Source organism: Ignatzschineria cameli (assembly GCF_003121895.1).
Classification (GTDB): domain Bacteria; phylum Pseudomonadota; class Gammaproteobacteria; order Cardiobacteriales; family Wohlfahrtiimonadaceae; genus Ignatzschineria; species Ignatzschineria cameli.
In genome coordinates, this window is the sequence record NZ_QEWW01000001.1 from 576,715 (window position 1) to 634,385 (window position 57,671).

Genomic DNA, 57,671 nt, shown 5'->3' on the forward strand with positions numbered 1-57,671 from the left:
TAACGCATCTTCGATTGATGCTATTATCGGTTATCTCATCGTTACTACTCCATAATGCTACCACACAAACCTGCATATCAGGAGAATCCTGTTGAGAACCGGCATTGTGATATCAGCATTAAGATATAATGGATATAGTCGAGCTCTATCAAAGCAGATACCTCAAAATGATTCATCAATATCCATTGATATATATCATATTTACTAAAAAATATTTATACTTATTTGTGCTTATTTATACTTATTAATGTTCATCAAAATTAATTAAAAATAGATAAAGAGATGAGAAAAGAAAATCAGAAAAATATGCCCCCAAAAAAGAATCATCCACAGTCAGAGAGCGATCGCGCCTATATTCAAAAAGAGATCCCCAATGGCGTTCCCATCAAGATGTGGGCAAAAGGGGTTCCATTTGATGAACAGACAAAAAAGCAGCTATCTGATACAGCGCAGGTACCTATTATTTTTCGCCATATCGCGGCAATGCCAGATGCTCATATGGGAATGGGCTCCACTGTCGGGTCTGTTATTCCTACTAAAAAAGCGATTATCCCAGCAGCCGTCGGCGTTGATATAGGCTGTGGAATGATTGCAGTTCTAACCTCTTTAACTGCGGCAGATATGCCCGATAATCTCTACCCTATTCGTCTTGCGATTGAAGAGGCGGTTCCGCATGGCAGAACTGTAGGTAGAGGCCGAAGAGATATTGGTAGCTGGCAGGAGCCTCCAAAGATAGTGGATCACTATTGGCAACAACTACTCCCTAACTTCCAGAAAATTACAGCGAAATATCCTAAATTAGAGAAGAGCAATCATTATCATCATCTTGGCACGCTTGGAACAGGAAATCACTTTATAGAACTCTGTACTGATGAGTTAGATCGAATCTGGATTATGCTTCATAGTGGATCTCGAGGTGTTGGTAATGCCATCGGCACTTTCTTTATCGCTCAAGCAAAAAAGGATATGGAGAGCCATATTGCCAATCTTCCCCACAAAGATCTTGCCTATCTCAAAGAGGGGACAAAACACTTCGAAGATTATGTTGAAGCTGTTGAGTGGGCGCAAAACTATGCGCATCTTAATCGAGAGGTGATGATGAAAAATAGTATCAAAGCGCTACGGAAGGTGATTAAAAAACCTTTTACAACAACCTCCGTCGCTGTCAATTGCCACCACAACTATGTTCAAAAAGAGCAACACTTTGGTGAGGAGATCTATATTACACGAAAAGGGGCTGTTTCTGCCCGCAAAGGTGAATTAGGGATTATTCCAGGATCGATGGGCGCTAAAAGTTATATTGTCCGAGGCTTAGGTAATCCTGATAGCTTTCACTCCTGCTCCCATGGTGCCGGCAGAGTAATGAGCCGAACAGAAGCTAAAAAATGCTTTACAGTTGAAGATCAAAAAAACGCAACAAAAGGGGTTGAATGCAGAAAAGATAGTGCTGTTATCGATGAGATCCCAATGGCTTATAAAGATATTGATGCCGTTATGGCTGCTCAAAAAGATCTCGTTGAGGTTGTTCATACCTTAAAACAGATTGTTTGTGTTAAGGGATAAAAAAACCGACACCTGAGTGTCGGCTCTTTCTGGGCTAATAAAAGAAACTTTCGATTAAAATATCTCAAGATAAGATATCAACCTAACCAACCGGCTCCAACTCCAATTCTAAAAGCAATGCTTGCAAAAATTAGGCAGAGTACCGTACGGATAAACCAGATCACCAATATTTGCCAAAATTTTACAGGTATCTTTGTTGCTAAAATACAAGGAACGCTTCCTGAAAGGAAGAGGACGCTGCCGATTGATGTAACCGCCGCAATATAACGGATAGAGAGATCTGCTTCGTTGAGTAAAATTGCCGGTAAGAACATCTCTGCTAATCCCGATGCAATAGCGCCGCTATGTTCAGAAGCACCCTCTAATCCCGTCATCAATAGTGCCGGCTTTAACACAACTCCAATCCAATCAAAAAGAGGAGTGTATTTAGAGAGAATTAATCCGGTAAATCCTATCGCTAAAATCGAAGGGGCGACAACTGATGACATCTTCAAACCATCTTTAAAGTTTCGCCAAAGAGAGATCAATAACCCAGGATTTGCTCGATATTGCGTAATCGCAAGATCTTTTGCATGTGCTAAACGACTTCGATCTTTACCACTCTCTGGAAGAGGATTCTCTGCTCGATTATCTAAACGGGAAATAGGGGGAATATAGGCAGTGATCGTTGTGGTTAAAAAGGTAATCAGGAAGGTACTCCAGAAAAAGAAGTTCCAAGCCCCCATTAAATTCATCGTTTTCGCCACAATAATCATGAAGGTCGCCGAAACTGTTGAAAAACCTGTTGCAACAATCATCGCCTCTCTTAAGGAGTATTTTCCTTGACGATAGACACGATCTGTAATGAGTAGACCGATAGAGTAACTTCCAACAAATGAAGCAACCGCATCAATCGCCGATCCCCCAGGGGTTCTAAATAGTGGGCGCATTAAGCGTTCCATAAAGACGGCAACAAACTCTAAAAAACCAAATCCTAACAGAAAGGTAAGAGCTACAGCACCAACAGGAATTAAGAGCCCAACTGACAGCGCTAACTTCTCAAAAAGAAATGGCAACATATCTGGGGTCATCGCCCAAGCAGGCGCCCATCCCGTTAAATAGAGGATTGCTAAAATAAAACCTAAAACTTTAAAGGCTGAGAAGATCTTCTCGCTAATAGAGTTTTTATAATTCCCTGAAATATAGGGATAAAATGCTCCAAAGGCCATAATTAACATAATTGCCGTGAGAGCAAAAGGTCTTAGCTGATGAATCACAAATCCTGCAATATGATCCAACATAATGGTCTCTTTTCCCCCAATATCGATTGAGATAAAAAAGAGGGCTATTCCTACTAAACTATAGAGAAAAAGGTGCGTAAGCATCATGCCTTCCGAACGCTTTTTCCTTTTATCATCTCTTATAACATCGTCCATATCATCCTCCGATATATTTTTATACTCTCTTTTTATTCTTGTTCTATTTTTGTTCTATTCTTGTTCTATTTTGCTCTACTCTCTCTATAAGTACTTTGACACACTTTTTTTGTACTCTTTTTTGTGATCTCCTTTTCTATATCACCTTAAGTCTTTCGGTTGTTATCGTTGTTATCGTTGTTATCGTTTCGTTATTATCAGTTCCTACTATCACTTATTCATAGGATTTGAGATTTCAATCCCTTGATAAATCACTCGATTATTTAAGGTTCCTCCTAACCAATAACTCAGCTCTGCTGGATGAGTCACCTCCCACGCGACAAAATTCGCCAATTTCCCAACCTCTAAAGAGCCTTCACTTTTTTCTACCCCTAAAGCAAAAGCAGCGTTATAGGTCACCCCAGCGAGGGTCTCTTCTGGCGTCAACTTAAATAGCGTGCAACCCATATTGAGCGCTAAACGGAGTGAAAGTAGTGGAGAAGTTCCGGGATTGAGGTCTGTTGAGAGTGCAATCTTCACCCCTTCCCGTTTAAAAGCTTCAATAGGTGGATATTGTGTCTCTCTTAACATATAGAAAGCACCTGGAAGCAGAACTGCGACAGTCCCCGCTTCTGCCATTGCTTTAGCATCTGAATCATCTGCATACTCCATATGATCTGCGGATAATGCGCCATATTTGGCAGCTAGCGTAGAACCATGTAAAGAGGAGAGCTGCTCAGCATGTAATTTAATGGGAATCTGATATTCTTTAGCGGCAATAAAGAGGCGTTCTACTTGTGCCGGAGAGAATGCAATATGCTCACAAAAAGCATCAAGCGCATCAATATCACAATGCTCAACGACTTTCGGTAGTACCTCTTCAATTATATAATCGATATAACGATCGGAATCATCGCCAAACTCTTTTGGTAGCGCATGCGCGGCTAAAAAGGTGGTATGAATCGAGATTGGCATCTCCTTCTTCAATTGAGCGATTACAGAGAGCATCTTCAATTCAGACTCTAGATCTAATCCATACCCTGATTTAATCTCAACTGTGGTCACACCATCTGCCATCAGATGCTCGATCCGTCTTTTAGCGGTGTGAAAGAGCCCCTCTTCTGAGGCCTGACGCGTTGCATTAACTGTACTCTGAATGCCTCCACCACGTTTAGCAATCTCTGTATAACTAACCCCTTCTAAACGCGCTTCAAACTCCTCACTACGATTTCCCCCAAATACAAGATGAGTATGACAATCTATAAAACCCGGGGTCACTAATCTTTCCTCAAGATCACACTTGTGATAATGAATGTAATCAGTATAAGAAAAGTCCGCTTCTGACCCGATCCAACGAATCTTCCCCTTTTCGGTCACTATTACGCCCTTTTCAATCAAATTATAACGCCCATCTGCCATCGTTGCGATTTGACAGTTGTGCCAAATTGTCTGATTCCTCTCTTGATTTTGCATAATCTACTCTCCTCTTACTTATTTATCACAAAACTTAAATGACCCGACTCTTAAAATGAAAAATGAGTTGGGTCGATAAAGTCGATAGCTACAATCCTCGTGTAAATTCCCAGATAAAGCGAGCTGCGACTCTAGCACAAAGATCATCCTGATCTCGCGCAGGGAGATACTCCACAAAATCGAGCGCTTGTAGCTTTCCGCTCTCTTTAATCTTTTTCCCTAAATGAAGATAGAGCTGAGGATCTACTCCTAAAGAAGCGGGAGCGGAGACCGCAAACATCTCACTAGGGGGTAAGGCATCGAGATCGAAGCTAAGATAGATCAGATCAACCTTCTCTAAAAATGCCATTAATTGAGTCTCAAGCGATGAGCTATTTCCCCAATGACACTCATAATCCCAGATAATCTCAGTCCCACTACTCTCTGCCGTCTCTAAAAGAGAACCGGTATTACCCACTTCACTCGCCCCAATACAGAGATAGTGAAATGGACGATTCTCTCTTTGACAAAACTCTTGTAATTCTCTAAAAGGCGTTCCTGAGGTAGACTCCTCTGCCAAACGCATATCGAGATGAGCATCAAAATTGATAATCCCAATTTTAGCATTCGGATGACTCTTATAGAGCCCTAACCCATGAGCGTAGGCTGTCTCATGCCCACCCCCTAAAACAACCGTTTTATTGCTATTTTGTTGCAAGATGACAACTAAATCTGTTAATGCCTTTTGGCTAGCCTCTAAAGACTCCTGATAATGAATAGTGCCAAAATCAATTAGATTCTCATGTCCTTGATGGGCTGCAAAGTTTGCAAAAACTCGTCGAAGTTGATCTGGTGCTGCAGCTGCGCCTGCTCTTCCTCGATTTCGCTTTACCCCTTCATCGCAGGCAAATCCGATTAAAGCAGTGCGATTCTCAAAATCAACTTGAGGATTCTCTGCAATAGGTACAACTTGAAACATACGCTTTGAAGCTGGGCTTTCGTGACTATCATCACGTCCTATCCAGATATTATTAGCTGTTTTTTGCCAAAAACTTTTCATCTCTCCCCCTACTGATCTCTCAATGATCTCTCTTTTTTTAATTTTCTTTAACTCGCTTAAGCTCACTTAAATCCAATCGAGCCTGACCGAACTCAATCGGCTGACTTAATACCATTGAACTCAATCAAATTTAACTGAACTTAACTGAACTTAATTCGACTTAATCAAAAAATGATATTCTCTAATAGCGCTTATCACTCACCTCTTACCGTGAAAAGAGTTATTAAATGATCCATTAAAAGATCGAATCCAATACCTTTATCGGCAAGAAATTGATTTGAAAGAGCCATCAGAGAATATCTATCTACTATCTACTCAACGTTATCTGACCCCATGATCGATCCACAGGATCAAGCTAAACTACTTCACCATCGGTAGATTTAAGCCTTGCTCTTTTGCACATTCAATTGCGATCTCATAACCTGCATCAGCATGACGCATAACCCCTGTTCCGGGATCATTCGTTAAGACACGTGCGATTCTTTCAGCAGCTTCATCAGTTCCATCACAAACAATGACAACTCCTGAATGTTGAGAGAAGCCCATACCAACGCCACCACCATGATGGAGAGAAACCCAGGTTGCGCCCCCTGCAGTATTGAGTAACGCATTGAGAAGTGGCCAATCTGAAACAGTATCTGAACCATCCTTCATCGCTTCCGTTTCACGGTGCGGACTAGATACAGATCCTGAGTCGAGGTGATCACGACCAATTACAATCGGTGCTGAAAGCTCACCATTACGAACCATCTCATTAAAAGCGAGTCCCAATTTTGCGCGATCACCTAAACCAACCCAACAGATACGTGCCGGCAAACCTTGGAAATGGATACGCTCTTTTGCCATATCTAACCAGCGATGGAGGGATTCATTATCTGGAAGCAACTCTTTTACTTTCGCATCGGTCTTGTAGATATCTTCTGGATCACCTGACAATGCAACCCATCTGAATGGACCGATACCACGACAGAAGAGTGGGCGAATATAAGCAGGGACAAATCCTGGGAAATCGAAGGCATTCTCTACGCCGACATCTTTTGCCATTTGACGGATATTATTACCATAGTCGAAAGTTGGGATGCCCATTTCTTGGAATGCTAGCATCGCCTCAACATGTTTACCCATCGACTCTTTTGCTTTTTGTACTGTTCCCGCAGGATCTTCTTTAGCGGCAACTTTGTACTCTTCCCAAGTCATACCAATAGGGAGATAACCATGTAGCGGATCATGCGCACTCGTCTGGTCTGTCACCATATCAGGACGAACGCCACGACGAACGAGCTCCGGCAAGATCTCTGCCGCATTACCATGAAGTGCGATTGAGATCGCTTTCCCCTCTTTAGTGTACTTTTCAAGACGCGCTAAGGCATCATCAAGATCATCTGCTTGCTCATCAACATATCCTGTACGAAGGCGGAAATCGATGCTCGATTGTTGACACTCAATATTGAGAGAAGATGCGCCTGCAAGTGTTGCCGCAAGAGGTTGAGCACCGCCCATTCCCCCTAAACCAGCTGTTAAAATCCACTTTCCTTCTAAAGAACCACCATAATGTTGGCGCCCTGCTTCCACAAAGGTCTCATAGGTTCCCTGAACAATTCCTTGGCTGCCGATATAGATCCAGCTGCCGGCAGTCATCTGCCCATACATCATTAAGCCCTTCTTATCGAGCTCATTGAAATGCTCCCAATTTGCCCAATGGGGAACGATATTGGAGTTTGCAATTAAGACTCTTGGAGCATCTTTATGAGTTTTAAAGACGCCTACAGGTTTTCCTGATTGGACAAGCAATGTCTCATCCGCTTCTAGTGCTTTTAATGTCTCAACGATCTTATCAAAACATTCCCAATCACGAGCTGCTCGACCAATTCCACCATAAACTACGAGCTCTTTAGGATTCTCAGCAACATCGGGATCGAGGTTATTCATCAACATTCTAAGCGCGGCTTCTGTCAGCCAATTCTTAGCATTTAATTCTGTTCCTCTCGGTGCTCGAATCTCTACATCTCTATAACGATCATTATTAGACATAAGTCTTATCCTCCCAAACTAAGATTGTATTGTGATCTCTCTTCTATGAAGATCTTCTCTATTCGATCGAAGCTTTTATCTTAAAAGTCTGGGGGTTTAGAGAATTAAAGAGCGATGATAGGTATCGATCCACCTACGTCGGTCTCCTCTCTAAACCCGACACTTAAAGCTTCAAATTTTTAATCTATTTTTTAATCTATGATTAATCAATTTCTTTCTTTTCTTTCTTTAGCTCTGAAGCTAATTTCATTATATACATAGCTATTTCCAAATGTCTATACATTTAATTATTGTATAGACATTAATACTAAAGACCTCTGCAAAAGCTTTGATAACAGTGCAATTTCATCTGTAAGATAACAAACAAAAAGCCGATAACATGCCGATTTTGGCATGAGATAATAATGAATTAGCTAGGGTTGTGGGCTATAATTTGCCCTACTCATTTATCTAATGCCGGAAAAATATGCATGTCGATCCCAATATATAAAAAAGTTCAGAACTATATTCTTGAAAAGATTGAGAATAATGAATATGGAGAAGGTGAGCAGATTCCCACCGAACAGGAGTTATCACAGCTCTTTAATGCGAGTCGAATGACAATTAATCGAGCGATTACAGAACTCAGTAGACAAAATATTCTTAAAAGGATTCAAGGAAGTGGCACTTTTGTAATGCCAAAGAAAGCGAGCTCACAGCCATTGACAGTTGTCGATATTGTCGGAGAAATTGAGAATCGTGGTAATCGCCATCGTGCTGAGATCATTGCACAAAAATTATTGCCGGCAAGTGGTTTGGTGGCGAAAAAATTGGAAGTACCGATCGAATCGACCCTCTATTTCTGCCATATTATCCACTTTGAGAATGATCTTCCCTTAGCGGTTGAGAAGCGTTATATTCCCCATCATCTTGTCCCTAACTTTTTTGAGCAAGATTTCTTAAAAATATCCCCTAGTGGATTTCTTTTAAAGAATTATGACCTGACAGAGATGGAGCATTCAATTGAGGCAACGCTTGCAGATGAGACTCTAAGTCGCTATCTACAAGTAGAGCTTGGTTCTGCTTGTCTCGATATTAAACGAAGAACATGGAGCTCGATCGGCCTAATCAGTTATGCGGAATTTATCTATCCTGCCGCTCGCTATCGACTCCACTCTCGCATGCGGGTCGATGAATATATGCGCTTAGGCATTCCAATGGATTCAATCTAATCTCTCCCCCTATTTCTTAACCCACACATCTTAACCCATACAAAAAAGCCATACACTCTAACCGCTGAGTGTATGGCTTTGTACTTATTCCTTTACTTATTCCTTATAATTTATCTCTTATAATCTCTCAATCATAGAGATCCAAATCTCGCATTACATCATTCCTAAGAAAGTCGGTAATCCAAGTGAGATGAAAGGAATATATGTAATCAAGAGCAAGAAGAAGATAAGAATCATCAACCATGGTAATGCTGCTCTAATCGTACTTGTGATAGGCATTCCCGTTACAGCTGAAGAGACGAAGAGGTTAAGACCAATAGGCGGTGTAATTAACCCGATCTCCATATTTACAACCATAATGATCCCTAGATGAATAGGGTCGATACCAAGCTCCATCGCGATGGGGAAGAAGATAGGTGCCAAAATCAGAATAACGGCTGATGGCTCCATAAAACTTCCTGCAATAAGCAAGACGATATTGACAATCACTAAGAACATCCATGGAGAGAAGCCCATCTCAATCACCCAACTTGCGATCGATTGTGGAATCTGCTCTGTTGTTAAAACATGGGCAAAGAGCATGGCGTTAGCAATGATAAACATCAACATCACCGTCATCTTACCCGACTCTAACATCACCTTCGAAAAGTCACTAATCCGCATATCTTTGTAGACAAATAACGCTACAAACATTGAATAGACTGCCGCTACAGCTGCCGCTTCCGTTGGTGTATACATACCACTATAGATACCTCCTAAAATGATCACCATTAGGAGTAGGCCCCAAAGCGCACGTCTAAATGCGACAAACCACTCTTTAACACTGACGCGAGGTTGTGCTGGTAGCTTTTTAACACGCGCAACAATATAGATTGCCGCCATTAATGCTACCCCTAAAAGTAAGCCTGGGACAACACCGGCCATAAACATTTTACCCACCGATTGCTCTGTAGTAGCGGCATAAACAACCATTACGATTGAAGGAGGAATTAAGATTCCCAATGTTCCGGCATTACAGATAATTCCAGCACCAAACTCTTTGCTATAACCTGATTTAACCATGCCGGCAATAGCAATTGAACCTACGGCGGCAACTGTTGCAGGACTTGAGCCCGATAGTGCCGCAAAGAGCATACAAGCAAGGACTGAACCGATTGCAAGCCCCCCTCTAATATGGCCGACACAAGCATTGGCAAAATCAATTAAGCGTTGAGCTACCCCGCCCGTTGTCATAAAAGCACCCGCAATCAAGAAGAATGGGATCGCTAAAAGAGTTGAATGTTCAGATGTCTCAAACATCTTAATCGCTAAACTGCGGGGCGAATCAGGACTGAAGAAGATAATAGTTAATGCACTCGATAACCCAAGAGAAATGGCAACCGGAACACCGATCAACATCAGGGCAAAGAGCAACACAAATAAGAATAATATGGTCATTTTTTCGCTCCTAATTGATCATCTGCCAACTCAATATGCTCAGCATGTGCAATCTCTTCGAGGGCATCTTTTGCCTCATCTGCAAGACCTAAACCATCTTGTTGATGAGTAATAATTTTATATCCGATCTCAAGATAACGCAGAATTAGAAGGAGAAAACCGATGGGAACAATCATCGTAATATGCCAGCGTCTAATCCCAAAACGATCGAGATCTTCAGCTAAAGTTCCAAGTTTGTAGAAATTAAGCACCCAATCTAAGCTAGCAAAGAGCATAATTCCACCATATAGGAGACATGCTCCAAGACCAATATAGGCTAGAAAACGCTTTATCGGCTTATGAAATAATTTAACTAAAGCATCGACACCAATATGCCCGCCGATACGCACGCCATACGACATACAAAAGAAGATTAACCATGCAAAACAGGCTGCGGTAAAGCGATTAGACCAGTTCATTGAGGTTGCAAGATCCATCATTGCATCCCCTACATCGAGGAAAAAATCTTCCAATTTTGATGGCTCATCCCCGGCAACCCAATCCGCTAAGCTATAAAAGGGAGTGTAGAGATTATTGAGCATCGTATAGATAAAAGTCACGAAAGTCATCGCGCTTAAAATGAGAACTGTGACAAATTTTTCAATCTGCTGCCAGCCCCTATCAAGTTTTTGATATGTACTGATAAACATTCGAAATCCTCTCTTTTTTTACATACAGGGATCAACTCCCCCTAGCCAATAGTAATGCGGTAGTAATGCAATGCATAATCAATAGTAGTTAATCTATTGTTCGGCTAAGGGGAGTGATTAAATTTTGATGATATTAAGAAGGGGTTTCTACTGCGGATTATTCGATTGAAGTGCTGCTTCAATTAACTCAGCACCCACCTGATCTTGGAATTTCTCCCACACTGGACGAACCGCATCACGCCATGCTTCACGTTGCTCAGGTGTTAAATAGATAATCTCTGTTGTTCCAGCATCAATGATACTCTGCTTATCACGCTCATTGAGTGCCGCGGCTTGATTATTCACCTCAACGGTAACTTCAGCAATAATATCTGTTAACTCATTGCGGACATTCTCCGGCAAACCATTCCAGAAATCAGTATTTGTGATCAACATATAATCGAGAACACCATGGTTTGATTCTGTAATATGCGATTGTACTTCATGAATTTTTTGTGAATAGATATTGGTATAAGGGTTTTCAGCACCATTTACAACACCTGTTTGTAAACCTTGATACATCTCAGCAAACGCCATTTTACGAGGATTTGCACGAAGTGCTTTAAATTGCTCATCTAATACCGCTGAGTTTTGTACACGGAATTTAAGACCACGAGCATCTCTTGGAACTTGAAGCGCTTTATTAGCAGAGAGCTGTTTTAAACCATTATGCCAATAACCTAAACCTGTAATACCCTTATCTTCCATACTTGTTAGAAGAGATTGACCCGCTTCTGATTGTTGGAAGCGATCTAATGCTTCCATATTATCGAAGAGGAAAGGGAGGTCGAAGAGTTGAATCTTCTTCTGGAAGTGCTCAAATTTTGCTAAAGAAGGTGCAAGAATATGGACATCGCCCACCAGTAATGCATCCATCTCTTGCCCATCACCATAGAGTGATGAGTTAGGATAGACCTCTACCTGTACCTGTCCTGGAAGACGCTCTTCCGCTAGCTTCTTAAAGAGTAATGCGCCCTGCCCTTTAGGGGTGGTATCAGCAACAACATGTGAAAATTTAATCACAATCGGCTCATCCGCATGTGAAAAACCCATGATTAAACCACCTACTAACACAGAAGTGGCGATTAACCGTTGAATTAAACGATTCATAAATCCTCCTAAGATATTATGATTATTTTGTTGATATAAATACTTAATATATTAAAAATGTATTAAAAAATATTAATAATATTGAACAGTGGGAGATATCAGACGATAAAGTCGAAGCAGAAAAGCTTAAGAGAGGTAATTGTTTGAAAATATCATGATACAGGAGATGTAACATGCAACTTAAAGGGGATGCTAGAGTAGCCCCCAATATTATCCATAGTGCTGTCATCAGCCCTATTTCTCCTCCATCCAATATTTTCGACATCTTACCGTGTCTTTTACTTTTAACGCACTAATGGCGCTGATCGATCTTAGATCTTTGTGATACATCTCTTAAAGAGATTTACTCTAACACTTAAATTGAACATAGCATAAAACATCTAAGAGATAGAAAATATTTTATGGGTAAAATTAACCTAGATCACCTCTTAAAAGTCTTATACCACATAATTCAAGGATATAGACTTTTCCCAGTTGCATCGATTGCGACAATAACAGGCAACTTTTTAACCTCTAAGCGCCGAATCGCCTCAGGGCCAAGATCCTCAAAAGCGATCACCTCTGCTGCAAGAACACATTTGCCCATTAAGGCCGCTACGCCTCCTATTGCAGCAAAGTAGACTCCTTGATTTTCTTTTATCGCTTCAATCACCTCTTGACTGCGACTTCCCTTACCTATCATCGCGACTAATCCCGCCTCAATCAATTGAGGAGAGTAAGCATCCATACGGCTTGCTGTTGTTGGGCCCACAGAACCGATCGCCTCTCCCGGCTTAGGAGGGCAAGGTCCGGCGTAATAGATCACTTCCCCTTCAACCTCTATCGGAAGCGACTCTCCCCGGGAGAGCATCTCACTCATCCGTTTATGTGCAGCATCGCGACCGGTATAGAGAGAACCGGTCAAATAGATAAGATCCCCTGCCTTAAGCGTTGTTAAAACCTCTTGTGTCAGTGGAAGTGTCAACTCCCTGCTCGCTCCTTGCCCACCTGATTGTCCATCTAATTGCTCATTTGATTGCTTCATTAATTCCTCCGATCTTATTGATTCTATCAACTTCCTTTTCTCCCTTAGCTGAATTGATTATCGATACATTGATTATTGATGCATTGAATTGATGTACTAGTTATCTATAAGTTGGTTTAAGCTACTTTAAGCGACTTTCCCCACCGATACTCTTAAGATAACCGGCAACCTCTTTAATACTGCTATAAGACCCCTTCTGCGTGGCGATTAGCATGGCAACCAATATTCACAGCAACAGGAAGACCGGCAATATGGGTCGGATAGAGATTGATATTGACAGCTAATGCTGTCGTTCTTCCGCCAAAACCAGCAGGACCAATCTCAAGAGCATTAATCTTCTCCAATAATTCTGCCTCAAGCGTAGCTAAAAAGGGATCTTCATGATCAATATCGATCGGTTTTAAGAGCGCCTTTTTACTCAAGAGTGCTGCCTTTTCCATTGTTCCGCCTACGCCGACACCAACAATAATTGGGGGACAAGGATTCGATCCTGCCTCTTTGACCACCTGTAAAATAAATGCCTTGACGCCCTCTAAGCCATCACTTGGCTTTAACATCTTCAGCTGGCTCATATTTTCACTCCCAAATCCTTTAGGGGAGACGGTTATCTTCAACTGATCGCCGGCAACGATATCATAGTGGATAACGCCGGGGGTATTATCACCGGTATTGATCCGATCAAAAGGGCTCTTTACAACAGAATTACGCAGATATCCTCGACGATACCCTTCCCGAATTCCAGCATTAATCGCATCTTCTAACAATCCACCCTCGATATGAAGATCCTGTCCTAATTCCACAAAAACAACTGTCTGTCCGGTATCTTGGCACATTGGGCGCCGCTCCCGCTTAGCAAGATCCGCATTCTCAATAATCGTCTGTAAAATATTACGCCCTAAAGGAGAGCTCTCATTTTGCATACAATCACCAAGACATTGGTAGATATCATCACTCAATGAGGTATTAGCCTCAATAGAGAGCTCTGCCACTAAATCGGTAATGGCTGCCACATTCACTTTACGCATCATCCCTCTCCTCAATTATTGCGCTAATTGAAATTGAAAATTGACTAATGGCCGATGTTGCTGCGCGCCATAGACATCCTTCTCCCCTAACGCTCCGGAAGAGATCGGTCGAACAATAGTGATCTTCAGGGCTTTCGCCGGATCAAAATAGACAACATTGAGCACTTTATCAGCAGTGATCCCATAAAGCTCGGCAAATGATGCTTTAGTGATAATCTCTGCTTCTTTACAGCGCTGATAAAACGCCTCTTCAATAAAGATAATATCGAAGCAGAGTTCAAAAGGACCGGCATTTTTACTACGAATTACCGATGCAACCTCCCGTAATGTGTAGGTCATCATCTTAGATGACGCTTGATTATGATTATCTTGTTTTTGAATAAACATCGCTCTTCCCCCAGATAACGCTTTGAATAACTCTCTGAATAACTCTCTGAATAATTCTCTGAATAACCGCTCGAATAATGCTCTGAATGCCAGTTTGAGTGAGATTTTGAATCGCTCCTATAGCACAATTAAAAATCTGCCCTTTTGCTAAATGATTACATCGGTTCATCACATTGACTCCCATCGATCTCCAGATATTCAATGGGAAAAAGTGCCGACTCCGACGCTACTTCTAAAAGATGGTAAAGCGAAAATTGATAGACCTCTCCCATCTCCGCATCTGAAGGAGAGAATGGAAAAGCAAGATTTCCCGCTGTTGAGATCCGTCCCTCATACCCAAAATGAAGCGCTGTACTTCGCGCAAAACCACAGATCGCATTCGCTTCCTCTTGTGTCTGAGCACATGCTTCAATAATGATCCCTAACTCTTGAGGAGCCCTATTTTCATCTGCTCGCTCCGGCAGAAGAGCGATTCCATCTCGTCCATAAATATTGAAGTTGAGATGGAACTCTCCAAAATTACTTGCGGAAAAGTTATCAATCACTCGCTCTTTTACCGCTGCTAAAATCTCCTCAATCTTCTCAATCATTATTGGATCAGAGACACCGGCGATAGAGATTGTGCGATAACCGATCTTTCTTGCCCCTTCCAGTTTAATGCCATACGTTTCACTAGGATCGAAAGTTGTACCACTTACGGCAACCCGACGCTCATCAATTTGAGTAAATTTTGAACCTGTTAAATTGAGCGCTCCCCCAGGGCCAGGAAGATGGTAAGGATCTGACTTTTCATAGAGCGTGTGGGCGGCAACTGAGAGTGTTGTACAACGACGATTATCAGCTAATGGTTCAACAATAAAATGATCATGCCTCAATGTGCCTAACATGCTATCACTGCCACTTCCCGGTAATGCTGCAATTGCTGCACATTCTAAAATTTTACCAAGATGAAGTGCTAAGGCGCGATCAAAGCCCTCTCGGATTGCAAAAGCGGCAAAAACAGAAGGATCATAGGCTCTACCTGCCAAAATGAGGTCTACGCCCTGATCGAGAGCCTCAATAAATGGGGTTTCTCCCATCTGCCCAACAATCGCACTGCTTGCTAATAGCATCTCTTCGGTTAATGCTTCTGCCGGTGCTAAAGGAGTAATCTTTCCGGCTCTTAGTGCGCTTAAGAGTGATTCTTTTGGTAATTCACTGTTGATCACCGCTATTTTTAATTTAAGATGCACTTCCGCTAAGATCTCTTTAATAATCTCCAAGGTGAACTGTAGATGAGATGCCGCACCAGCACCACCAGCCGAACCGATAATAATAGGTATCCCCGCCTCTTTTGCGGCCGGAATCATAATTTTCAGATCTCGTTTAACCGCCGCTCGATCGGTAAATGATTCTCCACTTCCGAGATAGTAAGGCCCAGGATCGGTTGAACCGGCATCAACGGCAATCACGTGGGGATGACGCGCCATCCCTTGTTCAAATGAACTCAATGGAAAACCATATCCCAAAATCGCCGTGGGAGATAATATCCGTAACTCCTCTAAAGCGCCCTCTTTCTGCAGTTTCTCTGCCATCTCTCCTCCTAGTATTATTTCCTAGTATCTATTAATAGATATCTCGATATGCCTATATTATTTGTGTGTTTGTATATTTATATGTTTATACGACGTCTATACGTCTATAGATCTCTATCTCTCTCTATATATATCTATATGTGGTATCTATATGTGATTCTATATGTGTTTTATGTATGTTCTATCTATGTCTAATATTGTTGATCATCCCACTATTCACTGACGGCAAAATACTCTAAACAGAGTGAAGCGATAATCTTACTCAAGGTCTCCTCTGTATTGGTCATGACCCGTTTATTGGAAGTAGCAATATAGAGATTGGTGATCAGAGAAGTACTATGAATTCGATGCATCTGAATATTTTTCTGCTCCTCTTTGGGAAGCAGATCAATACCTTTACTTGAAAAAATAGTGCAACCCATCGCCTTTGCTACCAATTCGAAAGTTGTTCGAACACTATTGACCTCCAAAATCAGATTTGGCTTACACGCTAATTTAATCATCTCTGTCTCAATGAGACGTCGATGCCCATTGGGATATGCCGGCAATATCAGTGGTAATACGGCAGCTTTCGCCAATGAAATTCCCTGCTCCGTTGCCTCGATCTTCATGGAGCGTGGCGCTATTAGATAGAGACTCTCCTTTAAGAGAAAAACAGCATCAAGATCTTGCATATGGACAGGATTGTAGATTAATCCCATATCGATTCTACCGGTAATGATCCCCTCTTCAATAGAGACTGTTGATTCCTCAATAACACGTAATTTTGCCTTCGGCATCAACTCATGAAAGGTACGAATAATGGGGACTGAAAAGTAACGCGCTAAAGTGGGAGGAAAACCAAGAGAGACATTCCCCGCAAGCTCAGCTCCAGAAACCGACTCTACCGCCTTTTCTAACTGCGTTAAAATTTTGCGGCAATGCTCTAAAAAGAGATATCCCGATTCAGTTAATGTGACACCACGCCCATCTCGAATCAGTAGATTCTTACCTAAATCGACCTCTAACTGACGAATCTGCCGACTCAATACAGAGGCAGAGATATCGAGATGATTCGATGCTCGAGTAAAGCTGCCAAATTCTGCTACATGGGTAAAGTAACGTAACTGTTTTAACTCTACCCGATCACTCTTTCTCATCCATCTCTCCTAATATGAGCGCTCTTCTGGGGGGATATAGGCCACTTCATCAGTTAAAGTGAAGTTTCTAACCGGACGATAATCGATCGACACATCACCTTCGGCATCAACCCACGCTAATGTATGCTTCATCCAACCTTGATCATCCCGCTTTGGAAAATCTTCGCGCGCATGAGCTCCGCGCGATTCCTGACGATTATATGCAGAGGCAACTGTTGTTAATGAACAGGCTAAGAGGTTTGCAAGCTCTAAAGTCTCTACAAGATCTGAATTCCAGATAAGGCTACGATCATAAACTTTAATCTCTTTAAATTGTTGATACGCCTCTAAAATAGCATCATAGCCCTCTTTAAGAGTCTCCTCTGTTCTAAAGACCGCAACATCTTTCTGCATTGCTCGTTGCATCTTATCCCGAAGTTGTGCAGTTGCAATAGTCCCATCAGCAAAACGAATCTCATCAAATCGTTTTAGGTGATCAATGACAATCTCTGCCGGAATCTCAGGCGTAGCGCTTTGAGGATCGATAATCTCTGCACAACGTTTCGCAGCAGCACGTCCAAAAACAATTAAATCTAATAAGGAGTTGGAACCTAAGCGATTCGCTCCATGCACAGAGACACAGCCCGCCTCACCTAATGCCATCAATCCTTTAACAACAAAATCGGGATTACCCTCATGAAGAGTTACTACCTCACCATGAAAATTGGTGGGAATTCCCCCCATATTGTAATGGACTGTGGGGATTACCGGTATCGGCTCCCGTGTTACATCAACGCCGGCAAAAGTCATCGCACTTTCGGCAATGGTTGGGAGACGATCAAAGATTATCTCAGGACCGAGATGCTCTAGATGAAGATAGACATGATCCTTTAAAGGCCCCACTCCTCTTCCTTCCCGAATCTCTAATAACATCGAGCGAGAAACAACATCTCGAGAAGCAAGGTCTTTAGCGTTAGGCGCATATCGCTCCATAAAGCGCTCTCCCTTGGCATTCGTTAAAAAACCGCCCTCACCGCGTACCCCTTCTGTAATAAGACACCCTGCACCATAAATACCTGTCGGATGAAATTGAACAAACTCCATATCTTGTAATGGCAATCCTGCACGCGCCACCATCCCATTACCATCGCCGGTACAGGTATGAGCAGAAGTTGCTGAGAAATAGGCGCGTCCATATCCACCGGTTGCCAAAACAGTCATCTTTGCTCGAAAAAGGTGGATCTTACCATCGGTGAGATCCCAAGCTAATACGCCTCGACACTCCCCATCAACCATCAATAAGTCGAGAGCAAAATATTCAATAAAAAATTCCGCTTCATGTTTCAAACATTGTTGATAGAGAGTATGAAGCATTGCATGACCTGTCCGATCTGCAGCTGCGCAAGCCCTTTGTGCCGGCGCTTTTCCATAACGAGCTGTCATTCCGCCTAAAGAGCGTTGATAGATCTTGCCATCTTCAGTTCGGGAGAAAGGCATTCCATAATGTTCTAACTCTAAAATAGCAGGAATAGCCTCCCGGCAGAGATACTCAATCGCATCTTGATCCCCCAACCAATCAGAACCCTTGACCGTATCATACATGTGGTAGCGCCAATCATCTTCCCCCATATTCCCTAAGGCAGCAGAAACACCCCCTTGTGCGGCAACGGTATGAGATCGTGTTGGAAAGACTTTCGTCACACAAGCGGTCTTTAACCCCTTCTCCGCCATACCTAATGTTGCGCGTAAACCCGCGCCTCCTGCGCCGACAACGACCACATCATATTGATGCTCTACTATTTGGTAATCCTTATAGCTATACCGCCCCATCTTCCTTTTTCCTCTGCTCTTTCCAAATTCAATTTACGGTTATAAAACTACTCTTAAACAGCGTTCTAATAGCGCTTAATTTATTTCTCCATTTCTCTACTTCTCTATTTCTCTACATCTCTCTCAGTTATTTCTCAGTTTTATCAACTATTTCCATCTATTTTAAAAAGGCTACAAGAGAAACTAACAATATCAGCAGATTACCCCCTTAACATTCCCCTATCCTCGTTGTTATAAACGTGAGATCTGAAGATGTATCACAGCCTGCTGATGATCAATACTTAGGTTCAATCGTTATCCAATCTCTTGTAACCTTTATCTATTATTCGCACGAACCTCACTTTCTCTTAAGGTGCATCCGAACTACTACTTGAATGGCGATTGGCATCGAGGGCAGCTTGAATAAGATGAGGACCAATCACCTTCTCATACTTCTTCCAAACAGGTTGCATCGCTTCTCGCCACTTCTCCCTCTCTTCCGGTGTTAGCGTGATAATCTCCGTACTTCCTTCCGCTAAGATATTAGCTTTATCTTGCATATTAAGATCATAGGCTCGACGGTTAACTTCAACAGATACTTCATCTAAGATTGTCATTAATGTCTGCTGAATCTCCGTGGGTAGACTCTCCCAAAACTTTGTATTGGTAACCACCATATAGACAATCGGACCATGATCACTCTCTGTAATATAGTTTTGTACTTCATGAACTTTTTGGGAGTAGTAATTGGAGTAGGTATTCTCTGTACCATTTACAACACCTGTCTGTAGACCTTGATAAACTTCAGCGAAAGACATCTTTCGAGGATTTGCTCGTATCGCTTTATATTGATCTTCCAATACAGTAGAAGCTTGTACTCTAAACTTTAATCCCCTTGCATCCTTAGGTTCTCTTAATGGCTTATTAGCAGACATCTGCTTCATACCATTGTTCCAATAAGCAAGTCCTGTAATTCCGGACTTTTCCATACTTGTTAAGATCGATTTTCCGGCGTCACTCTTAGCAAACTGTGCTACCGCATCGAAATCATCAAAGAGAAATGGAAGATCAAAAAGTTGAGTCTGCTTTGAGTAGTACTCCAGCTTTGAAGGAGAGGGTGCCAACATATGGACATCACCAATTAAGAGAGCATCCATCTCTTGACCATCACCAAAGAGTGAGGAGTTAGGATAAACCTCCACCGATACCTTCCCCGGCAGAGCCTTCTCAACAGCCTCTTTAAAGAGAAGCGCTCCTTGACCTTTAGGGGTCTGTTCAGCAACCACATGAGAAAACTTAATAATGATCGGCTCATCTGCAGCAGAACTACTTATACCGGCAATTAAGAGTGCGCTACTTAGTAATGTCGTCGAAATCGATTTCATCATCTGTGTTGTTATTACTTTTATCATTCCATTCTCCTTTAATAAACTACAGATGATATCCGCCAGATAATAGGGATGATTGAGCCCCTACGCTGCTCATATCCCCTGTAGTATGTGATTATTTTCACTTCATTATTGTTATTTTCTTGTTATTTTCTTGTTATTTTTATTTATCGTTATTGTCGTTGTTATCGTTATTTTTTATGTTGTGCAGGTTGCTTAAGTAACTACTTCTAGTAACTATCTAGTAACTCTTTCGAGTAACTATTTCGAGCTTTTTTATCACGACTATTCCACCTCCTTCTCTTCTTAGACGCTACTCTTAAGAATGCTGAATCAGCGCCGTTAATTCTCTAAGACTTTTCATCTTCTCTAATTGCCAAACCATCGCTATCAACTCTTCAGAATTCGCTAATAGATCTTGATCCCCTGAAAACTGTAGAAGCTGCTCGAACTTCTGCTCTAACTCTATCTTTGACAAAGGATTTTCTGGATCACCTTTAGGATAACGAAGCGTTGCGATATATTGCTCTCCATCGAGCGTCTCCACTCTAACTTTACCGCGCCACTCCCGCGGATAAGCTGCATCAATCTCTGGATCGAAGGTCATCGATACCTTCTTCCGAAAAGCGATCACTTCTAAATCAGTTAAGCTATATTGTTCAAACTCAAAGAGTCCCGCTCTCCCATGGACAGCAAGTAATCCTAAGACGGTTCCCATCGAAAACTTCGCCTGATGGATACTTTGCGGTTCAGTGACGGCTCCTAAAACATCAATCGCTGCTTGATGGACAAAAACCTCCACTTTAACTATCTCGCGATAAGAGAGCTCTTCATCTCTCATCAGTTGCAAAAGAGCATCACCTGCTGGATGGGTATGTCGACATGAGGCATGATACTTAAAGGATGTTTCAATCGAGGCCCATCGCTCCCCTAAACCATCACTTAAAGCAGACGGATCACATTTTTGGGTCATCCCCACACCTAATCCTTGTACTCCTTCTAAACTATTCTTTGCGCCTTTTAGCCCCATTTGAGTCATATAAGCTGCTAATAGACCATTTGCATTCGCTTTTGCTGTATGGAGTTGCTTAGAATCTGCCGCATCCTCTAAAAAGGCCCAAACTCCTGCTGATTGTGTTGCTGCATTGCCGATGAGATTGAGCATCTCCTCCCGATTAAAATTCATCAATTTTCCTACCGCAACTGCCGCAGAGATTGAGCCAACGGTAGAGGTTGTGTGAAAGACTCGATAATGGGATCTTCCTAAAAACTCCCCAATCCTGATGCCCGCTTCATATCCCATCGTCGCTGCCAACAAAAAAGCTTCCCCTGATGCATTGAGATCCTCACAGGCGGCAAGCAATGCCGGAAAAACAACGGTTGCAGGATGAAAAACAGAACGATTATGGAGATCATCCTGCTCTAAAAGATGACCACAAGCACCATTAACGAGTGCTGCAAAATAGGGGCTACTTCTCTTTTTTGATCCAAAAATAGTACTCGATCCATTATCCGGCCCCATCATCGAAGCATATTGACGAAAGAGATCACTCGGATAGAAATCCTTACCCGCTAAAGCAGAGGCTAACCAATCTAAAGTTAATGCTTTCATCCCTTCGATCACAGCAAGGGGTAACTCTTGGTATTCCGTTTGAACCAGATACTCAACTAAGAGCGCCGTATGGTGTCTCTCGTCAATATCTGATGCGGTTATAGCCTCCGGTTCCTCTACAATAAAACAATTCTCTATCTGATTGTTATCACTCATATTATTATCTCTCTCCCCCTAAAGGATGGTTGCTATTTCTACCTCTAGAAAACAGACTAACGATATTTTTAAGCCCTGCATAGTGCAATTTAAGCATTGCAGAATTGCATTTATAACAATATTGAGAGCCGGGGTAATTAGGAATATCATGAAGCAATTATGGATCAATCTTGAAACACAATACCTATATAAAATCCCCAAAATAGACCTATAAATAACAAGAGAGAGGGGAAGATCGTTGGGGGATCTGAATGGAGATTAGCCCCCGTCCTTAATGAAATTGAGGTACAATACCTCCTCAAACCGGATCGACAAGTGATCTTAAAGTAAGCCCCTATATTTGAGATAAAATTTGCCTATGACCCCATTTAATCAGAGAGCTAAAGAAGGAACGACAGAGCTCGCAGCAGTCTTAATCTCTGTGACACAATCGGAAGCTAAGGTATTAACCGTCGAATCGGGTACACTTCTTCCGAATGGTCCCCTCACGCCGATTCATCGCTCATTGCAAGCGGGTGTTAGAGAGTGGGTTGAGACTCAAACGGGTCGCCCACTCGGCTATGTTGAACAACTCTACACCTTTGTCGATACAAATCGTAAAACCTCCTCCGGACACTATGTGATCTATATTAGCTATCTTGGATTGGTACGAGAAGAGCCTGATGAAGAGGCTAAAGTTGGTAAAAGTGGTGCAACCTGGTGCAATTGGTATCTCTACTTCCCATGGGAAGATCATCGAGAAGCCCCTCCTGCATTTATTGAGGAGACCTTCTACCCTATCTTCCGCCATTGGATTAATGCCGGCAATACAATTGCAGAACAGCGAGCAAGAGAGCAACGGGTGAAACTCTGTTGGGGAATTGCCCCTTTTGCTTGGAATGAAGAGTATGCTTTACAGCGCTATGAATTACTCTATGAGGTCGGGATCCTACCTGAAGCTGGTGCGGATTACTCAACGCTACCAGAAACAGTGATTGGACGTTGGATGGCACATGATCATCGCCGGGTTTTAGCCTCTGCAATGGCGCGACTACGAGCAAAGATTAAATATCGACCCGTGATTTTTGAATTGATGCCCCCTACCTTTACCTTGCTGCAACTCCAGCAAAGTATTGAAGCGCTTGGAGGCATCACACTTCATAAACAGAATTTCCGACGCTTTATTACACAACAAGAGCTGATCGAAGAGACTGGCGAACTTGATCAAAGTGGCCCGGGAAGACCGGCAAGACTCTACCAATTTAGAGATGATGTACTCTTAGAGCGATCCCTCTCCGGCAGTAAATTACCGATCTCCCGCTAAACTATTTCTGGGCTATATCTCTGAGTCATATTTCTGAGAGAATTATGCGGGCCCCACATGTTGAAAGAGTGCCTGATCATCCGCAAGATCACCGGAAGCTTGGACATTCAAGCGCATCTTTTCTGAGAAATCGAGCATCCGGTTAAGACTCTTGACGGCTCCTAGGCGAATCTCTTCCTCCACTTTAATCTCATTGATACCTTGTTCTAAGACATCACGCAATTTGGCAAGTGAGTTCATCGCCATCCAAGGACACATCGCACAGCTCTTACAGGTTGCACTCTCGCCGGCGGTAGGAGCAATTAATAACTCTTTACCAGGAACCGCTTGTTGCATCTTATAGAAGATTCCCCGATCTGTGGCCACAATAAAGCGGGTACTGTTTGAAGCCTCTGCCGCCTTAATCAATTGTGATGTAGAACCGATAATATCCGCTTGTGCTAATACTGATGCCGGCGATTCAGGATGCGCTAAGACCATCGCATCGGGATGAGATTGACGAAAGAGTGCCAAACTATCTGCTTTAAATTCATCATGAACGATACAGCTACCTTGCCATAAGATCATATCTGCGCCAGTCTCTTGTTGAATATAGTGACCAAGATGCTTATCCGGCCCCCAAATAATCTTCTCTCCAGCGCGATGTAACTCTCTGACAATATCGAGCCCGATGGCAGAAGTTACAACCCAGTCGGCGCGGGCTTTTACCTTTGCACTCGTATTTGCATAGACCACAACTGTTCGATCTGGGTATTGATCACAAAATTGTGAAAACTCCTCTTCCGGACAACCTAAATCTAATGAGCAGGTCGCCTCTAGGTCTGCCATCAAAACCCGTTTCTCCGGACTTAAAATCTTTGCGGTCTCCCCCATAAAACGGACGCCGGCAACCACTAATGTCTGTTCTTTTGCATCACGTCCAAAGCGGGCCATCTCTAAAGAGTCTGCCACACATCCACCCGTCTCCTCTGCTAATGCCTGAATACGAGGATCTGTATAGTAGTGCGCGACTAAGACAGCATCTTCCTCTTTCAATAGCTGCTTTAATTCGGTAATAACACGCGCCTCCTCTTCAGCGCTAAGAGATGCCGGCACCTTTGCTTTTGCCTGAGCAATTTCAGCCTGCCCATCTCTTGTTGGTTGAATAAAGTCGACCCATTTTGTTACTTCTTGATTCATGGCAACCATCTTCCTCTATCACTTTCCTTAAAATCGTTAACTTTTTTAAGTAGCTCTCTTAAAACGCGCTCTTTCATTATTAGCTTCTATCCAACTTCATACTATTGCAGGTAGTTATTGCAGATAATTTTGCGCTGGTTTAAGCGATTTAATGCGAGTTCCAATATTATCTTTTAATTAGAGGCTACATATACTCATTTTGAGCATATATTGAATTTTGCCGAAGAACAAGCCTTTTTATAAAAACTCCCTGAATAATTCCTGCACTTTCTCAAAGTGGGATTATTCATACCCCCCTTTTGATTCATCATTTTGATTAAGTTTTGATTGAGTTTTGATTGAGTTGATTTAAGGCGATCAAGATAATTGAGAATTAAGGAAAGCTTTCTTGAGTGCTGATTGAGCATTTATTGAATATATGTTGAATACTTATTGGGTATTTATTGAGATTTTCTAAATTAATCGATATGCTCATTATGAGCATTATTAATGGTGCCAAAGTGAGCAAAAGTGAAATATCACAGATATGCAATTGAACTGACCAGTTATCAAGAAGAAGAGGAGATCATATGACATCGCTTGCCGCCCTACCTACCCCCTTACTACGCCCCTTTGTACAGCAGGCATTAGAAGAAGATTTAGGTCGCCGTGGTGACCTTACAAGTGCGGCGTTAATAGAAGCTGATCGATCGAGCCAACTACAGATTGTCGCTAGAGAATCGGGCGTTATTGCCGGCATGGATCTCGCGCAATTAGCCTTTCAAGAGATCGATCCTTCAATCCGCTTTACAGCGATGATTCAAGATGGTGATGCCATCGAAGCGGGAGCAGTTTTAGCGGAAGTTTCCGGAAATGCTCGAGCGCTACTCACTGCAGAACGAACGGCACTTAACTTTTTAACACATCTTAGTGGAATCGCAACAGAAGTAGCGACTATTAAAGCGATGGTGGCTGATTACCCTGTTGAGATTACCTGCACTCGGAAAACTATTCCAGGATTACGAGTATTACAAAAATATGCCGTACGCGCCGGTGGTGGACGCAACCATCGTATGGGACTAGATGATGCAATTCTCATTAAAGATAACCATATTGCTATCGCCGGCGATATTACCACAGCCATTCAAAGAGCGAAGGCTTTTGCCGGCCATCTCATCCCGGTAGAAGTTGAAGTCGATACATTAGCGCAATTGGAACTTGCCCTCAAAGAGGGGGTTAATCTGGTATTACTCGATAATATGAGCCCCGATGAATTGCGAGAAGCGGTCAAACTCGCTAAAGGTATCTGCCAAACAGAGGCTTCCGGCGGTATCTCCCCTCAAAATGTGGTAGAGGTCGCACAGACAGGTGTCGATTTTATTGCGATGGGATGGATTACTCATAGTGTCAAATCGCTCGATATTGGGCTCGACTATAACCTATAAGCTGTAACCGGTAAGGGACAACCCATAAACCCTCTAAGCTAACGAAGAGAGAGATAAGAAGATGGAGATAAAACCTCAAAAGATGATTTTGAGGTTTTTTTAATTTACTTCATATCACCTAAAAATCCTTGAGATCTTCACCGATACTTTGCTCTTAAAAATATTTTTTAAGAGTCTTTTAAGAGGCTAATAGAATTCTATGTCTATTCTAATTCCCTTTTAATTTATAATTTAGGCGCTCATTTTGTTCTCTTGATCATCTTATAGGAGTCCTATATAGTTGAACATACAGATATGTATGTTTGTGTTATCGGCGCATTTTAGTATTTTAATACGCCCTATCGATCAGCCCGATTAGAGATTTAAGGATAAAAAGCGATAAATTGATCCTAAGCCTCTCTATAATGGCAATAGCAATGACAAAAGTAGCAACCATAGCAATTGCAACCACAATGGCGATCGATATTAGCAGTTATCACTCTCGCGCAATCCACAAACTATTTTTAACTATACAATCACTATAAGGGAATTATTATGGATTCAATCGTTATTATTGGTGGAGGTCAAGCAGCTGCTTTTGCCGCTTCTACTCTCAGAAAAGAGGGGTATGAGGGGCGACTAGCGATTATCTCCGATGAAAATCAGGTCTTCTATGAGCGCCCACCGCTCTCAAAGGGGATTTTAGATGGAAAAGAAGCTTTAGAGAATCTCTACTTCTTCGATCAGGAGAGCATCGATAAGCTTAATATTGAATGGCATAAGCCAATGCGGGCAACAGCGATTGACCGCCAAGCAAAAGTTGTCAAAACAGATCAAGGAACGACCCTCCCTTATGACAAATTGATTATTGCTACCGGAAGTCGCCCTCGTGTTCCAAATGATCAGTGGTTAACTTTTAAAAATGCCCACACTCTTAGAACAATTGATGATGCGCTTAAACTAAAATCAGCATTAACTGCCGGAAAAAGACTTGCGATCATTGGTGGCGGTTGGATCGGCTTAGAAGTTGCCGCAACTGCAAGACAACTTGGGCTAGAGGTCACTCTTTTTGAGCGAGAGTCACGTCTCTGTAGTCGTAGCGTTGCAGCTGAAGTATCGGCACATCTTCTCACGCTTCATGAAGCAGAAGGCACTACAATTCTTCTTGATGCCAAAGAGATTGAGGTAACAGAAAAAGAGGATGGAACGCTACTCATTCATAGTGGAGATCACGCTATCGAAGTAGATCTACTCCTCATTGGCGCCGGTGCAGAAATTGCAACAGAACTTGCGGTTGAAGCAGGATTAGAAGTTGATGGCGGAATTGTTGTTGATCTTTATGGAAAGAGCTCAGATCCCGATATCTATGCTGCCGGAGATGTGGCAATTCACCCTCTTGTTGGTTTTACAACTCAATCATGGGCGCATGCACAGCAGCAAGCAGAAAAGGTTGCAAAAGCAATTGTGGGTAAAAAAGATGAACCTTATCAAGAAGTTCCTTGGATCTGGTCAGATCAGTATCATCACAATATTCAGATTATGGGCTTTCCGATCGATGAAGAGAGTCAACTCGTTATTCGCGAAGATGATCATAAAAAATGTTTTATCCATCTCGATAATGAGCAGAAAGTGCGTTCAATTGTTGCTTTTAATGAGCCAAAAGCGATCGGCGTCGGAAGATTTTGGTTTAGAAAAGGAGCGCCACTCGATCCCGAACAGTTACAAAATAGTGAGATCGATCTAATGAAACTTCGATAAAGTAACATCTTATACCTTCTAGTACCATCCATTGTTGACAATGGATGATTCAGGAAAAGGGGATTCTATAGTATGATCTCTTATGCAATAGATCCCCTTCTTTATTTCACTGAAGATTACCCCTACACTGAAGGTTGCTCATTGAAGAGTGACTCACTCATCACCCTTTTGAAGAGAATAAGAAAATAAGAGAATAAGATGAGAAGATGAGAAGATGAGAAGATGAGAAGATGAGAAGATGAGAAGATGAAGAGATTAGCTGAGAGAGTAACGAGATAAAAATGAGATAAAAATAAGATGTAAGTGTAAGGTGGAAATAAGGTAGGAGTGAAGTAAAAAGTGAGATGATAGAATTATCTCTCAAAAAAATTATCACTAAAAAAATGCCTAAACAGAAAGGAGATCCTGTTTAGGCAAAAGCACTTTAGTCAAAGTGTAATGAAGTAATGGAGTTACTGATTTAATAGATCGCATCAAGCTAATCAATAATTGATCTAGCTCCGATTAACTCTGATCTAGTTGATCTGATTGATCAGATTGAATAATTAGATCAATCTGACCATAAGTCTAAACTCTAATAGAGTAGTTAAGCCGTTGGTTTTGCATCAAGAAGATCGAGTGCCACATCGACAATCATATCCTCTTGTCCCCCTACCATTTTACGTTTTCCTAACTCTACTAAGATATCGACAGTCTTAAGATCGAATCGATTTGCTGCATCTTCAGCATGGCGCAAGAAGCTTGAATAGACGCCGGCATAACCTAATGCTAAAGTCTCACGATCGACGCGAACAGGACGATCTTGGAGTGGTCGAACAATATCATCTGCCGCATCCATTAGACGATAGAGATCAGCATTATGCTTCCAGCCCAATTTGTTCGCGACAGCAATAAAGACTTCTAACGGCGCATTCCCTGCCCCTGCCCCCATTCCTGCCAAGCTTGCATCAATTCGATTTGCGCCCTCTTCAACAGCAACAACAGAGTTTGCGACACCTAAGGAGAGATTATGGTGTGCGTGAATCCCGATTTCGGTTTCAGGTAGTAGGATATCTCGAACAGCACGAACACGGTCACGCACATTATTCATTGTCATAGCGCCACCTGAATCCACAACATAGATACAGGTTGCACCATAATTTTCCATCTTTTTAGATTGTAACGCTAAATTTTCGGGAGTCGTCATATGGCTCATCATTAAAAAGCCTACGGTATCCATCCCCAATTCACGCGCATAAGCGATATGTTGTGCAGAGACATCCGCTTCTGTACAGTGAGTTGCAACTCGAACCACTCTCGCCCCGGCATCATAGGCCTCTTTCAGATCCCGTGTCGTTCCAATTCCAGGAAGCAGTAACGTCGCAATCTTGGCATTTTTAACAACATCTGCCGCCGCTTCAATCCACTCACGGTCAGAGTGCGCACCAAAGCCATAGTTAAAACTTGAGCCCTGTAGACCATCACCGTGCGCAATCTCAATACTATCAACATTTGCCTCATCTAATGCTTTAGCAATCGATCTGACATCATCGAGTGAGTATTGATGCATGATGGCATGACTACCATCACGGAGTGTTACATCTGAAATATAGAGTTTCTCTGGCATTCCCATCTTATGCCTCCTTTTGAGCGAGTAAATTGAGGGCGATCTTTTCTGCAGTGGCTAACGCCGCTGAGGTCATAATATCGAGATTTCCAGCATAGGCAGGAAGATAATGTGCCGCACCTTCAACTTCAAGATAGACAGCCACTTTTAAGCCCGAACGATAACCAATACCGGGTAGATTGAGAGGCTTATCTTCCGGAATCACCTCAAACTGAATATCTTGCTTTAAGCGATATCCCTTCACATATTGATTCACTTCAGCGACTCTCTTCTCCACTGCCGCGCGAATCTGATCTAGATCAGCATTATCGGTAAAACAGTAGACTGTATCGCGCATTAAGATAGGAGGATCTGCTGGGTTAAGGACAATAATCGCCTTTCCTTTAGTTGCGCCACCAATCTCCTCAATAGCGCGTGATGTTGTTTCGGTAAACTCATCGATATTAGCGCGCGTCCCCGGTCCTGCAGAGAGGCTACTGATAGAAGCGACAATCTCGGCATAATGAACCTTCGTTACCGATGAAATCGCGGCAATAATAGGAATCGTTGCCTGTCCACCACAGGTGACCATATTGACGTTATTCTCTTCAATATGCTCTTCTAAATTGACAACCGGTACACAATAAGGACCTATTGCGGCAGGCGTTAAGTCAATCATCTTAATCTGAGGTTTTCTCTCACGAAGAACCTTCTCATTATGCAGATGAGCGCTTGCTGAGGTCGCATCAAATACAATCTCAATTTCATCAAAATTAGGTGATTTAACTAATCCCTCTACCCCTTCATGAGTGGTATTCACCCCTCGATCTCTTGCGCGTCTAAGACCATCTGAGGCTTCATCAATTCCCACAACCGTATCGATCGCGACATTGACGCCATTTTCTAACATCTTGATCATCAAGTCGGTACCAATATTTCCCGAACCGATAATCGCAGCGCGTACTTTCTCTTTCATCATTCCTATCCTTCTACTGTTCTTCTAGCTCTGAGAGTCTAATCACCTCTCTACCGGGATTAGTGGCATAGAGTTTCATCACCTGATCTTGTCTTCTTGCTAATGTTTTACGTTGATTAATATAAGCCTTATCTGTTGTCTCCCCTGACTCTAAACAGGGGAGCGTATCAAGAATAATTAAACGCTTAATATGGCGCGAGGAGCCACAATTCTCTTTATAAAATTGGTGCATACGTGCTAATAATTCCGCCCTAACTGTTGGGTGCTCAGAGAGTTGTGCAACATCTAACTTCTGCTCTGGATCATCCGCTAAGAGATAGAGTTCCTTCGTTGGGAACATCATGGCACTTGCATATTTTTGATCATGTCCTGTAATGACAAAATCAAGCGCATAAGGGGAGAAGGCATCAACTAAGAGCGGTCTTAAAACTCCAGCAGAAACCCAGGTTCCTGTATTGAGCTTAAAATCCTCCGTGATACGTCCATCAAAGATGATACCTTGCTCTGGACGCTGTGGATTTGCTAAGTAACCTGCATCGCCAGTGTAGTAGAAACCCTCTTCATCAAAGGCATTTGAGGTCATTGATGGATCGCCAAGATAGCGCGTGAAGATAAATTCACCACGAACACGCATCTCATACTTCTCTTCATTAGGAACAAACTTCACCTCTACGCCGGGAACCGGAAGACCGATATTGCCAGGAGCTTCAATGGTGTAGTGAACATTAGTAATCACGGGTGCTGTTTCTGTCGTTCCCCACTCTGTTGCAATAAAGAGGGGCGAAGTGCGGCAACTACTTGCAACCTTCTCTAAACGATCCCAAGCAACTTTAGGAAGCGCTGCTCCTGCATAGAAGAGTAGCTCTAAACGACCAAAGAGTGCTTCTGCTAACTCAGGATCCTTCTCAAGATAGGGTAATAAGAGCTCATATCCTCTAGGTACGTTGAAGTAGAGAGTCGGCTTAACCATTTTGATATTTTCAATGGTTCGCTCAATCTTCTGATCGGTTGCCATACCATCATCAATATAGAGGCTACCGCCATTTCGAAGAACTATATTGAAGTTATGGTTAGAAGCGAAAACATGGCTCCAAGGTAACCAATCCACCACTACAATCTCGCTCTCTTCAATAAAGCGCCAACATTGGGAGATCGCCTGCTGATTAGAGCAGAGAACCCGTTGGGTATGAACAACAAACTTAGGATCTGCCGTTGATCCTGAGGTCATCAGATAGCGAGCGACAGTATTGGGACCTACCTGCTCAAAATAGTGAGTCACTTCCTCTGTTTCAGGCGCTTCTAAGAGAGAATCAAAAGTGACCGCTTGTGAAAAGAGATCGGCATTCTTTTCTATAATAAGTCGGCTATCTACCTCAACGCCTCTTAATGCCTTCTCATACTTTTCTCCATCATCAACAAAAACAGCTGAAGGTTCTAAGGTATTTAAGATCCAATTGAGGCGAGAAAAGTCGGTAGGACGTAGTGAATAAGCAGCTGAGATTGTCGCAACAGGAATCCCCACATGGTAAGCAGCTAAAGTAACCAATGCTTGGCTCAACCCATTACCCGAGAGAAAGACAATCGGATGACAGGTTGGCATCTTCAAATTGAGAAGTCCTTGGGCGATTCTTCCAACCTTCTCACGTGTCTCTGCATAGGTTAACGTTTTCCAGCCATCACCCTCACGTTCTGACAAGAATGGATGATCCGGCTTCTTATGCGCCCAGTAATCTAACCACTCCCCAACACATCTTGCATATGGCTTTAGCTTCTCGGGGGATTTCATCACAAAGCTTCCATCATCCCGATACTCACAGAGTGCAGAAGCGACCGCTAACTTTCCAACGGCTTCTTCTTTCTGCTTCTCTTTTGCATAAAAAGATTTTAAAACGGTTGCTTTAACTAATCCCTGCTCTTGATCCAAAGTCCTACACATACTATTCCTCCGTTTTTAGATTATCAACCCGCTAGAGAGTGCATCACTTTCATTGTGGCACTCTCAGCGATATCGATTTCTCGTCATTACTATTGGTTTTAGATTGCTCTTTATTATTTTTCATAGATCCCTCAGTTGAGCTTTTGAGGGCGCAAATAACGACTCTCCAACTACTTTTGTTGGAAAAATGACAATCATCTTAATTGAGTCGGTAAAAACGTAATTAAACTAGAGCGATATCAAACGATAAAGCTAGACAAAATCACATCTCACACTGCCTAGGCGGGTCAGATGCATTGAGATTGAGTCCCCTTTAGCGACATTGACCATTGGTCCTAATGCGCCTGAAAGGAGAATATCGCCACAAAGAAGGGGGCGCCCCTTTTGTGACATTGTGCGAGCAAGCCACAAACAGGCATTTAAGGGATTTCCTAAACAGGAAGCGCCTACACCGGTAGATGCTAATTCACCATTTTTATAGAGCAGCATCCCCTCTAACTCTAAGTTGAGCTGATCGAGTGAAATAGGGGTCTTTCCTAAAACAAAGAGCCCACTTGAGGCATTATCGGCAATGGTATCAGCTAGGGTAATATCCCAATTCTCAATCACCGTATCGACGATCTCTAATGCCGGCAGGAGATAATCAATTGAGCTAATCAACTCAGCTAATGTGGTATCTTCTGTGGGTAAATCACGCTTTAAAACAAAGGCAATCTCCCCTTCTACTTTCGGTTGTACTAAAGTTGAAGCATCAACCGAATCTCCATCACCGATCTCCATATCCGCAAATAGCATTCCAAAATCGGGCTGATCTACCCCTAATTGCTGTTGTACGGCAGTGGATGTCAAACCAATTTTTCGCCCGACAATACGGCGACCATTTTTTAAGGCAATCTCAGTATTAATCTCCTGCACTCGATAAGCATCTTCCATACTGGTAATGCCATAGGTTTCGGAGATCCTACCACAAGTTCGTTTCTCCTCTCTTGCCTGGAGCAACTCAGCAGCTGCTCTCTTATAATGATCTAACATCATCTCTCTATCCTCTTCCCTATCAACTTTGTGATCCTATTTCGTTTCAATATATTTCACTTCAATACAGTTAAGCGATCACGAATCATTTATTGTTCTGTTGTTCTGTTGTTCTGTTGTTCTGTTGTTCTGTTGTTTTTCTGCTCTATTGCACTACTGCGCGATTGTGTTGCTCTTTTGTTCTCTGGTTCTCTGGCTTTCTGGTTCTTTTACTATTTTTATTAATGTTGAAGTTAGCTGTACTACTTCACACACTGCTTACCTTAAAGTATTATCTTGAAATCGTTATCTTAAAATCATTACCTTACAGCCCTAGTAGTCGATCACTTTCGCCTTTGCTTGCTGATATTCGGCACTCAATTGAGCAACAATATCTGCAACAGTGCCCAAATCTTTAATCTGTCCGACACCTTCACCTGCTGACCAAATATCACGCCAAGCGCGTTTATTATCCGAGATATTGCCAGAAAAATTGATTTTTGAAGGCTGATCCACATTTAAAGTAACCCCGCCACTTTCGAGAGAAGCTCTCAACCAGTTTGCCGGCACACCACTAATTTGATCACTTAAAATAATGTCATCTAGATTAGCATCTAACAGCATCTGCCGATATTGATCTACTACTAAACTCTCTTCGGCTCCAATAAATCGAGTCCCCATCACTGCTAGATCGGCGCCTAAAACTTTTGCTGCCAATATATCCCGGCCATTCATCATTGCTCCCGAAAGTGCAATGGGTCCTGACCAGAATTGACGTACTTCGGCAATCAAGGCAAAAGGATTATGTAATCCTGTATGCCCTCCGGCACCATGAGAGACTAAGATCAGACCATCGACACCCGCATCGACTGCCTTTTTTGCAAGAGTCACATTCGTCACATCGGCAAAGACAGCGCCCCCATAACGATGCACATCAGCAACAACACGTTTAGGCGAACCAAGCGCTGTTGTCACTAAAGGAGGTTGATACTCTCTTACTAACTCTAGCTCAGCATCAAAACGATCATAAGTGCGATGAACAATCATATTGAGCAACCATGGAACGCTTCTTTTTTGCGTCTGTTCTAACAACGTAATGCCCTGCTTAACCTCTTCTAACCATCCTTCTAATATCGTGATATTACGGGCATTCGGTAATGGTAAACTACCGATAACACCAGCGCGACAAGCCGCCAATAAAAGCTTCGGTCCTGAAACCAAAAACATAGGAGCCACCATCACCGGCACTTCTAAGTTTGCCAGCGACTCTAAAAAGGTCTGTTGTAACTGTTGCGACATATAGCTCTCCCTAAAATAAGCATTCTCAAAGTGGTGTCAGTGAAATAGCCGTTACCGGCGATTATGAATGCCCGGCTTACGAACTTCCCAACCGCCATCACTATGGATGATCGTAGCGGTTGTTAAAGCAGAGTTCTCACGTGATGCTAAGAGTACATAATGCCCTGTATGAGCATCTGGATCAGCGATCTTTTGCAGCGGTACAGCAGAGGCCGCATTTTCTGCAAAATTGGGCAGCTGATTGAGGGGAACGCTCTTCTCATTGAGATCAGTTAATGTTGCCATAGGGGTATCGGTTGCACCTGGAGCGACACCATTGACCCGAATATGGGGAGCAAGTTCATAGGCTAATTGTCGTACAACACCCACAATCGCATGCTTAGATGCCACATAAAGAATTCCACCACCGCCGGCATAAAAAGCACTATTAGAGAGGGTAAAGATGATTGACCCTTTACTCGCCCTTAACGCTGGAATCGCAGCTTGAGCGCCTAACAGATACCCTTGAACATTCACAGCAAAGAGCTTCTGAAAGTGGCGCTCAAACTCCTCAGGAGGAATCTTATCGAGACGGGTGAAGTAATCAAAAATCGCAGCATTTGCCACAAAGACATCGAGCTTTCCAAAGTTAGCTAGAGCAACCTCTACCGCTCGTGCATTATCCTCATAAGCGGTCACATCACCACAAACAGTGGCAATGCAGTCACCAAGCTCCTCTTGAAGCGCTGCTAATTCAGTTGCATTATTTGCAAGGACAGTAACATTTGCCCCCTCTGCTACATAGCGGCGAACGATGGCACTACCAATGCCACCTGTCCCTCCAGTAATAAGTGCGCTATATCCTTCTAACCAGCCCAAAACTGACTCCTCTTTTTCTTTGAATATTACTCCACAACCTATAAGAATGTATTGAGATTCTTAAAGAGTAGTGAAGCATTAGGAATTAAAATCTTCCGGCGATAGAGTTTTAAGGTCTCTGCCTCATAGCGGATAATATCCTCTCTTCTACCGACAAGCGTATACTCCTCATCGAGCCCACGGCTACGAACATTGGTAAAGCAAGAGTGTACTTCAAACTCGCCCTCATTCTCCCCTTGGAAAACTTCAATGTTGGTAATGATATGGACATTGCGCGTTTGTGGATTTTCTGCCCAAGCTGAAGGTTGCTTAAAGCGTTCAATTCGGCGATTGAGATCACGTAAGCCATCATCAAAATAGGCCATATGCTCTTTCGTATATTGACCTAATTTATCCTCACGACGACGATTTTCAATACCTGGCATCCAATAGTGAATCTCTTCTGAAAGCGTGGCAAGCCACTCATCCCAGCACTCCCAATCGAGCAAACGTGCTTCTTTATAGAGGAAACGCTCTACTTCTCGAATCTGCTCTAAACTTGCATACTGCTTCTCTTCTCTACTCATCGTATCCTCCTACTTCATCTTGCCATTTCGATCAGGAACATCATCCCAGCTCTCTGCTTGTAACAGATCTTTCCAACGTTGATAGTATGCTCTCGCATTCGCTTCATTGATCTGCCCTTTAAAAACATTTCCTGGGATTTCGGGCTCTTCGACTTTCGTATTCATCCCTAAACCAATATAGAGATCTTGATAACGTGTTACTGCACCTCGACTTGTTTTCGTACAATATTCCCAGTTCTCTCCATCATCCATCTCAAAGACACCGGTCGGGGAAAAGGTCATCATTGCCCCTTTACGCCACATCTCTTTAATCTCTTCTGGAGCATTCTTGTTAACAATAACCCAGGTGTAGAGATCGATCTTATTAGGACCTCTTGGTTGCCAAACACGAACCGTATTTTGCCCTGGAAGGAATGAGAAATTTGGGAAAATAGTTGAAGATGAAACCGCACCGATCATGGAAGCACGGAACGCCCCTAAACGTTCTTCTGCTGAAGGGCGATGAAGATGGAGATACTTATTAATCGCTCTCTCTCCTAAAACCGCAGCATTTCCAACAAAGTCGAGGGCAAATTCATAACCATGGCCATTCCAATTCACTTGGTATGATTCAGGAAAGTCACTCACTTTAGCAACCGGGCCCCCTAACATTGCTCTTGCTGCAGAGTCATGGGTCCAGCCTGCGTGAAGGATATCGGCAACAAAGTTTTCTGCTGCAAGCTTCCAGTTACACTCAATTGTGGAACGGATACAGCCTCCGACAAACTCTGTTCCCCCCTCATCATTATCGAGAAGTGCATCAAGATACCAGGTGATCTCTCCAAGATACTCTCGTAAACTCGGTGCTTCTGGATCAAATGTTGCAAAGACTAACCCCTTATAAGAATCGATCTGTGCAACTTCTCTTAAACCATGTTGAGATTTATCAAAGTCACTCTCTTCATAGATATCTGACTCATGAACGCCTCTAAGTGCTCCATCAGGACCAAATGACCAGCCGTGATAGTTACAGATAAAGCCTCGTGCATTACCCGCTTCAGCGAAACAGACTTTATTACCACGATGAGGACAAGCATTGAGGAAAGCTTTGATCGATCCATCTCTTTGACGGACGACTAAGACCTCATCTTCGCCCATCGTTGTTGTAAGATAATCACCGGGATTTGGAAGTTGTGACTCATGGGCCACAAAGAGCCAGCAGCGTGCAAAAATCTTCTCAAGCTCCTGCTCATAGATCTCTTGATCCCAAAATACCTTGCCGGCGAGACGCCCCTCTTCCATATCGCAGAGTCGATCTAACTCTCCTAAAACAGGTGTTGGCTCTAACGCCCGCAATTTACTTCTTTCTCTCATTTTTTCCTCCATAAGATTTTTTCACTGTGGCGCATATCACAGAAATATCACAGAAGATATTCCAGCCCACTATCTCGATCTTTTCTGATTCTCTACTGATTATTTGCTGATTACTTGCTGATTATTTAGATCTTTTTTATCGATTACTCTCGATCGCTCTTAACTATCATCATCTCTTATTATCCGCTATTGATGACTCTATGATTTCTACTACGATCGCAAGATCTCTTAGCAATTAATTCTCTATATTTAACTCTCTATATTTGCTTCAACCGCTTCCGGTGATGGGGATTCTAGATCTGCAAAGACCTCCCCATTTTCCACAACGATCTTAAATGTACGAAGATGCTTTTCACAGGGAAACGCAACAGCTTCACCGGTCTTGATATTAAATTGCCCCCAATGGACAGGACAGGTAATCAGATCATCTTCAATAAACCCTTCAGCTAAGGAAGCGGTCGCATGAGTACACATATCGAGTGTTGCGTAATATTCGCCATCTAAGTTATAGACACAAAGATCGCCAACAACTTCATTTTGGACCTTTTTTAAAGATCCTGGTGTCAATTCATCGGCACTACATAGTAAGACTTTCGACATTACTCTCCTCCTACCTGATCTGCATGAATTTGTAAAAAGCCAAGTCCTGTAACCCACTCAGGAACAGGTGCATAATCGATCACCTCTCCTTTTCGATTAGGGACAGCGGCTAATGCACAAAGAAGGTTACGAATCTCCATCGCACCATTTCCGCCTCGCTCTAAAATCTCTTCATTGCTATAGCGAGATAATCCTTCAAGATCTCCTTTCACCCCAAGATCTAAAATTTCTTGGTCAAAATCTTCGGCAACTTTACCCATCTCAACCGTGCCTACCCAGTGGCTAATACCGCCACTACCGATAATGACAACACGCTCATCTTCAGGGAAACTCTCTACAGCTCTTAAAATATGCTCACCCAATTCACGGCTACGATTTAGTGAGATAAAGGGATCTACACCACTTGCAATATAGACAGGAATTGTTGGAATCTTACGATTCAGTGCTTTCTCAGCAACTTCCACAACATATTGATGTGGAATTGAGAAGGCATGATCAACAGTAAAGCTACGTGCTACTGACCAATCGAAATTCTCCTTATCACCCTGCTTAACAATATGTTGCGCTAAAGCTTCATGATTTTTAATCACGCCACGCTCTAAGCCTTTTAAATTCTCAATAGGTCCATCAACATCACCTGTACCGATAAGGTAGCGAGGAAGACAGTTAGTGCCAAAAAGAATATAGTGATCATTACCTACAATAATTGCGGCAGTTGCATCTAACTCTGCCATTTTTTGGCCACAAGTCTCATATGCCTGCCACATACGCGCAGCAACATCCTTATCAGCAGGAGCATCTGGCGCTACAAACATTACCGGGTCATGAGGGACCCAAAATCCACCTACAATTTTAGCCATGCCGCTACTCCTTTAATGCTGCTGAAAATGCGTTAATTTGATCCGCTTCTGCTCCTAGCTTCTCTTTATAAAGACGCATGCTACGTTTAGGAGAGAGTTCTTGCCAATATCCCATTGTCAGCATCGGATTCACCCCTAATTTCTGCAATGAAGCAACATCAAACTCCATCACCATCTTCTTCTCTTCATCCGTTAAATCAAAACGTGAGAGATAGCGTACAGGATCCTCTTTAAAGCGCTCTTTTGCCGGCCTCTCTACAGAAAGATGCCACAGCACACGCTCCAATACATTTCGACTCATATCACTCTAGGCCTCTAAAAAACTTCTAACGATAGAAACAAACTTCTCTGTCTGCTCCGATTGAACCCAGTGACCACACTGACCAAAGAGATAAAGGTCTGCATTAGGAATACTATTTGCTAATAGGAGTCCACACTCTGGCGGAACAACTCTATCTTCACGACCATGAACCACTAAGGTGGGTGCTTCAATATTTTCTAAATATTTAGGTGGGAAACCACGAACCATCGTGACGCCCTCTTCTTTTGGCTTCGGCAGTAATTTACGAAGCGCCTCTTGTGCGCCCTCTCTTGCTGATGCTTCATAACGGGCCATTACCAATTCCTCAGTAATTTGGCTCTTGTCATATGGAAAGAGCTCCATCAATGCACGCATATTCTCAACAGATGGCTCATAGGTCCAAGCACCACGCAATCCTGGTGTCTGCTCAAACTCTCCTGCCGGCGTTCCTAAAAGAATTAATTTATCAACACGACTTGGATCAAAGAGGGCTAAACCGATCGCTACAGCACCTCCGAAAGAGTTACCAATAAAAGAGGCCTTCTCAATACCTAAAGCATCCATAATGCCAATAAGGTGATTGACCCATAATTTGATGTCATATTTGGCTCCTTCTTTAAATTCAGTAAAGCCAAAACCAGCAATATCAGGAACAATGACACGCCAGCGATCATCAAAACGAGAAATGGTCTTCGACCAGTTTGTCCAGCCTGAAACCCCCGGACCTGAGCCATGAAGTAGGAAGAGCGGCTCGCCACTACCACTTTCATGATAATTTGTCTGATGATCTGCTGCTAAAATGCTTTTGCCTATTCCTTGCATGCTTATATCCTCCCTCTATGCATATTTGAGGCAGAAGTTTAGAATCTACTGAGAGGAGATACTTAAAGCTCCCCGATTCCAAATCTTAATCTGAATCTTGATCTGAATATTGATCTTAATTTTCAAGATGAAGAATACTTCTGCTCTTAATTTTGTTATCTGTTATCTACTTTTGTTATCTAGTAATACCGTTATCTCTGGTTGATCTATTGGCTTTCACCGAGCTTCTCACCCATTAGTTAGTCGCTTTTAATCTCTTTCGACAGCTTTTCTAACTTCCGATAGCCCTTAAAACACTGTTTAAAATCTGCTTTAGTAGCCAATGATTAAAACAGGTAACCGATAGAACCATACACGACTGTATGTTTGCCATATTAAGCAAGATCTTTGATGGCTGTCAATACAGTACTGTATGTTTTACTTGTTTTGGCTATTGTTTGATCAAAGTCAATTTAATAATTCGCCTTTAATAACTATTTATGAAATGATAATTGCCCGATAAAATTGGTAACCGAACTATAAGCCTTCTATAGAAAAATCCATTTTCTAAAAAACCTATCGTGGCTCTTACTACTCAATCCCCACCATAAAGTTATAATGACAAGGTAATAGGGGCATTTAAAGAACCAAGCAAATAAGGTATTGATCATTTATGACACGTAAAGTATCCACCCCACTTTCTCGCAATGATTGGATTAAAGCGGGCCAACAGATGCTTATTAAAAGCGGTATTGATTCGGTTCGTGTCGAGACATTAGCGCAAAATATCGGCATTACTCGCGGAAGTTTCTACCATCATTTCAAAGGGCGAAATGAGCTACTCCAAGAGATTTTGCTCGATTGGAAGAGTCGAGCAACCGATCAAGTTATTCGTCGTTTAAAAAATACCCACTATCCGCCGAAACAGCAGCTAGCCATTATCTTTAATCTCCCAACGCGGGGCGATTCTGCAAAAGAGGCTGCTGACTTTGAACTTGCAATTAGAGCATGGGCAAGACGAGATAAGATGGCACGAAAGATGATGGAAGAGGTGGATCAATTTCGACTCAACTATATTGAAGAGCTGATCGTATCACTTGGCTATAGCGAAAAGGAAGCCGCCCAACGCGCCTTCCTTCTCTACTCCTATCTTGTGACGATCTCTCTCTCCGATCCTAATGATTGGCGCCCTGGACTCTTTGAGTCCGATGATGAGATCTTTGCCCTACTCCTTCCTGCGCTCTAAACTCCGCGGCGATTACCCCATAGTAATGCATGTAATTGTGGTAAAACGCGAACGTTTTTTAAGGTAGTAGAATTCATCACCGCTCCAACAAGCTCACCATAGCGCTTCATTAGATACTCTGCCGTTACAGCTTCATCTTCTAAATCGGTCTGATCATTTCCTACTTGCAAAAAGAGAGGAATATTCGGATAACGCTGATAGATCTCTTTGGCATATTGAAGATCTTTTTCATCAAAAATCACTACTTTTAGGGAGATATTACGTCCCGATAATTTTGCAATCATCTCTGATAGAATCGTAAAATCGGTCTCCATCTGACTCGATGGCGGTTTCGGAGAGAGCGTAACCTCATCAATGAAGAGTAGTGCATCATTCCACTTAGATCCCTGCGTCTCAATTGCGACCTGATAGCCCTTATTTTGCAATTGCAAGACAAGCTCTGATAATCCCTTATAGAGGGCTGGATTTCCCCCGCTGATAGTGATGTGATCTGCCCTCTGATCTGCAATTTTGGTCACAGCAGAGACAATAGCCTCCGTACTCATCAGTTCAGGTTTCATAGAGCCATCCCAAGTAAATTTGGAATCACACCAAACACACTGATAATCACAAGCGGCTAAACGAATAAAACAGGTTTTACGACCGATCACCATTCCCTCGCCTTGAATGGTTGGCCCAAAGATCTCTAAAACAGGAAAGTTCATCTAAAAATCCTCCGCTTGCGGAAGATAACGAACATAACTTGTCGGGGTCTCTCTAATTAAAACCTGCAAACAGCGGGGCCGATGCGGTTCTTGATCTAAAGCAGCCTGAATTCTACGCCACGCCATCTCGGCAACAACTTCTGTTGAAGGAGGCCGATTTTGAAAATCGGGATGATCATTCATAAGCGTATGATCATAAACGCCATGAAGTAAGGCTTTTAAGGTTTGAAAATTGATCAAAAAGCCACACTCATCTAACTCATTTCCCACAATAGTAATATTGGCAAAATAGGTATGACCATGCACATTTTGGCAGACGCCCGCAGCTGCATTAGGAATAAAGTGAGCGGCGGCAAAATGCATATCTTTATTAAGCTCATAACGAAAATTATGTGCCGGCGTTGGATAAAATTGTTGTAACATTACTTCTCCTTACGCTGCGCAAGATATTGATTTAAACCATTATTACGTAAAATACAGGCAGGACATTCCCCACAACCTGAGGCGGGAATACCGTTATAGCAGGTAAGTGTTCTATCTTGTATATAATCGAATGCACCTAACTGATCCGCTAATGCCCAAACGCCAGCTTTATCACGCCACATTAGAGGCGCATGAAGCTCAAAAGAAGCATCCATAGCTAAATTCAAGGTGACATTTAATGATTTGATAAAATTATCTCGACAATCAGGATAGCCACTAAAGTCGGTTTCACTAACCCCGACAATAATATGTTGAGCCATACGCTGATAAGCCACCATTGCGGCGATGGAGAAAAAGAGATGATTCCGCCCTGGAACAAATGTTGATGGAGGTTCACCATCATGACTCTCAATTGCGAGATTCTCATCTATAAGGGCATTTTTTGTTAGCCGGGAGAAGAGATCTAATTCAAAAACAATCAACTCAACATCAAGCTCTTCAGCGATTGCCTTTGCATGATCAACTTCATTACAATGACGCTGTCCATAATCGAACGTTAATGCAATAACTTCTTCAAACTGCTCTTTTGCCCAAAATAGACAGGTTGTACTATCTTGACCGCCACTAAATACGACGATCGCACGATTTTGATTCATATCGAATCTCCTTAGTTTTTTATAGAGGGTTGCGCTAATACCTCTGCTTTTTTAGCGTTTGCAAAGTATATCAAAAAAGATCTTGATGGCAATTCCCTTTACATTCCCCCTTTAAATTCTTTTTATAACACTATTCAATTTAAAACAGAGCTCATCAAAATGGATCATTAACTCTTTTGATCTCATCCTAATCTCTGAAAAGAGCGATAACCTTCCCTCTAGAGATGACAAACTCTTAGATGCTTTTATAGAAAAATACAAGAAAATATTAGAAAAACGCCTAGCAATAAGCGCTATCAATAAAGATATGACATCAAGCTTTAGTGACAAATATCTATACAAAAAGAGATTAAATAGTAAAAATAGCGATAAAAAAGAGCCGACAAATTGCAATATTAGCTATCGTCGGCTCTCATTTTTAATGATATTGATCAATTCATGTAATTGACAGAAATTATTTAGGAATACTTAAATACTTAGAAGTATTATCCTAATACCCCCCTACTATTCACCTGATCCCCTGCATGCAATCATACAATCATTAAAATAGACTATGAATGCTCTATTTTTAGAGCTCCCTATCACTAACTTGCAACAAAACGTTCAAAATAGATATTACAAGGCGCAATCTCTTCCTTTAAGGCAACCCAAGACTCTACAGAAGAGACTAATCCTGGCGGACCACAAATATAGAGGTCAAATGGATTCTTGATAAAATCAAGATCAATATGATCAACCACGAAACCTCTTTTCCCACTCCACTCTTTAGCTCCCTCACTTAAAATGACATCAAATTGAAAATCAGGAAGAAGCTTTTGATACGTTTCTAATTGTGACAACGCGCAGAGATCCTTTTCTCGGCGGACTCCATAAAGCATACGAATCGGAGGTAATGCAGCCGGATCCATTTGAGCTAATTGCTCCAACATACTTAAGATTGCTGAAAGCCCTGTTCCGCCTGCAATAAGTAGTAGCGGCCTCTCTATCTCTCTAAGATAAAAAACACCATAGGGTAATGTTAACTGTAATTGATCCCCTATCTGGCATCGATCACGTAGATAATTACTCATCACCCCATCAGGTAATAATCGTAAAAGAAAATTTACCTTACCATTTTCTACCTCTGCATTAACAAAAGAGTAAGCTCGACTCTCATCACTGCCAGGAATCGTAATATGTGCATATTGCCCAGGAAGATAGGAGATTTTATCCTCTTCTTTCAACGTCACCTCCATCATCACTGCGCTATCTGCTATAGCGGTTATCTGGCTAACCTCAGCAGTCACTGACTTTGATTCAACATTACAGATTGAAGAATCAATATCGAAATAGAAAGAAGCAGGTGATTGCAGAGTCGTCTGACAAGAGAGAATATAACCTCCGTTAATCTCTTCATCACTTAAAGCATCTTCATCACAATATTCCATCTCAATCTTGCCTGAATCACAGCGACAACGACAGGTGGCACAAACACCTTCTCGGCAATCTAAGGGAAGGCTGACTCCATTCCTAAAAGCAGCATCAAGCAGTTTTTCACTCTGTGCAACATCAAATACTTTTGTTACTCCATCACGAAATATAATTGCGGCTGTATACATCTTTGCCCCCTATACGTGATAGAAATCTAAGACTGAATCGATCTTATCATTAAGTAAAATGACCTGCTTATATGCTATCTTCCATAAATTATCTACTTTAATAAGATCGTAATAGGCATAACCAAAAAAGATTCCTGCAACACCAAATCGGTAATAATGCGTCACCCAATTGACCTTTACCTTATAGAGATCATCTTCTTGATGATAACGAATATTGTTGAGTATATGCGATGTCCGAGGCATCGGTGTTGAGGCCGCTGATTTTCCTGTTCTAATACGAAAAACTCGATCTTCTAATCCGCCTCTATTTGCATAATACATCAGTGACATCTCTCGCTTAGGATCAGTAGTATAACGATGCTCATCTAACCACTGCGGAATATGAAAAGTGACATTCTCACTATAATAATCAAGATATCGATCCCAATCTTGGTTATCACAGGCTTCTGAAACATCATATAGAAACTGTTCGATCTCTACTTGTGTCTCAATATTAAAATTTTTCTTTTTCATTCAAGTATCTCCCTAAGATTATTTTGTATTCATCATCTGAGTATTTTCTGCTGCTATCTTCTCCTCTAAACCGGCTAATAATTTCTGTTGCCAGGCAGAGTGCTGATTAACATACAATCCCTCTTGGGTGATTTCTGTGCCGGTAATGACAGGATTAATTCCTAAAATTTCACTATTTTTAGATGGACCATAATTCCATAGATGATGCCCACGGGAGATATCACTCCATTTTGCAGCACGAGCTTCAAATCCTCTTTGTGATTCTCTAAACTCAACAAGATCATCCGGGGTTCCCATTCCAGAAACATTAAAGAAATCTTCAAATTGACGAATACGACTCTCTCTATCAGCATCACTCTCCCCTTTCACCCCTAAACAAAGGCTGATTACCTCCGTCTTATTCCAGGCTATAGGGCGAATAATTCGAAGCTGTGAGCTGATCTGATCCATAAAGAAGAGACTTGGATAGATATTTAGATTACGTAAACGATGCATTGTCCACTGAGCACGCTCTTTATCATACTTTTCATAAAGGCGAGCCATAATTTTGTCATATCCTGGCCGCACATCTGCTGCATTGGGCATATCACTAAAGAGAACACTATGCCCATTTTTAAATGAGAACCAGCCATCATCTGTATCAGCATCTCCTGCACCTAACTTGCTATAATCTAAGGTCTCGGCGCCTTTGATATTTTTCTCTGCCTCTATCTGCTGACGATGCTTTACTGTCGAGACGTAATTGTAGTGAACGGTACTCACATGATAGCCATCTAAGCCATTTTCATTTTGAAGCTTCCAGTTACCATCAAAAGTATAATTGGATTGACCTGGAACGACTTCGAGCTCTCCCGTTTCAGATTGCTCTACCATCATGTCAAAAAAGAGCTTAGTATCTCCTAAAAATTCCTCTAATGACTCCTCTCCTTCTGGATCGAGATTAACAAAAACAAAGCCTTTGTAACTCTCAATTCTTGACTTTGCCAATCCCCTCTTTGCCTTATCAAAACACTCATCATATTGATCCGGTGCTTTTACCTTCACAAGATCACCATTAGATTTATAGCACCAAGCATGAAATGGGCAAGTAAATGTACTCTGGTTACCTGCAGAGACTCGTGTTAATGTTGCACCTCGATGTTGACAGGTGTTTGCTAGAGCATTTAGCTCCCCTTTACCATCTCGTGTAATAATAAGTGGCTGACGCCCTGCTTGCATCGTAATAAAATCATGTTTATTCGCTAATTGACTCTCATGGCAAGCAAATATCCATTGTTTTTCAAAAATAAGCTCCATCTCTAGATCAAAAAGTTCTTCATCCGTAAACATCTCTCGTGCAATTCGATATCGTCCCTCTTCAGGATTGAAATCGAGGCAATTTGTTACAAAATCTTTCCAATCTCTTAAACTTCGTTCTACTCTCATAGTGAATATCCTCCAATTATTATTGTTGTTATGATTTCTATTTTGATTTTTAGATCATCACCTAATAACTATCTACGAGCTATCACGGTAATCTACAGAAACCATTTACTAGTCACTTTTAGTCTGTTGCTTTTAGTCTGTTAAATGAACTTGATGAAATAATTCTCTAGATCACACCTGTTTAAAACCTTTTTAGAAAAATGTTCTTAGAAAGAGTATTTGATCTATATCATTTCATCCATACTAATAAAGTATCTACCTTATTAATTCTGCTATTTAGAGATATGAAGCATTACCATCGTTGCCAGCATAAAGAATCTTTTTTGCCTCTTTTTCCAACAATGATGGGTTAAAAACATTTCCCTTTTCTTCTCTTTATAGTTGTCTTTCCTTTGCAATCACTGCTATCTTCAAATTAGATAATAAAAATAATGATAGAGATTGCCTGCTTCGTATCTAAGAATAAGATTCTTCTCTTTATCTTGTCTAAGGTTATTTAGATATGAGTCAATGCAGAAAAGGTATCGATATGGAACTCAAACAATTGGAATATTTTATTGCCGTAGCTGATGAATTAAGCTTTACCAAAGCGGCGCAGAAACTATTTATCACCCAACCTCCTCTTAGTAGACAGATACAACAACTAGAAGAAGAGATAGATGCAAAGCTCTTCTATCGAAAGTCACGCTCCATCGAGCTTACGGAAGCAGGCCTTTTTTTCTATAAGCACGCTAAAAACATCTTACAGATCTCTGAAGAAGCAAAGTTGATGACTCGCAGAATCGGCTCTCAAAAAAAGGAGTTTAAATTAGGCTTTGTCGGCTCAACACTTTTTGGATATCTCCCACAAATTATTTGTGGGATCAGGCTTGCACATCCAGAATTTAAAATATTGATTGAAGAGATGGGGACACCCACTCAAATTGATGCTCTAAAATCAGGTGTGATTGAGGTAGGTTTTGGCAGGATGCCCATAGAGGATCCCACTATTACAAATATTGTATTACGACGAGAACCTCTTGTGGTTGCAACACCGCTTAACCACCCATTCTCACAAAGAGATACGCCTATTAAACTTTCAGAACTAATAGAAGAGACCATTATCCTCTCTCGTGTTAAGGATCGCTCACCTAGCTATTCCACCTTAATCATAGAGGCTTTTAAACAACGTCGATTGCCATTACCAACCATGCGAGAAGAAGGAGATCTACAATTTGCCTTAGGATTAGTTGCCGCCGGAGAAGGTATCTCTATCGTCCCTACTAGTTACCAAAAAATAAAATTTAACGTTATCTACCATCACCTAGAAGATCCCACATTAGCAGCTGCAATTATTATGAACTTTCGTAAAGATGATCATTCTCTTTTGATCGAGTCTCTTCTAAAAATCATCTATGGCCTCTATGAGAACGATGGCATCTATTATGAAAAGAGCACTCTCTTAACAGAGTGTTCAATTTGATATACCTTTTGAGAATATTTCAATGCAAAAATCCTCTTGGTCAAATGTGAAAAATTTACATATAAGGTAAGAAGCTTAATAAAAAGTACTCAAAATTAAATCAAGAAAAGGAGGGCTAAAGTACTTTTAACCAAGCGATTGATCGATTGTGAGAACTGATTAATCAATATCACTCTCTATCAATAGAAATTGCATCAAATGATGGATAGAGTTCTCACCAATAGTAAATAACTAAAAATAATAATTAAAACAATAGACTATTGTCCCTCCAAAAATAGATATCAGAAGATATCGGAGGAGAGAAACAATCAAAAGAATAACAAATATAAATAAAACTAATAATTAATAATAAATAATTGAAACAATATAACTACTAGGAGATTTTTATGAAGAGTATCAATGCAAATATGGTCATTGATCATGCCCGTTTAACCCGTTACCACTACCTGATTATTGCCATTTGTGCTGTGATTATTATTTTTGATGGTTATGATCTTGTGATTTATGGGGTTGCCCTCCCTAAAATCATGCAAGAATGGAATATCAATGCTGTTACCGCTGGTTTTTTAGGAAGTTTAGCCCTTTTTGGTATGATGTTTGGCGCAATCCTTTTTGGTAGCTTAACTGATAAATTAGAAAAATATGGGGCTAGTAGAAAACGTGTTATAGCACTCTGTATCACTATATTTAGCCTCTTCACGCTACTATCTGGCTATGCTAATGGTCCGACTGACTTTGGAATTTATCGCGTTATTGCCGGCCTAGGATTAGGTGGGGTTATGCCTAATGTAATTGCCTTAGTTAGTGAATATGCACCTAAAAAATATCGCTCTACACTCGTTTCTATTATGTTTAGTGGCTACGCAGTTGGAGGTATGTCAGCTGCCCTTCTTGGGATAGTTTTAATCCCTGCATTTGGCTGGCAAGTAATGTTTTTAATCGCGGGGCTTCCACTACTACTTCTCATTCCAATGATGATCTTTCTTCCTGAACCAGTCGAATATCTTGTTCGTAATAACAAACAAGAGAAAGCCCGTAAAATTTTACAAAAAATTGATCCCGCTCTCTCCTTAGATTCTCAGACATCGATCACTATAAATGAAGCTAACAAAAGTAATGAGTCTGCTCCTATTAAAGCCTTATTTAATAACCAGAGAGCTACGGGGACCATTCTTTTCTGGCTAACCAACTTTATGACACTCCTATTAGTTTATGCCTTAGGAAACTGGATTCCAAAATTGATGGTTGAATCAGGATTTAACCTTTCTACAAGCTTAGCGTTCCTCTTCTCTCTCAATATCGGTGCTATGTTCGGTGCAATCTTCGGAGGGATATTAGCAGATCGCTATACGCCTAAAAATATTTTAATTATTTTCTATATTGCCGGCGCTTTAGCACTCTTCTTTTTAAGCTTTAAGAGCCATCTTGTCCTGATCTATCTTCTTATCGCAATCGCTGGAGCCGCTTCCATCGGAGCACAAATTATTGTCTGTGCATTTATGGCGCAATATTATCCTGGAACTACAAGAGCTACCGGTATCGGCTGGGGATTAGGTGTTGGAAGATTAGGTGCTATTGCCGGCCCTATTATTATTGGCTGGATCTTAAGCCTCCAACTTCCAATTACTTATAACTTCATCACATTAGCAATTCCCGCATTTATTGCACTGATAAGTGTCTACTTTATTAAGATTTCATCTAATAAAAATATCGCAGATGATCTAGTTACCCAAAATAATGATAATGATCTAACTAAGGAATCTCTATTAACGACTTCTAGTTCATCCTCCTAAACTATCTAAAATCGCAAATAACTAGAGCGAAGATCAATAAAGCTCTCTCTAAAAACTCTATGGGATGCCCTCTCTTCCTAATCTATCTCATGCATCTATAGAGAGAAAAAACCCTAATCTATCGGAAAAACTTCTTTTAGATTAGGGTTTTATTGATTAGGGCAAGTGAATATGAAATAAAGAATATAAAGCAAAATAACTATAAAAGCGATAAAAGCGCCATCATCTGATGGCCAGTATTTATATACGCAATATGCGCGGAACCAAGGTACAAAATGAAGCAATAGATAAAGCTATATAGATGATAACGCTTAGATTAACTAAAAAATTGACACCCCAACAAATCCCTATTATGATAGACGACGTTCGCAATAAATGAACTTACTACTAGCCCCTTGTGTTGCCACTCTCATAATATAAAACCGATAACTAAAGAGTGAAGTTGCTAGTAAAATCCGAAGGTTAAAAAAATAGCCTTACTTAAATAGAGCATTATTGATGAATGATCACATTCACTGTAATGACCAATAAACAGATATAAACCGATTACTAAATATTATTACTCCGAGTTTTAAACTCTTCTCATCATTTGATCGCCAATCTAGATGATCGTGGCTGATATAGATGATGATAATGAATATTGATTGCTTGAGTAATAATCTCTACCTAGTAGAGAGGAAAGCACGATAGCTAACCACAGTAGAATACGCGTCTATTTTTGGATGCTATTAATGTTATTTGAAAAAAATTTAGACAGATCTCTCAAGAGTGAATAAGAGGTAAATACCCCATAAAACGGGGGTGACCTTAGGTCTAATAGCTAGATATTAATCCACTAATATAAAAAATAATATGTACAAATCGTATTAAACAGGTTAGATTGTTTAAGATCTATTAAATATTTGTGAATCGAAAACAATTGATTACACAGATCGATAGATCTTTTCAAGTAGCACGCTTCTTAATCAGGCGTTGCTAATTCCTATGGTAATAACAAGAAAAAATTAGGAGAAAATTATGATTAAGAAACAACCAATCGATAGAAATGGTCATGTTGTAGATGTTGGTAACTTACTAATGAGAAATGAACAGTGGGATACCATTATTAGAATTGATGAAAACACCGAGCAAGTTTGGTATAAAGGTGGTGGTTTCAACTGGTTTGAAGAGATGAAAAACTTTGTTCAATTCTCATAATAGCAATCAAAAATCATCTAACTGACCCATTTTTTAAGATTATTATTTTATTATTACCTATCAAAATAGAGCTTAAGTTTCATAATTGCTTTATCTTGATTCCAAATTTACAAGAGTCGTGAAGAGACGACCTACCCACTAAAAAGCCCATCAAATTGATGGGCTTTTTACATCTTGATCAACCAAAACAAGATAAAGTGATTGGTATAGTGATTAGGATAAGATGATAAATTAATAATAACTTCTAGAATAGCATCAAAAACTATACAAGAAATTACATTCTAAAAATCACCATCGACTTACCCTAATAGAGGTCCTTCATCAATATTTGCATATGCCTTTTGGCGCCGATCAATCTCGGCATAGAGAAGGCGTAAATCTTGATCTGAAAAGAGTTCATTCATCACAATAACTGCCCTTTTCCCAGACTCCTGATAAACAATTCTTAATCCCTCTTCAGAGCCGAAGAGCTTAGCGAAGAGAGAGGGCTTCGATTCGAGCCAAAATTTCCCTTGAGAAAAGAGGTACTCTCTTCTCTTTCCTAAAGTTGCTCGTACTCGTAATCGATCCGAATAGAGCGCCGCTTTCATATCACCAATATAGTAGATAAAGAGCGCCAAGATAAGGTAAGTCAGGAGAGGAATGGGGGAATCAAACTTTGCTGCAATTGCCATCACAATGGCGGTAAAGAGGAAAATCGTTAATGCCTGCATCACTTTTGCTTGAGCTGTATGAGCATATATCGAGGCTTTCGTTTTCATTCTATCTTTTTTAATCTCTTCTATTATGGGGTAGTTATCAAGCTACGCGCCATCTTCAATATAAATTCATTGCTCTAACAGAGCCTATTACTATATGTGATCTAGAGATATCTAGGCATAACCCAAGAGTTATTGAACTTCGAGAAGTCGAACAGATTACAACCACTATTGATAAATAGATGAGAAAATGAATGAGTTAAAACTCACATACGGCCTAATAAGATCTCCTCTATTAATGGTGCTACATATAGAATAGTAGGCCGTGGAAATAATCATATCATAAATAGCACCATGAGATCGAAACTCTACAATAGATAACAAAATAGAGAGTGCAAAATAGAGAATAATAAAAAATCCCTTCTCATCTAATGAAAAGGGATTCATCTATTCGATCATCTATTCGATCATTTGTTTGATAATCTACTTAACCATTATCGATCGAGATCTCTCTGATTAATCACGCATACGCATATGTGGGAAGAGTAAAACATCACGAATCGATGCCGAGTCAGTAAAGATCATCACTAATCGATCAATGCCGATCCCCTCTCCACCAGTCGGAGGCATCCCATATTCAAGCGCAGTTACGAAATCTTTATCATAATGCATTGCTTCATCATCACCAGATTCCTTATCAGCCACTTGCGAGATAAAGCGTTCATGCTGATCTTCCGCATCATTAAGCTCAGAATAACCATTACCCACCTCTCGTCCACCAATAAAGTATTCGAAACGATCTGTAATTAAAGGATTCTCATCGTTTTTTCTTGCTAAAGGTGAGACTGCAAGCGGATAACCTGTAATAAAGGTCGGCTGCATTAAATTCTCTTCAACTTTCTCATCAAAGATCTCCATCAAGATCTTACCCCAACAATCACTCTCCTGATACTTAATGTGATAAAGATCCGCTAACGCAGCAACGCCCTCTCTTGTATCAAGATCGTAATCTTTAGCCTCTTCACAATATTTTAAGATCGATTCTTGAACCGTCATTCTTAATGATGGCTTACCGAAATCTAATGTATAACCTTGATAAGGAACTTCCGTTGAACCATTCACTTTTAAGGCAATCTCTCTCATCATCGCCTCAGTCATATCCATCATATCTTTGTAATCTGCATATGCCCAGTACCACTCCATCATTGTGAATTCTGGGTTATGACGTGTCGATACCCCTTCATTTCGGAAGTTTCGGTTCACCTCATAAACACGCTCCATACCACCAACGATCAATCGCTTAAGATAGAGCTCTGGTGCAATACGAAGATAGAACTCCATATCTAAGGCATTATGATGCGTTACAAAAGGCTGAGCATTAGCACCACCGGGGATCGGATGCATCATCGGCGTCTCTACCTCTTCAAAACCCCACTCATCCATAAAATTACGAATGGTACGCAAAATCAAGTTACGCTTACGGAAAGTCTCACGTGAAGATTCATTCATAATGAGATCGAGATAACGCTGGCGATAACGCGCTTCAACATCTGTTAAGCCATGGAATTTATCCGGTAATGGGCGCAATGATTTTGTCAAAAGGATAAGCTGATTAGCTCGTACAGTTAGCTCTCCCTTATCAGAACGAGAGACTTCCCCTTCAACGGCAATAATATCACCGATATCCCATGTCTTAAATTCTTCAAAAGCTTCAGGACCGATTAAGCCGGTATTTACAAAGATCTGGATATCTCCTGTTTGGTCACGCAGGCTAACAAAGCCCCCCTTACCAAAAAGACGCTTAGCAACGATACGACCTGCCATCTTAACAATCTTACTCTTCTCCTTTAGCGCTTCACGATCAAGCCCTTCCATCTCTTGATGGAGCTGCTTTGCATCGGTATCTTTTCTAAAGTGATTTGGGAATGCCACCGGTTTCGACTCACGGATCTTCGCAAGCTTTTCGCGGCGCTCTGTAATTAGATGATTCTCATTGTGCTCGTGATCGTTCACTACAGTCTCTTTTGTCATTATATCTTCTACTTTAAATCATGGTTTACAATATCCGAAAGGATCACTTTTTTCGATTGAATCCTCTCACCCCATCTTAATAAGGCAATATTCTATCTGCTTTATTGCAACTTAAATTTTACTAAATTTGATTAGCACCTCATTAAAATCGCTTCAAACTAATCAAGGTTTATTCAAGTCTATCCAAATTTGTCCAGATTTATCTAAGCTTACCTAAAATTATCTCCATATACTCAATCGCATCTAAATTTAAAGTAAGTCTTAAAATAAGTCTTAAAATAAGTCTTAAAACGGAAAACTGCTATTTTGATACTGATGCATCTTCTATTTCTACATCTTTTTTAAAACTAGAAAATCTCGAGGATCTCTCCCCGAGATTTTTAGCGCAAAATAGCAAACTAGTCAATGCCTCTATTATCCACTATTTTAGAGAAATTACCCAACTAAAATAGTCACTAATTGAACAATCATTTCAATAACTTTTCAATAATTTCTCAATAATTAAAACTCTCAACCATGTTCAATAGATCTCAATAGCCTTCAATAGCGAATATAGAGAACATCTATAATCTTTAATTACGCATAAACATAAGCATAAATATATTAATATTAGCGAGAATAGTTTGGCGCTTCTTTTGTGATCGTTACGTCATGAACGTGAGACTCATTCATCCCGGCGCTAGTAATCTCTACAAAGCGTGGTTTATTATTCATCTCTTCGATCGTTGCACAACCAACATATCCCATTCCTGCGCGAATTCCACCCATTAACTGATGGATAATCGGTGCTGCAGATCCTTTATAAGCAACGCGCCCTTCAATTCCTTCTGGAACTAATTTATCTGCACTCGATCCCTCTTGGAAGTAACGGTCAGATGAACCTGCACTCATCGCTCCTAATGAACCCATGCCACGATATGATTTATAAGCTCGACCTTGATAGAACTCAATCTCTCCTGGAGATTCATCTGTTCCGGCAAGGATAGAACCCACCATAATAGAATTTGCACCAGCTGCTAATGCTTTTGCCATATCACCAGAGTAGCGAATACCTCCATCAGCAATAACAGGAATCCCTGTACCTTTCAATGCTGCAGCTACATTTGCAATAGCACTTACTTGTGGGAAGCCAATACCTGCAACAATACGAGTTGTACAGATTGAACCTGGACCAATCCCTACTTTCACTCCATCAGTACCCGCTTGCATTAAAGCTTTTGCTGCTTCTGCAGTTGCAATATTACCACTAATAATTTGAAGATCAGGATAGTGCTGTTTAACCCAACGGACACGATCAATCACCCCTTTTGAGTGTCCATGTGCAGTATCGACAATGATCACATCAACACCAACATCTACCAACTGCTCTATACGCTCTTCTGTACCATCTCCGGCACCAACTGCAGCACCACAAAGAAGACGCTCTTCATCATCCATCACCGCGTTAGGATGTGTATCTGTATGGGAAAGATCTTTAACAGTGATCAATCCACGAAGTTCATTCCTATCATTGACAACAACAAGACGCTCTAAACGATGAGTGCGGAGACGATCGATAATCTCCTCGCGTGTTGCCCCTTCATGAATAGTAATAAGGCGATCACGGTTCGTCATCGCCTCTGTTATATTTTTGTTTAAATCGGTCTGGAAACGTAAATCACGTGTTGTGATAATCCCGGCCACTTTTCCATCTGTTGAGAGCACCGGCACACTAGAGATATTGCGGCCACGCATAATATTACGTACCTCTTCTAATGTACACTCTGTTGTGACAGTGATAGGATCTGTTAATACACCGCTCTCAAAGTTTTTTACCTTACGAACTTGTCTTGCTTGCTCTGCTGGTGTTAAATTCTTATGAATAATGCCAATTCCACCCTGCTGTGCGAGTGCGATTGCCATTTTACTCTCTGTCACGGTATCCATTGCCGCAGAAAGAAGCGGAATGTTAAGCGCTATTTTTTGAGTAAGTTGCGTCCTGAGTGACACATCTCTCGGAAGAACTTCAGAGTAATCAGGTACTAATAATACATCGTCAAAGGTTAAACCTTTTTCCATTATTCTAAGCATATGTCTCTCTCCAAGAACACCAATTTAAAAAGTGGCTTATTCTAACAAAAAAAAAGATCTCTGGCTAGATTTTATCAGGCTTTTGCGCAATTAAATAAAATTTAAAAAAGTTTGTTATAATAACCGAGGTGCCTATCAAAATGTTCTCGAGGAGTTAATCTAAGTATGAACCTTCCTAGCCTCATCACCTGGACACGAGTCATCGCGATTCCTGTCTTTATTCTCTGTTACTTTCTCGATACTCCCAATAAAAATATTGTGCTGACGCTCCTCTTTATGGCTGCTTCACTCACCGATTGGCTAGATGGTTATCTTGCAAGAAAATGGAATCAAACCTCCAGTTTTGGGGCATTCCTCGATCCTGTCGCAGACAAATTACTAGTTGCTGTAGCACTAATCGCAATTATCGATCATGACCCTCATAAATGGTACCTAACTCTCTCGGTCATGATTATTATCTGCCGTGAAATCACCATCTCAGCTCTTCGTGAGTGGATGGCAAGTATGGGAGAGCGCGGAGTCGTTGCGGTCTCTTGGATCGGTAAATGGAAAACAGCCTTTCAGATGGGAGCAATTACATTTATTCTCTATGAAAAAAGCCTCTTAGGAATCCCTCTCTATGAAGTCGGAATACTCTTTTTGATTGTTGCTACAGTCTTAACGCTCTGGTCAATGATTCAATATCTCTACTCTACCTGGAAAGTTTTACGCGTCAGATAGGCCAAAATCAAAAAAGAAATAAAATAGAGCGATATAGAGATAAGCGACCAAAATATGAAGAGATAGATTCTCTAGCATTTATAGATAACAGATAGCATAAAGCGCCACATTAATGGTGCTTTTATTATTTTATCGCTTCTGTTTATTATTTTTATGTTTATTGGTTTATTGATTTATTGGTTTATTGTTTATTGATCTACTTTTCATTTTTCACTTTTCACTCTTAACGTTTTACTATCGATCTTTTGCTCCCGAGAAAGTATCCTACTGCTCCTTTTCACTTTAAGCATCAATATTAGAATCACTTAAAGATTTATTGATAAAATCTCGCAACGCCTTCTCAAGATGGAGAAAGTCACGTAAATATTGTGCCGGCACTCTCCGCTCTAAAAGTTGCTCTAATGAAAGATAGGGCGTTAAAAGCTCTTGGCGTAAAGCGATAACTAGATCATTAAAGAGAGCCAAATAGAAAGGCGCACCATATACTTCCGCCGTAAGATCTCGCAATTGGAACATCTTACCATCATCCCCTTTAACTTCTTCGATCACACCATAGAGCGAAAATCGATAGTGAGGCTCTTCCACTAAAAATAGAGGCTCCTCTAATACCCGATCTCGATCCTCTTGCTCTTCTCTTTCAGCCACCAAATGAGAGGTTAAAATAGCGGCAATATCGCTATCATAGAGATTATACTCCCCATACCAAACTGCCGGCCGGCCGGAGGCAAGTCGCTGAAGAAAATCGATCGCCTCTATCAGATAATTTCCTGCGGTTAAGATCTCCTCTTCCGTGGTAAATCGCCCAACACTGATGCGAATCGAAGAGAGCGCCCGTCGAGGAGTATATCCCATCTCCGTCAAAACATAGGAGGGTAAGGAGCTATCACTATTACAAGCCGATCCTTTTGCAATTGCAACTTTAGGGATTAACGCCATTAAAGCATCCGCATGAACATGAGGAATATAGAGATTCAGCACCCCCGGCTCCCGCTCTACTGATGGCGCTGCACTATTGACCTCTACTCCATAGGGAAGTAGCTGTTTAAGCAGAAGACTCTCTAATCGAACCAAGCGATGACGCTCCTCCTCCCAATTATCAGCAATAAGCTCAAGTGCCTTGGCAAAACCCATAATAGACTCATTCACCATAGTGCCGGCACGTAATGCTAACTGCCCACCGCTACCATCAATTAGTGGCTTCATAGGTAATTTAGGAAAAGCACGACGATAGAGAAGTCCTAAACCTTTTGGTCCATAACATTTATGA

48 protein-coding genes (1 of these 48 running past the window's edge) are annotated in these 57,671 nt (G+C 41.4%); 10 read left to right on the forward strand and 38 right to left on the reverse strand.

The window, feature by feature from the left end; translation table 11 throughout:
* Nucleotides 1–390 precede the first annotated feature (390 nt).
* A complete protein-coding gene (locus DC077_RS02255) occupies nt 391–1,563 on the forward strand; it encodes an RtcB family protein (protein WP_239990346.1) in 1,173 nt (390 codons plus the stop codon).
* Nucleotides 1,564–1,640: 77 nt separating this feature from the next.
* On the opposite strand, the gene DC077_RS02260 is transcribed toward DC077_RS02255, so the two are convergent.
* From DC077_RS02260 to hutU, 4 genes are all read right to left on the reverse strand, one after another.
* A complete protein-coding gene (locus DC077_RS02260) occupies nt 1,641–2,930 on the reverse strand; it encodes a YjiH family protein (RefSeq protein ID WP_109201130.1) in 1,290 nt (429 codons plus the stop codon).
* Nucleotides 2,931–3,188: 258 nt separating this feature from the next.
* Nucleotides 3,189–4,430 (reverse strand): imidazolonepropionase, encoded by a 1,242-nt coding sequence (hutI, locus tag DC077_RS02265; protein WP_109201131.1) that lies wholly within the window; start codon nt 4,428–4,430, stop codon nt 3,189–3,191.
* A gap of 88 nt (nt 4,431–4,518) precedes the next feature.
* Nucleotides 4,519–5,469 carry a formimidoylglutamase gene (gene hutG, locus DC077_RS02270; protein WP_109201266.1) on the reverse strand — a complete coding sequence of 317 codons (951 nt, stop codon included), beginning with the start codon at nt 5,467–5,469 and terminating at the stop codon, nt 4,519–4,521.
* 360 nt (nt 5,470–5,829) lie between these two features.
* The gene (hutU, locus tag DC077_RS02275) at nt 5,830–7,500 is read right to left on the reverse strand and encodes a urocanate hydratase (protein ID WP_109201132.1); all 1,671 of its coding nucleotides are present in this window, start codon (nt 7,498–7,500) and stop codon (nt 5,830–5,832) included.
* Between the two features lie 470 nt (nt 7,501–7,970).
* Between hutU and DC077_RS02280 the strand changes: the two genes are divergently transcribed.
* The gene (locus DC077_RS02280; protein WP_109201133.1) at nt 7,971–8,711 is read left to right on the forward strand and encodes a UTRA domain-containing protein; all 741 of its coding nucleotides are present in this window, start codon (nt 7,971–7,973) and stop codon (nt 8,709–8,711) included.
* Between the two features lie 153 nt (nt 8,712–8,864).
* Here the strand turns inward: DC077_RS02280 and dctM are convergent, their stop codons facing one another.
* The 11 genes from dctM to DC077_RS02340 all read right to left on the reverse strand — a co-directional run bounded on the left by dctM (nt 8,865) and on the right by DC077_RS02340 (nt 22,079).
* The gene (gene dctM / locus DC077_RS02285; RefSeq protein ID WP_109201134.1) at nt 8,865–10,148 is read right to left on the reverse strand and encodes a C4-dicarboxylate TRAP transporter large permease protein DctM; all 1,284 of its coding nucleotides are present in this window, start codon (nt 10,146–10,148) and stop codon (nt 8,865–8,867) included.
* Nucleotides 10,145–10,837 carry a TRAP transporter small permease gene (locus tag DC077_RS02290; protein WP_094568151.1) on the reverse strand — a complete coding sequence of 231 codons (693 nt, stop codon included), beginning with the start codon at nt 10,835–10,837 and terminating at the stop codon, nt 10,145–10,147. Before DC077_RS02290 ends, dctM begins: the two co-directional genes overlap by 4 nt.
* Before the next feature lie 147 nt (nt 10,838–10,984).
* Nucleotides 10,985–11,986, reverse strand: a complete 1,002-nt coding sequence (locus tag DC077_RS02295; protein ID WP_109201135.1) for a TRAP transporter substrate-binding protein — start codon at nt 11,984–11,986, stop codon at nt 10,985–10,987.
* 451 nt (nt 11,987–12,437) lie between these two features.
* Nucleotides 12,438–13,010: a Fe-S-containing hydro-lyase gene (locus DC077_RS02300; RefSeq protein WP_109201136.1), complete on the reverse strand. Its 573-nt coding sequence runs from the start codon at nt 13,008–13,010 to the stop codon at nt 12,438–12,440.
* A 182-nt stretch (nt 13,011–13,192) separates the two neighbouring features.
* Complete coding sequence (locus DC077_RS02305) at nt 13,193–14,035, reverse strand: fumarate hydratase (RefSeq protein ID WP_109201137.1); 843 nt, start codon at nt 14,033–14,035, stop codon at nt 13,193–13,195.
* A 15-nt stretch (nt 14,036–14,050) separates the two neighbouring features.
* Nucleotides 14,051–14,377, reverse strand: coding sequence for a DUF4387 domain-containing protein (locus DC077_RS02310; RefSeq protein WP_109201267.1), 327 nt, complete (start codon nt 14,375–14,377; stop codon nt 14,051–14,053).
* 200 nt (nt 14,378–14,577) lie between these two features.
* Complete coding sequence (locus tag DC077_RS02320; RefSeq protein WP_109201139.1) at nt 14,578–15,996, reverse strand: acyclic terpene utilization AtuA family protein; 1,419 nt, start codon at nt 15,994–15,996, stop codon at nt 14,578–14,580.
* 212 nt (nt 15,997–16,208) lie between these two features.
* The gene (locus DC077_RS02325; protein ID WP_094568156.1) at nt 16,209–17,135 is read right to left on the reverse strand and encodes a LysR family transcriptional regulator; all 927 of its coding nucleotides are present in this window, start codon (nt 17,133–17,135) and stop codon (nt 16,209–16,211) included.
* A gap of 9 nt (nt 17,136–17,144) precedes the next feature.
* Nucleotides 17,145–18,944 (reverse strand): succinate dehydrogenase flavoprotein subunit, encoded by a 1,800-nt coding sequence (gene sdhA, locus DC077_RS02330; RefSeq protein WP_109201140.1) that lies wholly within the window; start codon nt 18,942–18,944, stop codon nt 17,145–17,147.
* 347 nt (nt 18,945–19,291) lie between these two features.
* The gene (locus DC077_RS02335; protein ID WP_109201268.1) at nt 19,292–20,311 is read right to left on the reverse strand and encodes a TRAP transporter substrate-binding protein; all 1,020 of its coding nucleotides are present in this window, start codon (nt 20,309–20,311) and stop codon (nt 19,292–19,294) included.
* A 319-nt stretch (nt 20,312–20,630) separates the two neighbouring features.
* On the reverse strand, nt 20,631–22,079 hold the full coding sequence (locus DC077_RS02340) for an MmgE/PrpD family protein (protein ID WP_109201141.1): 1,449 nt from the start codon (nt 22,077–22,079) through the stop codon (nt 20,631–20,633).
* A gap of 358 nt (nt 22,080–22,437) precedes the next feature.
* On the opposite strand from DC077_RS02340, the gene DC077_RS02345 reads away from it, so the two are divergent.
* A complete protein-coding gene (locus tag DC077_RS02345) occupies nt 22,438–23,382 on the forward strand; it encodes an NUDIX hydrolase (protein ID WP_109201142.1) in 945 nt (314 codons plus the stop codon).
* Between the two features lie 42 nt (nt 23,383–23,424).
* Here DC077_RS02345 and nadA read toward each other — a convergent pair whose 3' ends face one another.
* Complete coding sequence (nadA, locus tag DC077_RS02350; protein WP_109201269.1) at nt 23,425–24,561, reverse strand: quinolinate synthase NadA; 1,137 nt, start codon at nt 24,559–24,561, stop codon at nt 23,425–23,427.
* A gap of 569 nt (nt 24,562–25,130) precedes the next feature.
* On the opposite strand from nadA, the gene nadC reads away from it, so the two are divergent.
* Both nadC and DC077_RS02360 read left to right on the forward strand, forming a co-directional pair.
* The gene (gene nadC / locus DC077_RS02355; RefSeq protein WP_109201143.1) at nt 25,131–25,985 is read left to right on the forward strand and encodes a carboxylating nicotinate-nucleotide diphosphorylase; all 855 of its coding nucleotides are present in this window, start codon (nt 25,131–25,133) and stop codon (nt 25,983–25,985) included.
* A 534-nt stretch (nt 25,986–26,519) separates the two neighbouring features.
* Nucleotides 26,520–27,722, forward strand: a complete 1,203-nt coding sequence (locus DC077_RS02360) for an NAD(P)/FAD-dependent oxidoreductase (protein WP_109201144.1) — start codon at nt 26,520–26,522, stop codon at nt 27,720–27,722.
* Nucleotides 27,723–28,308: 586 nt separating this feature from the next.
* Here DC077_RS02360 and dmpG read toward each other — a convergent pair.
* The 12 genes from dmpG to DC077_RS02420 all read right to left on the reverse strand — a co-directional run bounded on the left by dmpG (nt 28,309) and on the right by DC077_RS02420 (nt 39,889).
* Nucleotides 28,309–29,328, reverse strand: coding sequence for a 4-hydroxy-2-oxovalerate aldolase (dmpG, locus tag DC077_RS02365; RefSeq protein ID WP_094568285.1), 1,020 nt, complete (start codon nt 29,326–29,328; stop codon nt 28,309–28,311).
* A gap of 7 nt (nt 29,329–29,335) precedes the next feature.
* A complete protein-coding gene (locus tag DC077_RS02370; RefSeq protein ID WP_109201145.1) occupies nt 29,336–30,286 on the reverse strand; it encodes an acetaldehyde dehydrogenase (acetylating) in 951 nt (316 codons plus the stop codon).
* A 10-nt stretch (nt 30,287–30,296) separates the two neighbouring features.
* Complete coding sequence (locus DC077_RS02375) at nt 30,297–32,219, reverse strand: feruloyl-CoA synthase (protein WP_109201146.1); 1,923 nt, start codon at nt 32,217–32,219, stop codon at nt 30,297–30,299.
* Between the two features lie 252 nt (nt 32,220–32,471).
* Complete coding sequence (locus DC077_RS02380; protein ID WP_420809999.1) at nt 32,472–33,251, reverse strand: 2-keto-4-pentenoate hydratase; 780 nt, start codon at nt 33,249–33,251, stop codon at nt 32,472–32,474.
* Nucleotides 33,252–33,563: 312 nt separating this feature from the next.
* Nucleotides 33,564–34,529 (reverse strand): NAD(P)H-dependent flavin oxidoreductase, encoded by a 966-nt coding sequence (locus tag DC077_RS02385; protein WP_109201148.1) that lies wholly within the window; start codon nt 34,527–34,529, stop codon nt 33,564–33,566.
* Between the two features lie 51 nt (nt 34,530–34,580).
* Entirely contained in the window at nt 34,581–35,387 is an 807-nt protein-coding gene (gene hcaB, locus DC077_RS02390; protein ID WP_109201149.1) for a 3-(cis-5,6-dihydroxycyclohexa-1,3-dien-1-yl)propanoate dehydrogenase, read from the reverse strand.
* Between the two features lie 38 nt (nt 35,388–35,425).
* On the reverse strand, nt 35,426–35,953 hold the full coding sequence (locus tag DC077_RS02395) for a 3-phenylpropionate/cinnamic acid dioxygenase subunit beta (RefSeq protein WP_109201150.1): 528 nt from the start codon (nt 35,951–35,953) through the stop codon (nt 35,426–35,428).
* Between the two features lie 9 nt (nt 35,954–35,962).
* Entirely contained in the window at nt 35,963–37,306 is a 1,344-nt protein-coding gene (locus tag DC077_RS02400; RefSeq protein WP_109201151.1) for an aromatic ring-hydroxylating oxygenase subunit alpha, read from the reverse strand.
* Between the two features lie 249 nt (nt 37,307–37,555).
* Entirely contained in the window at nt 37,556–37,906 is a 351-nt protein-coding gene (locus DC077_RS02405; RefSeq protein ID WP_094568169.1) for a non-heme iron oxygenase ferredoxin subunit, read from the reverse strand.
* Nucleotides 37,906–38,766 (reverse strand): DODA-type extradiol aromatic ring-opening family dioxygenase, encoded by an 861-nt coding sequence (locus tag DC077_RS02410; RefSeq protein WP_094568170.1) that lies wholly within the window; start codon nt 38,764–38,766, stop codon nt 37,906–37,908. The genes DC077_RS02405 and DC077_RS02410 overlap by 1 nt, the downstream gene beginning before the upstream one ends.
* A gap of 4 nt (nt 38,767–38,770) precedes the next feature.
* Nucleotides 38,771–39,067 (reverse strand): extradiol ring-cleavage dioxygenase, encoded by a 297-nt coding sequence (locus tag DC077_RS02415; RefSeq protein ID WP_109201152.1) that lies wholly within the window; start codon nt 39,065–39,067, stop codon nt 38,771–38,773.
* 6 nt (nt 39,068–39,073) lie between these two features.
* Nucleotides 39,074–39,889: an alpha/beta fold hydrolase gene (locus tag DC077_RS02420; RefSeq protein WP_094568172.1), complete on the reverse strand. Its 816-nt coding sequence runs from the start codon at nt 39,887–39,889 to the stop codon at nt 39,074–39,076.
* Nucleotides 39,890–40,541: 652 nt separating this feature from the next.
* On the opposite strand from DC077_RS02420, the gene DC077_RS02425 reads away from it, so the two are divergent.
* Nucleotides 40,542–41,114 carry a TetR/AcrR family transcriptional regulator gene (locus tag DC077_RS02425; protein WP_109201153.1) on the forward strand — a complete coding sequence of 191 codons (573 nt, stop codon included), beginning with the start codon at nt 40,542–40,544 and terminating at the stop codon, nt 41,112–41,114.
* Here the strand turns inward: DC077_RS02425 and queE are convergent.
* The 6 genes from queE to antA all read right to left on the reverse strand — a co-directional run bounded on the left by queE (nt 41,111) and on the right by antA (nt 46,433).
* Nucleotides 41,111–41,818 carry a 7-carboxy-7-deazaguanine synthase QueE gene (queE, locus tag DC077_RS02430; protein ID WP_109201154.1) on the reverse strand — a complete coding sequence of 236 codons (708 nt, stop codon included), beginning with the start codon at nt 41,816–41,818 and terminating at the stop codon, nt 41,111–41,113. The genes DC077_RS02425 and queE overlap by 4 nt on opposite strands.
* On the reverse strand, nt 41,819–42,241 hold the full coding sequence (locus DC077_RS02435; protein WP_094568175.1) for a 6-pyruvoyl trahydropterin synthase family protein: 423 nt from the start codon (nt 42,239–42,241) through the stop codon (nt 41,819–41,821).
* The gene (gene queC, locus DC077_RS02440; RefSeq protein WP_109201155.1) at nt 42,241–42,897 is read right to left on the reverse strand and encodes a 7-cyano-7-deazaguanine synthase QueC; all 657 of its coding nucleotides are present in this window, start codon (nt 42,895–42,897) and stop codon (nt 42,241–42,243) included. The genes DC077_RS02435 and queC overlap by 1 nt, the downstream gene beginning before the upstream one ends.
* Nucleotides 42,898–43,481: 584 nt before the next feature.
* The gene (antC, locus tag DC077_RS02445) at nt 43,482–44,495 is read right to left on the reverse strand and encodes an anthranilate 1,2-dioxygenase electron transfer component AntC (protein WP_109201156.1); all 1,014 of its coding nucleotides are present in this window, start codon (nt 44,493–44,495) and stop codon (nt 43,482–43,484) included.
* A gap of 9 nt (nt 44,496–44,504) precedes the next feature.
* Nucleotides 44,505–45,008 carry an anthranilate 1,2-dioxygenase small subunit gene (antB, locus tag DC077_RS02450; RefSeq protein ID WP_109201157.1) on the reverse strand — a complete coding sequence of 168 codons (504 nt, stop codon included), beginning with the start codon at nt 45,006–45,008 and terminating at the stop codon, nt 44,505–44,507.
* Between the two features lie 18 nt (nt 45,009–45,026).
* A complete protein-coding gene (antA, locus tag DC077_RS02455; protein WP_094568179.1) occupies nt 45,027–46,433 on the reverse strand; it encodes an anthranilate 1,2-dioxygenase large subunit in 1,407 nt (468 codons plus the stop codon).
* Nucleotides 46,434–46,935: 502 nt separating this feature from the next.
* On the opposite strand from antA, the gene DC077_RS02460 reads away from it, so the two are divergent.
* The 3 genes from DC077_RS02460 to DC077_RS02470 all read left to right on the forward strand — a co-directional run bounded on the left by DC077_RS02460 (nt 46,936) and on the right by DC077_RS02470 (nt 50,885).
* Nucleotides 46,936–47,895 carry a LysR family transcriptional regulator gene (locus tag DC077_RS02460; protein WP_109201158.1) on the forward strand — a complete coding sequence of 320 codons (960 nt, stop codon included), beginning with the start codon at nt 46,936–46,938 and terminating at the stop codon, nt 47,893–47,895.
* 386 nt (nt 47,896–48,281) lie between these two features.
* Nucleotides 48,282–49,688 carry an MFS transporter gene (locus tag DC077_RS02465; protein ID WP_109201159.1) on the forward strand — a complete coding sequence of 469 codons (1,407 nt, stop codon included), beginning with the start codon at nt 48,282–48,284 and terminating at the stop codon, nt 49,686–49,688.
* 1,017 nt (nt 49,689–50,705) lie between these two features.
* Nucleotides 50,706–50,885 carry a hypothetical protein gene (locus DC077_RS02470; RefSeq protein WP_109201160.1) on the forward strand — a complete coding sequence of 60 codons (180 nt, stop codon included), beginning with the start codon at nt 50,706–50,708 and terminating at the stop codon, nt 50,883–50,885.
* 299 nt (nt 50,886–51,184) lie between these two features.
* Here DC077_RS02470 and DC077_RS02475 read toward each other — a convergent pair whose 3' ends face one another.
* The 3 genes from DC077_RS02475 to guaB all read right to left on the reverse strand — a co-directional run bounded on the left by DC077_RS02475 (nt 51,185) and on the right by guaB (nt 55,684).
* Nucleotides 51,185–51,646, reverse strand: a complete 462-nt coding sequence (locus DC077_RS02475; RefSeq protein WP_109201161.1) for a hypothetical protein — start codon at nt 51,644–51,646, stop codon at nt 51,185–51,187.
* 453 nt (nt 51,647–52,099) lie between these two features.
* Nucleotides 52,100–53,614, reverse strand: a complete 1,515-nt coding sequence (gene lysS, locus DC077_RS02485; protein ID WP_109201163.1) for a lysine--tRNA ligase — start codon at nt 53,612–53,614, stop codon at nt 52,100–52,102.
* 609 nt (nt 53,615–54,223) lie between these two features.
* The gene (gene guaB, locus DC077_RS02490; RefSeq protein ID WP_109201164.1) at nt 54,224–55,684 is read right to left on the reverse strand and encodes an IMP dehydrogenase; all 1,461 of its coding nucleotides are present in this window, start codon (nt 55,682–55,684) and stop codon (nt 54,224–54,226) included.
* Nucleotides 55,685–55,849: 165 nt separating this feature from the next.
* On the opposite strand from guaB, the gene pgsA reads away from it, so the two are divergent.
* Complete coding sequence (gene pgsA, locus DC077_RS02495) at nt 55,850–56,404, forward strand: CDP-diacylglycerol--glycerol-3-phosphate 3-phosphatidyltransferase (RefSeq protein ID WP_109201165.1); 555 nt, start codon at nt 55,850–55,852, stop codon at nt 56,402–56,404.
* Between the two features lie 282 nt (nt 56,405–56,686).
* On the opposite strand, the gene DC077_RS02500 is transcribed toward pgsA, so the two are convergent.
* Nucleotides 56,687–57,671 carry the 3' portion of a cysteine desulfurase family protein gene (locus tag DC077_RS02500; protein WP_109201166.1) on the reverse strand. 719 nt of this gene lie beyond the right edge of the window, so only the last 985 of its 1,704 coding nucleotides appear in the window; its start codon lies beyond the right edge, outside the window; the stop codon is at nt 56,687–56,689.

Bases quoted from the DNA above. Each gene is read 5' to 3' on its own strand.
- DC077_RS02290 (WP_094568151.1), bottom strand. From the start codon at position 10,837: ATGTTTATCAGTACATATCAAAAACTTGATAGGGGCTGGCAGCAGATT.
- nadA (WP_109201269.1), bottom strand. From the start codon at position 24,561: ATGAATCAAGAAGTAACAAAATGGGTCGACTTTATTCAACCAACAAGA.
- DC077_RS02435 (WP_094568175.1), bottom strand. From the start codon at position 42,241: ATGTTACAACAATTTTATCCAACGCCGGCACATAATTTTCGTTATGAG.
- DC077_RS02345 (WP_109201142.1), top strand. From the start codon at position 22,438: ATGACCCCATTTAATCAGAGAGCTAAAGAAGGAACGACAGAGCTCGCA.
- DC077_RS02375 (WP_109201146.1), bottom strand. From the start codon at position 32,219: ATGTGTAGGACTTTGGATCAAGAGCAGGGATTAGTTAAAGCAACCGTT.
- hutG (WP_109201266.1), bottom strand. From the start codon at position 5,469: ATGAAAAGTTTTTGGCAAAAAACAGCTAATAATATCTGGATAGGACGT.
- antC (WP_109201156.1), bottom strand. From the start codon at position 44,495: ATGTATACAGCCGCAATTATATTTCGTGATGGAGTAACAAAAGTATTT.
- DC077_RS02340 (WP_109201141.1), bottom strand. From the start codon at position 22,079: ATGAGTGATAACAATCAGATAGAGAATTGTTTTATTGTAGAGGAACCG.
- DC077_RS02465 (WP_109201159.1), top strand. From the start codon at position 48,282: ATGAAGAGTATCAATGCAAATATGGTCATTGATCATGCCCGTTTAACC.
- DC077_RS02260 (WP_109201130.1), bottom strand. From the start codon at position 2,930: ATGATGCTTACGCACCTTTTTCTCTATAGTTTAGTAGGAATAGCCCTC.
- dctM (WP_109201134.1), bottom strand. From the start codon at position 10,148: ATGACCATATTATTCTTATTTGTGTTGCTCTTTGCCCTGATGTTGATC.
- queC (WP_109201155.1), bottom strand. From the start codon at position 42,897: ATGAATCAAAATCGTGCGATCGTCGTATTTAGTGGCGGTCAAGATAGT.
- DC077_RS02460 (WP_109201158.1), top strand. From the start codon at position 46,936: ATGAGTCAATGCAGAAAAGGTATCGATATGGAACTCAAACAATTGGAA.
- DC077_RS02415 (WP_109201152.1), bottom strand. From the start codon at position 39,067: ATGAGTCGAAATGTATTGGAGCGTGTGCTGTGGCATCTTTCTGTAGAG.
- guaB (WP_109201164.1), bottom strand. From the start codon at position 55,684: ATGCTTAGAATAATGGAAAAAGGTTTAACCTTTGACGATGTATTATTA.
- DC077_RS02325 (WP_094568156.1), bottom strand. From the start codon at position 17,135: ATGAGAAAGAGTGATCGGGTAGAGTTAAAACAGTTACGTTACTTTACC.
- DC077_RS02475 (WP_109201161.1), bottom strand. From the start codon at position 51,646: ATGAAAACGAAAGCCTCGATATATGCTCATACAGCTCAAGCAAAAGTG.
- DC077_RS02370 (WP_109201145.1), bottom strand. From the start codon at position 30,286: ATGATGAAAGAGAAAGTACGCGCTGCGATTATCGGTTCGGGAAATATT.
- DC077_RS02425 (WP_109201153.1), top strand. From the start codon at position 40,542: ATGACACGTAAAGTATCCACCCCACTTTCTCGCAATGATTGGATTAAA.
- DC077_RS02255 (WP_239990346.1), top strand. From the start codon at position 391: ATGTGGGCAAAAGGGGTTCCATTTGATGAACAGACAAAAAAGCAGCTA.
- antB (WP_109201157.1), bottom strand. From the start codon at position 45,008: ATGAAAAAGAAAAATTTTAATATTGAGACACAAGTAGAGATCGAACAG.
- DC077_RS02395 (WP_109201150.1), bottom strand. From the start codon at position 35,953: ATGAGTAGAGAAGAGAAGCAGTATGCAAGTTTAGAGCAGATTCGAGAA.
- DC077_RS02420 (WP_094568172.1), bottom strand. From the start codon at position 39,889: ATGCAAGGAATAGGCAAAAGCATTTTAGCAGCAGATCATCAGACAAAT.
- DC077_RS02335 (WP_109201268.1), bottom strand. From the start codon at position 20,311: ATGATGAAATCGATTTCGACGACATTACTAAGTAGCGCACTCTTAATT.
- DC077_RS02280 (WP_109201133.1), top strand. From the start codon at position 7,971: ATGTCGATCCCAATATATAAAAAAGTTCAGAACTATATTCTTGAAAAG.
- nadC (WP_109201143.1), top strand. From the start codon at position 25,131: ATGACATCGCTTGCCGCCCTACCTACCCCCTTACTACGCCCCTTTGTA.
- DC077_RS02410 (WP_094568170.1), bottom strand. From the start codon at position 38,766: ATGGCTAAAATTGTAGGTGGATTTTGGGTCCCTCATGACCCGGTAATG.
- DC077_RS02385 (WP_109201148.1), bottom strand. From the start codon at position 34,529: ATGTCGCAACAGTTACAACAGACCTTTTTAGAGTCGCTGGCAAACTTA.
- DC077_RS02405 (WP_094568169.1), bottom strand. From the start codon at position 37,906: ATGTCGAAAGTCTTACTATGTAGTGCCGATGAATTGACACCAGGATCT.
- DC077_RS02400 (WP_109201151.1), bottom strand. From the start codon at position 37,306: ATGAGAGAAAGAAGTAAATTGCGGGCGTTAGAGCCAACACCTGTTTTA.
- DC077_RS02300 (WP_109201136.1), bottom strand. From the start codon at position 13,010: ATGAAGCAATCAAATGAGCAATTAGATGGACAATCAGGTGGGCAAGGA.
- DC077_RS02310 (WP_109201267.1), bottom strand. From the start codon at position 14,377: ATGATGACCTACACATTACGGGAGGTTGCATCGGTAATTCGTAGTAAA.
- dmpG (WP_094568285.1), bottom strand. From the start codon at position 29,328: ATGCCAGAGAAACTCTATATTTCAGATGTAACACTCCGTGATGGTAGT.
- sdhA (WP_109201140.1), bottom strand. From the start codon at position 18,944: ATGGGGCGGTATAGCTATAAGGATTACCAAATAGTAGAGCATCAATAT.
- DC077_RS02380 (WP_420809999.1), bottom strand. From the start codon at position 33,251: ATGTTAGATCATTATAAGAGAGCAGCTGCTGAGTTGCTCCAGGCAAGA.
- pgsA (WP_109201165.1), top strand. From the start codon at position 55,850: ATGAACCTTCCTAGCCTCATCACCTGGACACGAGTCATCGCGATTCCT.
- antA (WP_094568179.1), bottom strand. From the start codon at position 46,433: ATGAGAGTAGAACGAAGTTTAAGAGATTGGAAAGATTTTGTAACAAAT.
- DC077_RS02305 (WP_109201137.1), bottom strand. From the start codon at position 14,035: ATGCGTAAAGTGAATGTGGCAGCCATTACCGATTTAGTGGCAGAGCTC.
- DC077_RS02320 (WP_109201139.1), bottom strand. From the start codon at position 15,996: ATGGCAGAGAAACTGCAGAAAGAGGGCGCTTTAGAGGAGTTACGGATA.
- DC077_RS02295 (WP_109201135.1), bottom strand. From the start codon at position 11,986: ATGAATCGTTTAATTCAACGGTTAATCGCCACTTCTGTGTTAGTAGGT.
- lysS (WP_109201163.1), bottom strand. From the start codon at position 53,614: ATGACAAAAGAGACTGTAGTGAACGATCACGAGCACAATGAGAATCAT.
- DC077_RS02360 (WP_109201144.1), top strand. From the start codon at position 26,520: ATGGATTCAATCGTTATTATTGGTGGAGGTCAAGCAGCTGCTTTTGCC.
- DC077_RS02470 (WP_109201160.1), top strand. From the start codon at position 50,706: ATGATTAAGAAACAACCAATCGATAGAAATGGTCATGTTGTAGATGTT.
- hutU (WP_109201132.1), bottom strand. From the start codon at position 7,500: ATGTCTAATAATGATCGTTATAGAGATGTAGAGATTCGAGCACCGAGA.
- queE (WP_109201154.1), bottom strand. From the start codon at position 41,818: ATGAACTTTCCTGTTTTAGAGATCTTTGGGCCAACCATTCAAGGCGAG.
- hutI (WP_109201131.1), bottom strand. From the start codon at position 4,430: ATGCAAAATCAAGAGAGGAATCAGACAATTTGGCACAACTGTCAAATC.